At 40.2% G+C, this 57508-nt stretch carries 51 protein-coding genes and 1 tRNA gene (1 of these 52 running past the window's edge); 39 read left to right on the plus strand and 13 right to left on the minus strand.

Translation table 11 applies throughout. The features are described from left to right. From G610_RS0108945 to rpmH, 4 genes are all read right to left on the minus strand, one after another. Positions 1–1214 carry the 5' portion of a YidC/Oxa1 family membrane protein insertase gene (locus G610_RS0108945; protein WP_051197887.1) on the minus strand. 94 nt of this gene lie to the left of the window's left edge, so the window shows 1214 of its 1308 coding nt (coding positions 1–1214); the start codon lies at positions 1212–1214; its stop codon lies beyond the left edge, outside the window. Between the two features lie 16 nt (positions 1215–1230). Continuing rightward, complete coding sequence (yidD, locus tag G610_RS22660) at positions 1231–1440, minus strand: membrane protein insertion efficiency factor YidD (RefSeq protein ID WP_081667333.1); 210 nt, start codon at positions 1438–1440, stop codon at positions 1231–1233. Continuing rightward, complete coding sequence (gene rnpA / locus G610_RS20320; protein WP_051197888.1) at positions 1412–1789, minus strand: ribonuclease P protein component; 378 nt, start codon at positions 1787–1789, stop codon at positions 1412–1414. The genes yidD and rnpA overlap by 29 nt, the downstream gene beginning before the upstream one ends. Before the next feature lie 97 nt (positions 1790–1886). Then, positions 1887–2021: a 50S ribosomal protein L34 gene (gene rpmH, locus G610_RS0108955; protein WP_026495447.1), complete on the minus strand. Its 135-nt coding sequence runs from the start codon at positions 2019–2021 to the stop codon at positions 1887–1889. Positions 2022–2517: 496 nt separating this feature from the next. Here rpmH and dnaA point away from each other — a divergent pair, with 496 nt between their 5' ends. The 12 genes from dnaA (at position 2518) to G610_RS0109015 (ending at position 17907) form a co-directional block, all read left to right on the plus strand. Continuing rightward, the gene (gene dnaA, locus G610_RS0108960) at positions 2518–3909 is read left to right on the plus strand and encodes a chromosomal replication initiator protein DnaA (protein ID WP_026524507.1); all 1392 of its coding nucleotides are present in this window, start codon (positions 2518–2520) and stop codon (positions 3907–3909) included. Positions 3910–4189: 280 nt separating this feature from the next. Further along, positions 4190–5299 carry a DNA polymerase III subunit beta gene (gene dnaN, locus G610_RS0108965; protein ID WP_026524508.1) on the plus strand — a complete coding sequence of 370 codons (1110 nt, stop codon included), beginning with the start codon at positions 4190–4192 and terminating at the stop codon, positions 5297–5299. Between the two features lie 11 nt (positions 5300–5310). After that, on the plus strand, positions 5311–5526 hold the full coding sequence (locus G610_RS0108970; RefSeq protein ID WP_026524509.1) for an RNA-binding S4 domain-containing protein: 216 nt from the start codon (positions 5311–5313) through the stop codon (positions 5524–5526). Beyond that, positions 5523–6629: a DNA replication/repair protein RecF gene (gene recF / locus G610_RS0108975; protein ID WP_026524510.1), complete on the plus strand. Its 1107-nt coding sequence runs from the start codon at positions 5523–5525 to the stop codon at positions 6627–6629. Before G610_RS0108970 ends, recF begins: the two co-directional genes overlap by 4 nt. Before the next feature lie 10 nt (positions 6630–6639). Continuing rightward, a complete protein-coding gene (gyrB, locus tag G610_RS0108980; protein ID WP_026524511.1) occupies positions 6640–8577 on the plus strand; it encodes a DNA topoisomerase (ATP-hydrolyzing) subunit B in 1938 nt (645 codons plus the stop codon). 175 nt (positions 8578–8752) lie between these two features. Continuing rightward, entirely contained in the window at positions 8753–11290 is a 2538-nt protein-coding gene (gyrA, locus tag G610_RS20325; protein WP_051197903.1) for a DNA gyrase subunit A, read from the plus strand. Continuing rightward, entirely contained in the window at positions 11290–12738 is a 1449-nt protein-coding gene (locus tag G610_RS0108990; protein WP_026524512.1) for a GGDEF domain-containing protein, read from the plus strand. Before gyrA ends, G610_RS0108990 begins: the two co-directional genes overlap by 1 nt. Positions 12739–12898: 160 nt before the next feature. Further along, positions 12899–13099, plus strand: coding sequence for a hypothetical protein (locus G610_RS0108995; RefSeq protein ID WP_026524513.1), 201 nt, complete (start codon positions 12899–12901; stop codon positions 13097–13099). 24 nt (positions 13100–13123) lie between these two features. Continuing rightward, positions 13124–14398 carry a chloride channel protein gene (locus G610_RS0109000; RefSeq protein ID WP_026524514.1) on the plus strand — a complete coding sequence of 425 codons (1275 nt, stop codon included), beginning with the start codon at positions 13124–13126 and terminating at the stop codon, positions 14396–14398. Positions 14399–14413: 15 nt separating this feature from the next. Next, positions 14414–15175, plus strand: a complete 762-nt coding sequence (locus G610_RS0109005; protein ID WP_035793014.1) for an exodeoxyribonuclease III — start codon at positions 14414–14416, stop codon at positions 15173–15175. A gap of 19 nt (positions 15176–15194) precedes the next feature. Further along, entirely contained in the window at positions 15195–16739 is a 1545-nt protein-coding gene (locus G610_RS0109010) for an MBOAT family O-acyltransferase (RefSeq protein ID WP_026524516.1), read from the plus strand. 76 nt (positions 16740–16815) lie between these two features. Beyond that, positions 16816–17907, plus strand: a complete 1092-nt coding sequence (locus tag G610_RS0109015; RefSeq protein WP_026524517.1) for a hypothetical protein — start codon at positions 16816–16818, stop codon at positions 17905–17907. 81 nt (positions 17908–17988) lie between these two features. Here the strand turns inward: G610_RS0109015 and G610_RS0109020 are convergent, their stop codons facing one another. After that, a complete protein-coding gene (locus tag G610_RS0109020) occupies positions 17989–18846 on the minus strand; it encodes a MurR/RpiR family transcriptional regulator (protein WP_026524518.1) in 858 nt (285 codons plus the stop codon). Positions 18847–19062: 216 nt separating this feature from the next. Here G610_RS0109020 and G610_RS0109025 point away from each other — a divergent pair, with 216 nt between their 5' ends. Together G610_RS0109025 and G610_RS0109030 are read left to right on the plus strand one after the other, a co-directional pair. Next, entirely contained in the window at positions 19063–19602 is a 540-nt protein-coding gene (locus G610_RS0109025; RefSeq protein ID WP_026524519.1) for an NADH peroxidase, read from the plus strand. 97 nt (positions 19603–19699) lie between these two features. After that, positions 19700–21541 carry an HD-GYP domain-containing protein gene (locus tag G610_RS0109030; RefSeq protein ID WP_196809828.1) on the plus strand — a complete coding sequence of 614 codons (1842 nt, stop codon included), beginning with the start codon at positions 19700–19702 and terminating at the stop codon, positions 21539–21541. Positions 21542–21578: 37 nt separating this feature from the next. Here G610_RS0109030 and G610_RS0109035 read toward each other — a convergent pair whose 3' ends face one another. Next, positions 21579–22439: a helix-turn-helix domain-containing protein gene (locus G610_RS0109035; RefSeq protein ID WP_026524521.1), complete on the minus strand. Its 861-nt coding sequence runs from the start codon at positions 22437–22439 to the stop codon at positions 21579–21581. 169 nt (positions 22440–22608) lie between these two features. Between G610_RS0109035 and arfA the strand changes: the two genes are divergently transcribed. From arfA to G610_RS0109065, 6 genes are all read left to right on the plus strand, one after another. Further along, complete coding sequence (gene arfA, locus G610_RS0109040; protein ID WP_026524522.1) at positions 22609–24117, plus strand: arabinosylfuranosidase ArfA; 1509 nt, start codon at positions 22609–22611, stop codon at positions 24115–24117. Between the two features lie 108 nt (positions 24118–24225). After that, positions 24226–25698 (plus strand): hypothetical protein, encoded by a 1473-nt coding sequence (locus G610_RS0109045; RefSeq protein ID WP_196809829.1) that lies wholly within the window; start codon positions 24226–24228, stop codon positions 25696–25698. Positions 25699–25826: 128 nt separating this feature from the next. Continuing rightward, complete coding sequence (locus tag G610_RS0109050) at positions 25827–26351, plus strand: S-ribosylhomocysteine lyase (RefSeq protein ID WP_026524524.1); 525 nt, start codon at positions 25827–25829, stop codon at positions 26349–26351. Between the two features lie 68 nt (positions 26352–26419). Beyond that, positions 26420–27124, plus strand: coding sequence for a 5'-methylthioadenosine/adenosylhomocysteine nucleosidase (locus G610_RS0109055; protein ID WP_035793018.1), 705 nt, complete (start codon positions 26420–26422; stop codon positions 27122–27124). A gap of 87 nt (positions 27125–27211) precedes the next feature. Further along, positions 27212–28792: a glucose-6-phosphate isomerase gene (locus G610_RS0109060; protein WP_026524526.1), complete on the plus strand. Its 1581-nt coding sequence runs from the start codon at positions 27212–27214 to the stop codon at positions 28790–28792. Positions 28793–28830: 38 nt separating this feature from the next. Then, complete coding sequence (locus G610_RS0109065) at positions 28831–30750, plus strand: EAL domain-containing protein (RefSeq protein WP_026524527.1); 1920 nt, start codon at positions 28831–28833, stop codon at positions 30748–30750. 48 nt (positions 30751–30798) lie between these two features. Here the strand turns inward: G610_RS0109065 and G610_RS0109070 are convergent, their stop codons facing one another. The 3 genes from G610_RS0109070 to G610_RS20330 are packed head-to-tail and all read right to left on the minus strand — an operon-like array spanning position 30799 to position 33070. Next, on the minus strand, positions 30799–31872 hold the full coding sequence (locus G610_RS0109070) for an undecaprenyldiphospho-muramoylpentapeptide beta-N-acetylglucosaminyltransferase (RefSeq protein WP_026524528.1): 1074 nt from the start codon (positions 31870–31872) through the stop codon (positions 30799–30801). A 4-nt stretch (positions 31873–31876) separates the two neighbouring features. Then, positions 31877–32128 carry a TIGR03905 family TSCPD domain-containing protein gene (locus G610_RS0109075; RefSeq protein WP_026524529.1) on the minus strand — a complete coding sequence of 84 codons (252 nt, stop codon included), beginning with the start codon at positions 32126–32128 and terminating at the stop codon, positions 31877–31879. Positions 32129–32143: 15 nt separating this feature from the next. Continuing rightward, on the minus strand, positions 32144–33070 hold the full coding sequence (locus G610_RS20330) for an alpha/beta hydrolase (protein WP_051197890.1): 927 nt from the start codon (positions 33068–33070) through the stop codon (positions 32144–32146). Positions 33071–33246: 176 nt separating this feature from the next. On the opposite strand from G610_RS20330, the gene G610_RS0109085 reads away from it, so the two are divergent. Genes G610_RS0109085 through G610_RS0109100 form a run of 4 tightly spaced genes read left to right on the plus strand, consistent with a single transcriptional unit; the run spans position 33247 to position 37809 of the window. Next, positions 33247–35124: an HD-GYP domain-containing protein gene (locus G610_RS0109085; RefSeq protein ID WP_026524530.1), complete on the plus strand. Its 1878-nt coding sequence runs from the start codon at positions 33247–33249 to the stop codon at positions 35122–35124. Positions 35125–35148: 24 nt separating this feature from the next. Beyond that, a complete protein-coding gene (locus tag G610_RS20335) occupies positions 35149–36276 on the plus strand; it encodes a sensor histidine kinase (protein ID WP_051197891.1) in 1128 nt (375 codons plus the stop codon). Positions 36277–36313: 37 nt separating this feature from the next. Next, entirely contained in the window at positions 36314–37003 is a 690-nt protein-coding gene (locus tag G610_RS0109095; RefSeq protein ID WP_026495471.1) for a response regulator transcription factor, read from the plus strand. Further along, positions 37000–37809 carry an RluA family pseudouridine synthase gene (locus G610_RS0109100; RefSeq protein WP_026524531.1) on the plus strand — a complete coding sequence of 270 codons (810 nt, stop codon included), beginning with the start codon at positions 37000–37002 and terminating at the stop codon, positions 37807–37809. The genes G610_RS0109095 and G610_RS0109100 overlap by 4 nt, the downstream gene beginning before the upstream one ends. A gap of 215 nt (positions 37810–38024) precedes the next feature. On the opposite strand, the gene G610_RS0109105 is transcribed toward G610_RS0109100, so the two are convergent. Together G610_RS0109105 and G610_RS0109110 are read right to left on the minus strand one after the other, a co-directional pair. Next, a complete protein-coding gene (locus G610_RS0109105) occupies positions 38025–38567 on the minus strand; it encodes a nucleotidyltransferase domain-containing protein (protein ID WP_242829631.1) in 543 nt (180 codons plus the stop codon). A gap of 145 nt (positions 38568–38712) precedes the next feature. Continuing rightward, positions 38713–39228, minus strand: coding sequence for a hypothetical protein (locus G610_RS0109110; RefSeq protein ID WP_026524533.1), 516 nt, complete (start codon positions 39226–39228; stop codon positions 38713–38715). Positions 39229–39431: 203 nt separating this feature from the next. Here G610_RS0109110 and G610_RS0109115 point away from each other — a divergent pair, with 203 nt between their 5' ends. From G610_RS0109115 to G610_RS0109145, 7 genes are all read left to right on the plus strand, one after another. Then, positions 39432–40190 carry a polyphosphate polymerase domain-containing protein gene (locus G610_RS0109115; RefSeq protein WP_026524534.1) on the plus strand — a complete coding sequence of 253 codons (759 nt, stop codon included), beginning with the start codon at positions 39432–39434 and terminating at the stop codon, positions 40188–40190. Positions 40191–40210: 20 nt separating this feature from the next. After that, complete coding sequence (locus tag G610_RS0109120) at positions 40211–40894, plus strand: DUF4956 domain-containing protein (RefSeq protein ID WP_026524535.1); 684 nt, start codon at positions 40211–40213, stop codon at positions 40892–40894. Positions 40895–40967: 73 nt separating this feature from the next. Continuing rightward, positions 40968–42734: a carbohydrate-binding domain-containing protein gene (locus G610_RS20340; RefSeq protein ID WP_051197893.1), complete on the plus strand. Its 1767-nt coding sequence runs from the start codon at positions 40968–40970 to the stop codon at positions 42732–42734. An 88-nt stretch (positions 42735–42822) separates the two neighbouring features. After that, complete coding sequence (locus tag G610_RS20345) at positions 42823–43929, plus strand: DUF3810 domain-containing protein (protein WP_051197894.1); 1107 nt, start codon at positions 42823–42825, stop codon at positions 43927–43929. A 24-nt stretch (positions 43930–43953) separates the two neighbouring features. Further along, on the plus strand, positions 43954–44628 hold the full coding sequence (locus tag G610_RS0109135; protein WP_026524536.1) for a response regulator transcription factor: 675 nt from the start codon (positions 43954–43956) through the stop codon (positions 44626–44628). A 5-nt stretch (positions 44629–44633) separates the two neighbouring features. Beyond that, positions 44634–45950, plus strand: coding sequence for a sensor histidine kinase (locus G610_RS0109140; RefSeq protein ID WP_026524537.1), 1317 nt, complete (start codon positions 44634–44636; stop codon positions 45948–45950). 76 nt (positions 45951–46026) lie between these two features. Then, positions 46027–46713: a hypothetical protein gene (locus G610_RS0109145; protein ID WP_155830995.1), complete on the plus strand. Its 687-nt coding sequence runs from the start codon at positions 46027–46029 to the stop codon at positions 46711–46713. Between the two features lies 1 nt (position 46714). On the opposite strand, the gene G610_RS0109150 is transcribed toward G610_RS0109145, so the two are convergent. Further along, entirely contained in the window at positions 46715–47722 is a 1008-nt protein-coding gene (locus tag G610_RS0109150; protein ID WP_026524539.1) for a putative manganese transporter, read from the minus strand. Between the two features lie 146 nt (positions 47723–47868). Between G610_RS0109150 and sufC the strand changes: the two genes are divergently transcribed. From sufC to G610_RS0109185, 7 genes are all read left to right on the plus strand, one after another. Further along, complete coding sequence (gene sufC, locus G610_RS0109155; RefSeq protein WP_026524540.1) at positions 47869–48645, plus strand: Fe-S cluster assembly ATPase SufC; 777 nt, start codon at positions 47869–47871, stop codon at positions 48643–48645. Between the two features lie 21 nt (positions 48646–48666). Continuing rightward, a complete protein-coding gene (gene sufB, locus G610_RS0109160) occupies positions 48667–50076 on the plus strand; it encodes a Fe-S cluster assembly protein SufB (RefSeq protein ID WP_026524541.1) in 1410 nt (469 codons plus the stop codon). Between the two features lie 43 nt (positions 50077–50119). Beyond that, entirely contained in the window at positions 50120–51283 is a 1164-nt protein-coding gene (locus tag G610_RS20350; RefSeq protein ID WP_051197896.1) for a SufB/SufD family protein, read from the plus strand. A gap of 83 nt (positions 51284–51366) precedes the next feature. Beyond that, entirely contained in the window at positions 51367–52584 is a 1218-nt protein-coding gene (locus G610_RS0109170) for an aminotransferase class V-fold PLP-dependent enzyme (protein WP_026524542.1), read from the plus strand. Between the two features lie 148 nt (positions 52585–52732). Next, positions 52733–53194 (plus strand): Fe-S cluster assembly sulfur transfer protein SufU, encoded by a 462-nt coding sequence (gene sufU, locus G610_RS0109175; protein WP_026524543.1) that lies wholly within the window; start codon positions 52733–52735, stop codon positions 53192–53194. Between the two features lie 217 nt (positions 53195–53411). Beyond that, a complete protein-coding gene (locus G610_RS0109180; protein WP_026524544.1) occupies positions 53412–54197 on the plus strand; it encodes a hypothetical protein in 786 nt (261 codons plus the stop codon). Positions 54198–54374: 177 nt separating this feature from the next. Beyond that, positions 54375–55754, plus strand: coding sequence for a hypothetical protein (locus G610_RS0109185; RefSeq protein WP_026524545.1), 1380 nt, complete (start codon positions 54375–54377; stop codon positions 55752–55754). 263 nt (positions 55755–56017) lie between these two features. On the opposite strand, the gene G610_RS0109190 is transcribed toward G610_RS0109185, so the two are convergent. Then, positions 56018–56090 (minus strand) — tRNA-Lys (locus G610_RS0109190). A 368-nt stretch (positions 56091–56458) separates the two neighbouring features. Here G610_RS0109190 and G610_RS0109200 point away from each other — a divergent pair. Then, positions 56459–57256 (plus strand): hypothetical protein, encoded by a 798-nt coding sequence (locus tag G610_RS0109200; protein WP_051197897.1) that lies wholly within the window; start codon positions 56459–56461, stop codon positions 57254–57256. Positions 57257–57508: the final 252 nt, after the last annotated feature.

The raw sequence follows: 57508 nt of genomic DNA on the forward strand, positions 1-57508 counted from the left end.
ATATCACTTGCCTTCTTAATCTTCTCATCCTTTTCAGCCTGAGAGATTTTTGATGAAGTTGATGCAGACATATTTCTTGTATTCATGTTTGCATATCTGTTCATCTGAGGAGTAGCCTTCATTGCTTCAAGCTTCTTATTGTACTTCTCGATGTTCTTCTCAATCTGAGCATCAATATCCATCTTATCGATGTGCTTATTGATAACGATCTGCTGAATAGTTCTTACTACTGCATTGGCAATCCAATAAATACCCATACCTGCAGGGAATGTAAATGTAAAGAACAATGACATTATAGGCATCATCATATTCATGGTCTTCATTGAGTTAGCCATCTGAGCTGCCTGATCGTTAGGGTCATTCGATGTATTTGCTGCCTGAGGCATAAGCTGAATGCTTACCCACTGAGTAAAAGCAGAAAGTGCAGGAATGATAATTGCACCTATAAGTAAAAGGAATTGCTTTTCAGAGAAAGCAGTTTTTACCATAAAAATAGGTGAATCAGCAATATTAAGACCAAGGAAATTATTGAATCTGTTAAGAAGATCATGGGTCTGATTTACATAACTTGAAAGATCTCCGAAATGATCTAACAGATTATTCCAGTCTGTTGTTGATGCCTTATTAAGTACATCAATGAAAGTATTTTCAATGTATTCAACATTACCTGATGTAAAAGAATCATTTGAAAACTGTCTTGAAAACTGAGAAGCGCTTGATAATGTCTGTAAGAAATCACTTGCTCCTGCAGTCTCGCGAAGCTTTGAAACTAAAGGATAAAAAGCATCCTTAACCTGTGCTACATAAGCAGGCATAGAATAAATAACACGATAAAGTGCTATAAGGATAGGAAACTGAATAAGCATCTGAACACAGCTTCCTGTCTGTGATACACCATACTTAGCATAAAGAGCTTTTATCTCTTCCTGCTGAGCAAGCATTGAATCGTTATCTTTTTTACCCTTGTACTTATCCTGGATAACCTTAAGTTCAGGACTAAGTCTGCTTTGAAGCTTAGAAAATTTCTGCTGTTTATAAGTTAAAGGTAACAACAGGAAATTTACTATGATAGTAAATAAAATAATAGCAAGACCGATATTGGGAATACCAATTTTATTAAGGGCCATGAAAATCCAGTTCATAATATGGCCAAGTAACCATGCTACTGGTCCTACGATCTTACCCTGGTATTGTGTAAGTGCAATTAAATTCAAAATTCATCCTCCGTTGTTACGGTACAGGATCATAACCCCCGCTTGAAAAAGGATTACATCTTAGTATTCTCCATAAAGCTAAGATGCTTCCTTTTATAGCTCCGTATTTTTCTATTGCTTCCAGTCCGTATTGCGAACATGTCGGTATATACGGACATTTTGTTCTCTTTAAGGGAGAAACATATTTCTGATAAAATTTAATCAGATATATCAGTATTTTCTTCATAATTCACCTCATCATTTTTCCTTAGATGAGACTTTCCTGCCAGATATAAGAATGACTTCTCGATTTCAAAGAAACCTGCATCCTTAGCACGGCTTCTGGCAACGACTACTATATCTAAACCACTATTAAATATATTTTCGTGTAGTCTGTAAGATTCACGAACAAGTCTTGCAAACCTGTGCCTTACAACACTGTTCCCAACTTTTTTACTTGCTGAAATACCAAGTCTGTTTATTTTAAGACCATTTTCTCTGACATAAACAACAATATTTTTATCTACATAGCTTTTACCGGTCTTATAAACAACATGAAAATCAGCTGTCTTTTTAAGTGACTCTGTTTTGATCATTCGTTAATTCCAAATTGAAACTTTATATAATATATAAAGAAATACGCGAACATGCATAAGAGCACATTCGCGCAAAAGACCACAGTATGTGGCCCTATTATGCAGATATTCTCTTTCTACCCTTAAGTCTTCTGGCAGCAAGTACCTTTCTGCCTCCCTTAGTTGCCATTCTTGCTCTAAAGCCGTGAACACGAGCTCTCTGAAGCTTATGCGGCTGATAAGTTCTCTTCATAGTCGAAATACACCTCCTTCTTTAATTTGTATGCTAAATTGCATGCAATAAAATTACTGTCTAATCAGAAAAAATCGATGTTATTATAGTAAAAATAAGAATTTTAGTCAAGCACAAAAAGAAATGTGGATAACTCGCAATTTTTTTCACAAAAATTTCTTCCAAGATATAGTATCGAAACAAGTTATCCACAACAAAATGTTGATTTTGTGGATAACTTGTTATTATCTGTAAATTTAAAAATTTTATCCACATATTGTGGATAGATTGTGGAAAACATGTTTGCTTAATGTTAATAATTAATTAGAAAATTCAGTATTTATGCGGGTTTGATTCGGTGAATTAATATTTTAAACTTTTCCACTTTTTCCTCTCACATATTAAATGATAATTTTTTTTTCAATATTTTAAAAAAAGTTATCCACAAAATGTACTTGTTTGATATTTATACCCCTATACGCTAAAATATTTCATAAATTCGCATTGGGAGAAATATATGGAAAAGGATACTGAAATTACACAAAAACTACACGAAAACTGGGAAGTTTTAAAGGATGAAGTCAGGGGAGATCTTGATATGACTACAATTTCCTTTGACACCTGGGTTAAACCACTTTCTTTTTACAGTTATGAGAATGGAGTTGCTACTATAATAATACCTTTTGATGACAGCAACGCTCTTAACTATATAGAAAAGAAATATCTTAAATTCTTCATTGTAAGAATATCTGAATTCTTGGATAAGAATGTTGAAGTAAAATTTGTATTAGAAAAAGATATTATTAATAATGAAGAAACTCCTTCAAAAAAATCTGATGAGCATGAAAACAGTCTCAATAACTATGAGTTTTCTAATCTTAATCCAAAATACAGATTTGATACTTATGTCGTAGGTGGAAATAACAGATTTGCTCATAACGCATCACTGGCTGTAGCTGAATCTCCGGGAGAAGCCTACAATCCTCTTTTCTTATATGGAGGACCTGGACTTGGTAAGACTCACCTTATGCATGCCATCGGTCATTTCATAATAGAGAATAATCCCGGATCCAAGGTACTTTACGTTACTTCTGAACAGTTTACAAACGAAGTTATCGAATCTATCAGAAGTGGTAAAGCTGAGGCCATGAGCAGACTAAGAGATAAATATCGTACTGTGGATGTTCTTATGGTCGATGATGTTCAGTTTATTATAGGAAAGGAAAGTACTCAGGAAGAGTTTTTCCACACCTTTAATGTCCTTCATCAGTCAGGAAAACAGATCATTCTTTCATCAGATAAGCCTCCGAAGGAAATGGAAACCCTTGAAGAGAGATTCCGTTCAAGATTCGAGATGGGTCTTATCTCTGATATTCAGGCTCCTGACTATGAGACCAGGATGGCTATCTTGAAAAAGAATGCCGAGAATAATGCTCAGACTATAGATGATGAAGTATTTGAATATATAGCTACTAATATTAAGTCTAACATCAGAGAGCTGGAAGGTGCTTACAACAAGATCATCGCTTTCTCAAGACTTAAGGGAATGGCTACTATTACAATAGATGATGCCAAGGAAGCTCTTAAGGATATCATTTATCCCGATGTTTCCAAGGTAATAACAATTCCTCTTATTATAAGTACAGTTTGCGAACAGTATGGAATCAAGCAGGATGACATCACATCCAAGAAAAGAAATAAAGAAATCGTACTTCCCAGACAGATAATCATGTATCTTTGCAGGGAATATACAGATGCTCCTCTTGAAGAGATTGGAAGAGCCCTCGGTAAAAAGGATCACACCACCGTAATGAGCGGCATAAACAAAATAAAGGATCTCCTTGTTGGAGACAATGATGTATCAAGAACAATAGACATAATTAATAAGAAGCTTAACCCCGGAACATAATGTGGATAAATTTGTTTATAAACAGTTTATAAAATGTTTATAAATTAGTTTTGGGAGTGGAAAACTTTTTTATGGTCTTAAATCGCAAAATTTGCCTTGTGGTTAAATCTAAAGTTTGTAACATTAAATTTTTATTTATCAACTATTAAAAATTTGTAAAAAAGGCAGATAAATTGTATAATGAATAAGGATTTCCACAAATCAACAGCTATTATTATCTATATTATTAAATAATAATTAATTTATATATATTATTGGTTTTCGAAGGGAGCTTTTAGCAATGAAATTTGTTTGTTCAAAATCGAATCTTGTTTCAGGATTACAGATTGTATCCAAAGCTGTTCCTAACAAGACGACGATGTCTATACTTGAATGTATTCTTATTGATGCAACTGAAGGAGTTATTAAATTCATTGCTAACGATATGGAACTTGGAATACAGACAGAAGTAGAAGGAAATATATTAGAGAGAGGTTTTATTGCAATTGATGCAAAGATCTTCTTTGATATTATCCGTAAGCTTCCTGATAATGATGTAACTGTAGAAGCTGATGCATCAAGAAAAGTAACAATCAGTTGTGAAAAAGCAAAGTTCAGCATCATTGGAAGAAATGCAGATGATTTCACGTATCTTCCCAGCATTGAGAAAATAGACGGAATAAGTGTTTCACAGTACACTCTTAAGAATGTAATACAGCAGACAATCTTTTCAATCGCAGAAAATGATACAAATAAAATGATGAGCGGTGAGCTCTTTGAAATCAATCAGGATACACTTAAGCTTGTATCCCTTGATGGTCACCGTATCTCCATCAGAAAAGTAAAACTTCAGAATTCTTACTCACCTAAAAAGGTAGTAGTTCCCGGAAAGACATTATCTGATATCAGTAAGATAATCACAGACAGTACTGAGAACAATGTAGATATTTACTTCACTGACAAACATATTCTTTTTGAGTTTGATAAGACAATTGTTGTATCAAGACTTCTTGAAGGTGAGTATTTCAACATTGATCAGATGCTTTCAAGTGACTATGAGACAAAAATGACCATCTCCAGGAGAGAGATGATAGACTGTATCGACAGAGCTACTCTCCTTGTAAAGGAAGGTGACAAGAAGCCTGTTATTATTTCCATCAGTGATGAAAAGATGGAGCTTAAGATCAACTCTACCATCGGAAGTATGGATGAGGAAATAGATATTGAAAAGCAGGGAAAAGATATAATTATCGGATTCAATCCCAAGTTCCTGCTTGATGCACTTCGTGCAATTGAAGATGAGAGCATTGATATTTATATGGTTAATCCTAAAGCTCCCTGCTTTATCAGAGATAAGGATTCAACCTATATTTACCTTGTTCTTCCTATCAACTTTACAACAGTAAGCTAAAGAGAGAATAGATGATTAAGATAAGTTTAAGAGAAGGCGAAGAATTCATAAAATTAGGACAGGCTTTGAAAAAAGCAGGTCTTGAGGAATCCGGCGTCGATGCCAAGATGGATATTCAGGATGGTCTTGTAAAAGTAAACGGAGAAACAGATACAAGACGCGGACGCAAGCTCTATGAGGGTGATGTAGTCGAATTCAGAGATGAACAGGTACAGATAACAAAATGATAATAAAGTCATTAGAACTTGCAGATTTCAGAAATTATGAAAATCTGAAAATAGAATTTAGCAGCGGTACCAATATTTTGTATGGTGATAATGCTCAGGGTAAAACAAATATCCTTGAAGCAATTTACATGGCTGCTACTACAAAATCTCATAAGAGCAGCAAAGATAAAGAGATTATTTCTTTTGGAAAAGATGAAGGTCATATAAGGACCATCATTGAAAGAGATGGTGCAGAGTACAGAGTTGACATGCATCTTCGAAAAAGTAAATCCAAAGGAATAGCCATAGACGGACAGAAAATAAAAAAAGCTTCTGACCTTGTCGGAAGATGTAATGTAGTATTTTTCTCACCAGAAGATTTGAGTATCATAAAAGATGGTCCGGTTGAAAGACGCAGATTCATGGACATGGAGCTCTGTCAACTGGATCAAATTTATTTAGAGAATCTATCTAAATATACCAAACTCATTACTGAAAGAAATAAGGTTCTCAAAGACATTTTTGAACATCCTGAAACCAAGGTTTTACTTGATGTACAGGATGCTCAGATTATTGAATACGGATCTGTAATTATAAAATCCAGAGAAAAATTCATAAAAGAGCTATGTGAAATAATAGGACCCATCCATCAAAAGTTAACCGGTGGAAGGGAAAACCTGAATATTTATTATGAGCCCAATGTAACCGTCGCTGATTTTGAGAAAAAACTCAGAGAATCAAGACAAAAGGACATATACCTTAAACAGACTACAGTTGGACCTCATAAGGATGACTTTTCATTCAATGTAAAAAGCGAAAATCTTACAAACAAAGATGAAATAGATATCAGAAAATACGGATCCCAGGGACAACAAAGAACTGCTTCTCTCTCACTTAAGTTATCTGAGATTGAAATTGTTAAAAAGTCCAAGAAAGAAAATCCTGTTCTGCTTCTTGATGATGTTTTATCAGAGCTTGACAGTAACAGACAGAATTATCTTTTAAATACAATTGGTGATATTCAGACAATCATTACCTGTACAGGTCTTGATGAGTTTGTAAATAACAGATTTGAAATAGATAAAGTTTTCAGAGTAGTAAACGGAACAATTCCGGAAGACTAAAGGGGATAAAATGAGTAACGAACAAAACAACTATGGTGCCGATCAAATACAGATTTTGGAAGGACTCGAAGCTGTTCGTAAAAGACCCGGTATGTATATCGGTACAACAGCCAGCAGAGGTCTCCACCATCTGGTTTATGAGATTGTTGATAACTCAGTAGATGAAGCACTTGCAGGATTTTGTGATCACATAGAAGTAAATATAAATGCAGATAATACCATCACTGTTATGGATAACGGACGTGGTATTCCTGTTGATGTTAACCACAAATCAGGACTTACCGGTGTTGAGGTTGTATTTACTATTCTCCATGCCGGCGGAAAGTTTGGCGGTGGCGGCTACAAGGTATCAGGTGGTCTTCACGGAGTAGGTGCTTCTGTTGTTAATGCCCTTTCTGAATGGCTTGAAGTTCAGGTTGTTCGCGGCGGCAAAATCTATCAGCAGCGCTATGAAAGAGGTAAGGTACTCTACCCTCTTAAGGAAGTTGGAACAACAGATAAAGTAACTTCCGGAACAAAGGTTTCATTTAAGCCTGATGCTCAGATTTTTAAAGAGACAACTATTTTTGAATATGACATTCTTAAGAAGCGCCTCAGAGAAATGGCATTCCTTACAAAGGGACTTAAGATAACTCTCAGAGATTACAGAGTTGCCGAGGGAGAAGAAATTATTGAACAGCATTTCCACTATGAAGGCGGAATCAAAGAATTTGTTCAATACCTCAATAAGAGTAAGAATACTCTTTATGATCAGATAATGTACTTTGAAGGAAATAAAAACAACGTCCAGGTTGAAGTATCACTTCAGCACAACGATTCCTTCAACGAAAGCACATATACTTTTGTTAATAACATCAATACACCTGAAGGTGGTACACACCTTGAGGGATTTAAGGCTGCTCTTACAAAGACATTTAATGACTATGCAAGAGAAAACAAAATGCTTAAGGACAACGAGGAGAACCTCACCGGTGATGATATAAGAGAAGGTCTTACATCCATCATCAGTGTAAAGATTGAGGATCCTCAGTTTGAAGGACAGACTAAGCAAAAGCTTGGTAACAGTGAAGCTAGAGGCGCTGTAAACAGTATCGTTTCAGAGCAGCTTACATACTTCCTTGAGCAGAATCCCCAGGTTGCAAAGGTTATTCTTGAAAAAGCTATCCTTGCTCAGCATGCAAGAGATGCAGCAAGAAAAGCAAGAGACTTAACACGTAGAAAGTCAGCTCTTGACGGAATGGGACTTCCAGGAAAGCTTGCAGACTGTTCCGATAAGGATCCTAAGAACTGCGAGATTTTCATAGTTGAGGGAGATTCCGCGGGCGGCTCAGCAAAAACAGCCAGATCCCGTGCGACCCAGGCTATTCTTCCACTTAGAGGAAAAATCCTTAACGTTGAAAAGGCAAGAAGAGACAGAATATACGACAATGCTGAAATCAGAGCAATGATCACAGCATTCGGCACAGGTATCCATGAAGATTTCGATATTGAAAAGCTTCGCTATGACAAGATCATTATCATGACCGATGCCGACGTAGACGGTGCTCACATCGCAACATTGATGCTGACCTTCCTTTACAGATTCATGCCTGAGCTTATCAAAACTGGTCATGTATATCTTGCTCAGCCACCGCTCTATAAGCTTGAGAAGAATAAGAAGGTCTGGTATGCCTACAGTGATGAAGAATTAAATAAGATTCTTAGTGATGTGGGTCGTGATCAGAACAATAAGATTCAGAGATATAAGGGACTTGGTGAGATGGATCCCGAGCAGCTTTGGGAGACAACAATGGATCCCGAGAGACGTATTCTTCTCCGTGTAAACGTTGATGAAGAAGCTGAATCAGATGTTGATGTTACATTCACAACACTTATGGGCGATAAGGTAGAACCCAGACGTGAGTTTATAGAGAAAAACGCAAAGTTTGTTAAGAATCTTGATATATAATATTGGCCTTTCATTTTATATTTTATGAAAAGGCGTCAGCGTAGCTGACGGATAAGGATAAAAAATGGCGGATAACAATAACAACAACAATAATCAGAATGGCGAAGAGTTAGCTGATGACGCATTTGATCAGGTAACCACTGACAGAATCAAGGAAGTTGACCTTCAGAAAACCATGGAGTCTGACTACATAGACTATGCCATGAGTGTAATCGCATCCCGTGCTCTTCCTGATGTCAGAGACGGACTTAAGCCGGTTCAGAGAAGAATTCTCTATTCAATGATAGAGCTGAATAACGGTCCCGATAAGCCGCATCGTAAGTGTGCCCGTATCGTCGGTGATACAATGGGTAAATTCCACCCCCACGGTGACAGCTCGATTTACGGATCTTTAGTAAATATGGCTCAGCCCTGGTCCATGAGATACTGTCTTGTTGACGGACATGGTAACTTCGGATCTGTGGACGGTGACGGCGCAGCTGCCATGCGATACACAGAGGCAAGACTTACCAAAATCTCAATGGAGATGACAGCTGATATCAACAAGGATACCGTTGATTTTGCTCCCAACTTTGATGAGACTGAAAAAGAGCCCGTTGTACTTCCCGCAAGATTTCCTAACCTTCTTGTAAACGGAACAACAGGTATTGCAGTCGGAATGGCTACAAACATTCCACCTCACAATCTTCGCGAGGTAATCGCTGCTGTTGTTAAGATGATCGACAACAGAGTAAATGAAGACAGAGAAACAGATATAGAGGAACTTCTTCCCATCGTAAAAGCACCCGATTTTCCTACAGGTGGTATCATCCTTGGAACAAGAGGTGCTGAGGAAGCCTACAGAACAGGTAGAGGTAAGGTTGTAGTTCGCGCCGTAACTGATATCGAGACTATGCCCAACGGCAAGAGCAGAATCATTGTTACAGAGCTTCCCTACATGGTTAATAAGGCAAACCTTATCACCAAGATTGCCGAATATGTAAAGCTTAAGAAACTTGACGGTATCACTGCACTTAGAGATGAGTCAGACCGTGAAGGTATGAGAATTGTTATTGAGCTTAGACATGATGTAAATGCAAATGTAATGCTGAACCGTCTGTATAAGCATACACAGCTTCAGGATTCATTTGGAATTATCATGCTTTCACTTGTAAATAATGAGCCCAAAGTTCTTGGACTTGTTGACATGCTTCACCACTACATCGTTCACCAGGAAGATGTAGTTACAAGACGAACTCAGTACGACCTTAACAAGGCTGAAGAGAGAAATCACATAGTTGAAGGCTTACTTATCGCCCTCGACAATATTGATGAAGTAATAAGAATAATCCGCGGAAGTGCAACTGTTCAGATAGCAAAAGAACAGTTGATGGAGAGATTCGGATTATCAGATGCTCAGGCCCAGGCTATCGTAGACATGCGTCTTCGTACTCTCACAGGTTTGGAGAGAGATAAGCTTGAGCAGGAGCATGCAGAACTCCTAAAGAAAATTGAAGAGTTAAAGCTCATCCTTTCCGACAAGAAAGTACTTCTTGGAGTAATCAAAAAAGAAATCTCTGAGATATCCGATAAATACGGCGATGATCGTAAGACCCAGATCGGTCATGACGATTCAGAGATTGATATTGAAGATATGATACCTAATGTAAACACAGTCATTGCCATGACAAATGTTGGTTACATTAAGAGAATGTCTATCGACAATTTCAGAGCTCAGAACAGAGGCGGTAAGGGAATAAAAGGAATATCCACAATCGAGAATGATTATGTGGAAGATCTTCTTATGACCACAACCCACAACTACATAATGTTCTTTACAAATAAGGGAAGAGCTTACAGATTAAAGGCTTACCAGATTCCGGAAGCTTCAAGAACATCCAGAGGAACAGCAATTGTAAATCTTTTGCAGCTCTCTCCTGATGAAAAGATCACTGCTACTATCCCGATTAAGGAATATACCGATGAAAAGAATCTTTTCATGGTAACCAGAAAGGGAACAGTTAAGAAGACTCCCATCATGGAATTTGCAAATGTAAGAAAGAACGGTCTTACAGCAATTAACCTTGATGATGATGATGAGCTTATTGAAGTAAAAACTACAAAAGCAGATTCAGAGATATTCCTTGTAACAAAGAACGGAATGTGTATCCGCTTCAAAGAAACTGATGTAAGACCTACAGGAAGAACATCAATGGGTGTTCGAGGCATAATGCTCGGTGATCAGGATGATGTAATCGGAATGCAGCTCAATACTCAGGGAGATTCACTTCTTATCGTTTCTGAAAAAGGCTATGGTAAGAGAACAGAACTCCAGGAATTCCACATTCAGAACCGTGGCGGTAAGGGCGTTAAGTGCTATAAGATTACAGAAAAGACCGGAAACGTAATCGGTGTTAAGGCCGTTAACGGTGAGCACGAAATAATGATGATTACTGACAGTGGTATCATTATCCAGCTTCGAATGGAAGAAATCACCGTTCACGGAAGAGTAACATCAGGCGTTAAGATGATAAACCTTGATAAGGGTGTATCAGTAGTAGCTATTGCAAAAGTCAGAGAAAAGATTTCTAATGGAGATGAGGAATTCGAGGATATCGAGGACGCTATGGAGGATATCCCGGAAGAAGTAATTTCCGAAGAAGACTTAGATTCAGATGATTTTGATGAAACTGATGATTCTGACGACACAGAAGTTACAGGTGAAGACGAATAATGAGAATAGGCTTACTTATTTCCGAGTTTAATGACAAAAAAGAATGTGATATTTGTCTTGGTGCTGACAGAGCAGCCAGGGACCTTGGTGCTGAGCTGATCATTTTCCCGGGAAAGTATATCGTAACTGATAAGACTTTCGATAAGGAGGATCCATATCTTTATCAGCACCAGGCTGTCTATGACTACAGCATTGATGCGGACTTTGACGGATTCATTGTGGATATTGATAAGATTGGGCATAAGGCTGCCATCCTCAAAAAGGAAGCATTCCTTAAGCAATTTGGCAAAAAGCCCCTTATCACTGTCACAGAGACAGAAGGCTTTGAGTGCGTAGCTTCAGACAAGGATACAAGTGATATAGAACTTGGATATCTTGCAGTAGAGCAGATTTTAGGCAAAATAACAGGAAATAACGTAAAAGCCAGAAGAAGTGAAATCGAAGATTTCACAGTAGATAAATACAGAGAGACCATCAAAAAGATATCAGAAGTATCTGACATAATTATACATAATAAATGCAACGACGATTTTGAAATCGGTGCATTGAAATTTATAAAGTCAGGTATTGAAAACTATGAGATGTATATACTTGAAGAGCCTGTTGAATACTCTCTGAAAAAGGGATGGAAAGTTCCTAAGCTTTGCAAGAAGCTGTTCTCAATACATGATGGTAAACCTGACAGTACTGTCAATTCTAAGGATATGAAAATATCCGAAGTTTTCAATGAAACAGGCATCAGCGGTACAAAGGTTATAAGAAATTTCTTCTACGAAAGAAATCAGCTTGGATTTTTCATCATTGATTTTACAGATGATCTAAGAGTTGGATACTATGATGATATCCTTACTAATTGCGTTGTTGCAGGAAGCAGGAACGGATATCTCGAGAACCGCTTAAACAATGCTGAGAGGGAACTTGCAGAATGCCAGGAAGAAATTGCAAGAGACGGATCTGTTCTGGATCATATCGGAGATAAGGATTACCTTACTGACCTTCCAAACAGACGAGGATTCTTTGCTAAAGCTTATGATCTTCTCAAGGAGCATTTCCGCGAAGGAACCTATGCGGTTGTAGCATATATCGACATGGATTCTCTTAAGAATATTAATGCTATTCATGGTCATGATGAAGGTGATCATGCGGTTATCAGAGTAGCTCAGATACTTAATGAAGTATTTGGTGATAAGAGTGTCTGCGGAAGAATTCGCGGTGATGAGTTTGCTGTTCTTCAGGTTACTGAAGAAGAGGATAAAGCTGAGATTCTCAGAATAGAGATGGCAAGACAAAATAACAAGCTTCTCATGGATAATACCAAGTACCTTAATCACCTCATTTATTCAATCTGTGAATTTGACTATGAAGAGAGTCTTTCTCTTAGAGAAATGCTTAAAGAAACAGATGATAATCTTAAGAATATGAGAAGAATGGAAACACTTAATAAGTAATTACCAAAATGGCTATGTGAAAACGTAGCCATTTTCTGCATATATTAAGACTAAACTCTAAAATGCCGATAAATAGAGTAGAGATATAATGCAGAAATAAAAAACATTGTAAAAAAGCACATTATCAAGTATCATTTGATTAACAAGTGAGGTAAATACAATGGGAACAGATACAAGCGGACTTAGTCCTGAACAGCAGGCATTATTTGCCAGTATAATGGGTAACTCGTCTCAGCAAGGAGGCGGCGGTTTTTCTATGCCGACAGCTTCTGCAGCAACGCCTGCGCCTTCAGCAAACAGTAACAAACAGCTAAGTCAGGCTGAGATCGATGCGCTTATTGCTTCAATGAGTAATAACTGATAAAACAGGGATTTTAGAGGAAAAATGAGCGAGATAAATAATAACGATAATATTGAGCCACATTACAAGCACCAGCTTAGAAGACTTATGTCCACTTTAAAGTGGCTGGTACTTGGAATATTGATAGGTGTTATGGTAGGGGCAGTGGGAGCTGCCTTTTTCCATGGGATAAAATTTGCCACGGAGTTTAGAAAATCACATGAATTTGTAATTTTCTTACTACCATTTGCAGGTCTTTTGATAGTACTTCTTTACAGACTTTCAAAGGATTTTGAGGACACCGGAACAAACCTTGTAATAACTACAATTTCTGCGGGAGATCATCTTCCTATCAGGAAGATTCCTCTTATTTTCGTAGCAACCATACTTACACACCTTTGCGGTGGTAGTGCAGGAAGAGAAAGTGCTGCTCTTCAGCTTGGCGGAAGTATGGGTCATAACTTTGGAAAACTCATACATCTGGATGATGATGACTGTAAGATAATCACAATGTGCGGCATGAGTGCAGCCTTTGCTGCCCTCTTTGGAACTCCTATGGCAGCTGCTTTTCTTGCAATGGAAATTGAGAGTATAGGTGTTATGTACTATGCTGCTCTCATACCCTGCGTTTTATCGGCGCTGGTTTCAAGCAGTGTTGCAATGTACTTCGGAACGGTACCGGACGTATTTACAGTATCGATCATTCCGGAGTTTACCGTCGTTAGTGCAATAAGATATGCAGTACTTGCAGTTTTATGTGCAGTTATAAGCATTCTCTTTTGCATAGTTATGAAAAAAAGCGGCGAACTCTATAAGAAATTCTTTAAGAACCCCTACATCAGAATATTTGTAGGCGGATGTCTTGTAGTATTACTTACAATTATTGTTGGAAACAACAACTATAACGGTGCCGGCATGGATGTAATTGAGCTGGCAATTGACGGCAGAGCACCCTATGCTGCTTTTGCTCTTAAGATGCTCTTTACTGCAGTGACCATGGGAGCTGGCTATAAGGGTGGTGAGATTGTTCCTGCACTTTTTATAGGTGCTACCTTTGGATGCCTCTATTCACAGATTTTTGGCTTTAACTCGGCACTTTGCGCAGCGATCGGAATGGGCGCGCTGTTTTGCGGAATTACCAACTGCCCTATCTCATCTCTCCTTTTGTGCTTTGAGATGTTTGGATATAACGGAATGCCATACTATCTTCTGGCAATTGCGCTTAGTTACACATTCTCCGGATATTATGGAGTATACGGCTCACAGAAGATCATGTATTCTAAATTTCACAATAAATACATCAACCAGAAAACAAGATAAATACGGAGAAAATGTATGTCTAAAAAGCTTGTATCATGGAACGTAAACGGACTTAGAGCCTGCGTCTCTAAGGGAGAATTTCAGAAATTCATGGATAAGGAGCAGCCTGATGTAATAGGTCTTCAGGAGACAAAACTCCAGGAGGGACAGATAGAAGTAGAACTCCCCGGCTATCATCAGTATTGGAACTATGCAGATAAAAAGGGCTATTCTGGCACTGCACTTTTCACTAAAGAAGAGCCTATTAATGTAACCTACGGACTTGGAATAGATGAGCATGACCATGAAGGAAGAGTTATAACAGCAGAATACCCTGACTACTATCTCATCACAGTCTATGTTCCAAATGCAAAGGAAGACCTTTCAAGACTTGAGTACAGATGCAGATGGGAGGACGATTTCCTCTCCTATGTTAAAAAGCTTGAGGAGACTAAGCCTGTAATTTTCTGCGGTGACCTTAACGTTGCCCACAAGGAAATAGATCTTAAAAATCCCAAAACCAACAGAGGCCATGCGGGATTTACAGATGAAGAAAGAGAAAAATTCGACAACGTAGTTAATTCAGAACTTGTTGATACCTTCAGACATTTTTATCCTGAGCTTGAAGGTGCTTATTCCTGGTGGAGCTATCGTTTCCAGGCAAGAGCCAAGAATGCGGGCTGGCGTATAGACTATTTCGTAACTTCAAAATCACTTACAGACAGACTTGAAGATGCAGTGATCTACAAAGATCAGATGGGATCAGACCATTGCCCTGTTGGACTTATTTTAAAATAAAGGCATTGAGATTTAGACCATGTCATTTAATTCATTTTCATTTATCTTAATTTTCCTGCCCTTAGTACTGATCGTATGGCACGGATTAAACAAATTAAAAATATGGAAGCTTGCAGACCTTTCACTTGTTGCAGCTTCCTTAATTTTGTATGGGCTTTTTTCAGTAGAATTTGTATTTATTCTGCTGCTTAGCGCCTTTGTCACTTACTTTTTCGGAAATCTCATAATAAAGTCAGATGAAAAACTAAAAAAAGGAATAACCATAGCGGCAGTGATTCTGAACTTGCTGCCCCTTGCATATTTTAAGTACACCAACTTTTTCCTTGAAAATGTATATGCGATTATTGGAAAAGAGTTCAGAGCCCTGTCTCTGGTTCTTCCCATAGGAATAAGCTTTTACACCTTTTCCCAGATAGCATACATAGTAGATATTTATCGAGAGAATACTCCTGGACACCCTGCCTTTAATGAAAAAGAAAGCCTTGGAAAAGTATCCATTACTGAGTACCTTCAGTACATTACATATTTTCCCAAGATAATTCAGGGTCCTATTGCTCTTCCCTATGAAATGATAAGCCAGTTCAGGGATGAGAAAAACAGAAAGCTCGATTCTGAGAAATTCAGAAAAGGCCTTATTCTTTTTGTAATTGGTCTTTCAAAGAAAATGCTCCTTGGAGATAATCTTGCAAAAATAGCGGATTATGGATTTAAGTACACCTATTACATGGATACCTTAACAGGAATTCTTGTGCTTATCTCCTATGCTTTCCAGCTTTACTTCGATTTTTCAGGTTACAGCGATATGGCAGAAGGCATAAGCCTTATGATAGGTTTTGAGCTTCCCCAGAACTTTAATTCACCCTACAAAGCAAAGAGCGTGCGAAACCTCTGGCAGAGATGGCACATGACTCTTACAAGATTCTTTGTAAGATACGTATATATTCCTCTTGGAGGTTCAAGAAAAGGAAAAAGACGTACTGCACTTAATGTACTTATAATCTTTTTACTTAGCGGACTTTGGCACGGTGCAGGCTGGACCTACATCTGCTGGGGCCTTGTTATGGGAATTGTTGTTGTATGGGACGACCTTGGAATCATTGCAACTAAGGGAGATTTAAAGAAGCATTATCTTTTGATGAAAGAACCACTTCTTGTAATTCCCGAAAAACTTGGACAGGTTCTGACATTTTGCGCATTCCTCATATCCCTGGTATTTTTCAGATCCCAGGATATGACCTATGCTTTGCAGATGTTTAAGCAGTTCTTTATCTTTACATGGCCTGGCTTTATGTACAAAACATCGGCAATGCTTGATCTATCGGAAAATTACCTGCTTCTTACGGCGGCAGGACTATATGCAAAAGAGTTAAAAAACAACATTTATCTTGCAAGCTGGATTATCCTTGTAGCCATATCATTTTTCGTTAATTCAAGGAAAAACTCAAGAGAGATTGCCTATGGCGAAGTTCCGGGAAAAGGCTTTACCGCACTTTTGATAATCTTTTTTGCATGGTCATTTATATCACTTTCACAGGTGAGTACATTTATTTATTTTCAGTTTTAGACTTAAGAAAAGAATGCAGACATGAATCTCAAATGATGAAAAATGCCTGTGTGAAGAATAAGTTTGGAGAATACTTTTGAAAGAAAAAAAAGACAGTTCAAACTTCATAAAGCGATTTGCCATAGGAGTAGTATCGGTACTTGTTCTTATCGCTCTTGTAGTTATAGTGTTTGATCCATTTTTTCACTATCATAAGCCCTGGCTTGGACTAAAAGCTGTGCTTAACGATAAGGAATATCAGTGCATTGGCACGCTTCGACACTTTGATTACGATGCACTTATAGTCGGTTCATCCGTTGTGGAAAACAATGACAACAGCTGGTTCGACCAGGCTTATAACTGCAAATCCATAAAGGCGGTTCGATCCTACGGCGCTACAGCGGACCTTTGCTATCTTATAGATGAGGCGTATAAGTCAGGGAACGATATAACAAAGATTTTCTACAACATCGATCCATCTTCGCTTATCGCAGATACAGAGCCCACCTATGAATCAACGGGCTGCCCCATGTATCTGTATGATAACAACCCTTTTAATGACATTCAGTATCTGTTCAATAAAGGAGTAATCCTGGAGAAAATCCCTTATATGATAGTCAACTCATACATTGCGGATTATGACGAGAACCTGTCCTATAACTGGGCAAAATGGAAAAGCTTTGATTCCGGAAGTATCCTTGGCCTGTATTTCAGACAAAAAGAAGTAAAGCCCATGCTGGATGAAAAGGTTTATGAAGAACAGCTAAGGGGAAATATCGAGCTTCTTACAAGTGAACTTAAAAATCATCCTGATACGGACTTCTATCTCTACTTCCCCTCCTACTCCATGCTTTGGTGGGATGGCGTATACAGATCGGGCGAAAGAGATGCCTTCATATATGCGGAAAAAGAGATGATAAAAGAGCTTTTAAAATATGAAAATGCCAAAGTTTACTTTTTCCAAAATGACAGTGAAGTCATAACAAATTTGGAGAACTACCTCGATACCATCCATTTTTCTCCTGAGATAAATAAGAGAATGCTGGATAAGATGGCAGCTGATGAAGACAGACTAACAATAGATAACTATGAAGATAAGCTTGATGAGATGAAGGAATTCTCTGATAAAATAGTAAATGAACTGGTTATTCCTTATGAAGAACAGGAAAAGTTCAACTACGAGCAATAAACAAAGCAACCTTTGAACATAAAAATGCCCCTTTGAATCCTGTATTCAAAGGGGCTTAATATCTATATAAGGTTTGCAGAATCAGTAATTAACCATGTCATGGAACAGGTCATAGGAATCCTGCAGGTGCTGGCGGATATTCTTAAAGTCTTTATTGGCAACTGCCGTATAAAGAGTATCCACAAGGAAAAGCTGTGCAAATCTTGAGCTTGTAACACCACTCTTTTTATCTATTTCAGGAGATGTGGTAAACATTACATGATCGCAGCCCTGTGCAAGAGGACTGTTACCAAGCTTTGTTATGGCAACCGTTGCAGCGCCTCTTGTCTTTGCAATCTTAAGAATCTGCATTATCTCTTCAGTTTTTCCTGAATCACAGATAAATATTGCAACATCGCCGGGTTTAAGCTGTGCTGCATTCATGAGACTGTTGTGAAAATCCTCATTGTAGGTCACATGATAGGACAATCTCTGGAATTTGGTATATAGGTCATAGGCCGCAAGTCCGCTGCTACCAACACCGAAGATCCTGATTATATCTGCAGAAACTATGGAATCAACAGCACCTTCAAAGGACTTTGCATCAAAAAGTCTGTAGGTGGTCTGAATCGCCTGAGTGCTTGTGGCGCAGATGTTATCAGCAATTGCCTGCATGGAAGTATACTGATCGATGTCCTTAAACTCGATCTTTGGACCTTCCTTCTCGGCATTATTTGCATTGGTGAAAAGCTCATGCTTTAAACCCTTAAGTCCGGTATATCCAAGAGATTTGGAAAAACGGCTCCAGGTAGCCTGAGTGGTTCCTGAGTCCTCAGCAAGCTCTGCCACTGTCTTATTAAAGATGCTGGCATCATTTTTTAAACAGTAGTCAGCTGCCTTTCTCTCTTCTCTTGTAAGATTTGTATAAACGCTTTTAATTCTCTCTTCAAGGATACTCATATTTATCTCCTTAATCCCCTATGGTTACAGTATATCGCAAAACCACTAAGAATATTATTAAATTACAATAACAAACAATGAATATTTATTAAAATTCTATAAACGATATTATGTATATGAATTATTTGATATACTAATTACTAGGCAATTATTAACTTTTACTTGTAACTTTTAACTTTTCGGATTAATTGTCCGCATCAGAAAGGAGATTTAGCTATGAAATGGGTTTGCTCAGTATGTGGTTACGTTCATGAGGGAGATACTCCGCCCGCAGAATGCCCTGTATGTCATGCACCTGCAGAGAAGTTCACAAAGCAGGAAGGCGATATGGTATGGGCTGCAGAACATGTTGTTGGAGTAGCAAAAGGTGCACCGGATGATATTCTCGAGGATCTTAGAAGTAATTTTACCGGTGAATGCTCAGAGGTTGGTATGTACCTTGCTATGAGTCGTCAGGCTTACAGAGAGGGATATCCGGAAGTAGGTGATTACTATGCAAAGGCTGCATGGGAAGAGGCAGAGCATGCTGCAAAGTTTGCTGAGCTTTTAGGTGAAGTTTTGACTGACTCCACAAAGAAAAATCTTCAGATGAGAGTTGATGCAGAAAATGGCGCAACAGCCGGAAAGACCGACCTTGCTAAACGTGCTAAGGCACTTGATCTTGATGCAATCCATGATACAGTTCATGAGATGGCAAGAGACGAAGCAAGACACGGTAAAGCTTTCAAGGGACTCCTTGACAGATACTTTAGCTAAAGCGAATATCACAGACTAAGAAAGCAGAGAACCAATGGAGCAATCTGTTGGTTCTCTTTCAATAAAAAATCTCACGTGCGCAGAATTTCAGACTGTTATGGAAAGTAAAACATTAAAAGAATTTACTGAAAAATACATATCCGATCGCCAGATGTGCTGGGAAATGGACCAGCAGGTGATGAGTGACCTTTCATTTTCAAAATGGAAGGATGCTCTTGTTGCGCGCTCTGAGATAATGCGAAAAATCTATCTTGAAAACGAAAAGTTCCTCTCTGATCTAAAGAAGGAACTTGAATCCGAAATATCTCCCGAATTTTACGAACAACTTTTTAATACATTAAAGCTTCTTTATGACGGCGGTTTTGATGATCTTTTCATAATGCGCACAATAGTTAACAGGCTACTGCCTTATTATGAAAAGAACAACGATTATCCAAAGATTCTTTTTCTAAGGAAAGTCATAGCCTATGAACACTATGAATTCTACGGAAGACTTTCCCATGAAGAGGGAATGGATAAGGCTATAGAACTCTATGAAAAGACCATAGAGCTGAAAGAACACTACGAAGAACTTACCGACAGAGCTGACAGAAGAGCCATTTTTGTCTGCTACAGTAATCTCGTGGCTATTTTAGCTAATGAAAAAGAAGATACATCTGCGAAGATTTTTAAATATATTGATGAAGCTCTCAGCTTCTGGCAATCTGACGTGGTTCAGAAAATAGACGGGGACGATACAGAGTTTAGAGAGCGCATGGATAAGCTTGAAACTGAGATACTCTACGGCATTGACACCTCTAAGATAAAGGATGAGGAACTTAGAGAAGAATATAAGGATCTCGTTCGCAGGCTTAAAAAGAAAATTACAGCGGACGGTCTTGAAGACACCGACGGAGGCCTCTTTAGAGCTGAGATAAAGTGCAGACTCCTTGAAGGGGAGACCCCTGAGAATCTGATAAATGAGATTATTTCTCATATAGATAACCTTGGAGAGCTTGATTATAAGGATGATAATGCAATAGAAAAGCTCCTTGATTACCACAACAGTGGCTGCGAGATTTTTGACATCTTTGAAATGTCAGAGAACAGGCACGAGCTTGAGGAGAAATTCATACCAAGATTTGTCAGCAAAATAACTGATATCCATGCCCATATCCCCTTTGGATTCTGGACCGGAGTTGTGGATGATGCCTGCGCCGAGTGGTTTAGTAATGCTGCGCCTTATGATAAAAATCCTGCCCGCAAGGCAGATATGCTGCTTAAGCTTGTTATTAGCAGGCAGCCCATAACCTACATTCACTCTCTTATGGTAGGCGAAATTGCAGCAAGAATCGCCATCTCCATAGTAAAAGATAATCCGTCATTTTTCGTAGGACTTCTTGGAATAAAGAGTAAAGATGAAGTAAGAAACAGACAGGATGACCTTTGTGATTATGCAACAAAGGCAGCTCTACTTCATGATTGCGGAAAATGTGAAATCGTAGAGGTTGTAAACAGACAGCACAGACACCTCTACAATGAAGAATATAATGTTATAAAAATGCATCCGGACAAAGGCTTTGAGATGCTAAAGCACGATCCTGAATTTGATAAGTATTTTGATATCATCAGAGGTCATCACAAGAGCTATGATGGAAAGAGCGGTTATCCTCAGAATTTTGATAATGTCCATTCAAGATATAAACCCATGATAGACCTTATCACCATAGCTGACTGTATTGATGCCGCAACGGATATTCTTGGCAGAAATTATACAAAAAGTAAGGACTTTAACACGGTCTACAATGAACTGGTAGCAGGAAGTGGAACAATATACAACCCGGATATTGTTAAGCTTCTTAGCACAGATAAAGCTCTCTATCAGGACCTTTTGTACCTGACAGCAGAGGGAAGATTTGAAGTATACTACAGAGCATACAGAGAAATTATTCTAAGATAAAAATTCACATAAGATAGCATGTAAGCTGCATGCTATCTTATCTTTTTGTTATCCGTCTGTAATCACCGGGGGTCATGCCACATTCTCTTTTAAAATACCTGTTAAAATGATAAATATTTGTAAAGCCGCTTTGCTCCGCAACTTCTGCAATGTGAAGCTCCTGGTTTGTCAGAAGGTGTTTTGCTTTGTCTATCCTTGCTGCAAGAAGATCATCCTTGGGAGAAGTATAGAAAAAGGTCTTGTAGTAATGATAGAACTGACTTCGCCCGAGATTTGTCAGAGAACACATCTTATCAATAGTCCACTCATCGCTGCAGTTATTTAGCATCTCTACTCTAAACGCAGTGAGCATGGAATAGTTAACTGCCTGCTCAGGTACACTTGTTGGAAGTGAAAGACTTCGCTCAGCAGTGATAATAAGCTCCCTAATTAAAAGATCGATCATCCTCTCTCGCCTTATCTGCTTTGAGAGATACTCAAATTGGAGTTTTCTTAGAATCTCGATTATGGGCTCATCATCCGCCGGTCTGAAAATAGTATTTAGAGGAATCTGTACGCCCTGAATCTCTGAGGGCTCGCAGGTAAAATGTGCAAAGGAGTTGATGAATCTCTTTTGTGCCTGGTAATACTGAAGGCTCCCGGGGGAATACAAAATGCAGTCACCGGGCCTGGCCGTAACTCTAAGTAGCTTATTGCCATCTCTGTACACAGGCTTATTGTCCACTTCTCTGTCACTTTCCTGCTCATAGGCAGATATATCCACATTATCATAGGGAAAATAGAAATCCATTTTTGAAGCAAGATGAAGAAAAAGATAATCATCTCTCCCCTCAGGTCTGTATATTGTATCCCTGTCAGGATTGTGGAAATTGTAGCCGCAGTAGTCTGTTCTAAACATGACAAATCCCCTTATATAGAATCATCTCATAATAATCAATATGAAATATACCGGACAAAAAGTCAATATTTTCGGAATAAAAGCTATTTAAATGACAGATATCATCTGTGATAATAACACTATCTTAAAACAAAACATCAATATTTGGTTTTATTTTGGAGGTTACAAAATGGCAAAGAAATTACAGAAAGCACAGATCTGCATCGACAGAGATTTTGAAATCAGCCAGATCGACAACAGAATCTATGGCTCTTTCCTTGAGCACCTTGGCAGAGCTGTATATGAAGGCATCTATCAGCCCGGCAACAAGAATGCAGATAAGAACGGATATCGTAAGGATGTTCTTGAGCTTATAAAGGAGATTCAGGTTCCCATCGTAAGATATCCCGGCGGAAATTTCGTATCAGGCTTTAACTGGGAGGACAGCGTAGGTCCCAAGAAGGATCGTCCCCGCAGAATCGAGCTTGCATGGAACGTTATCGAGACTAACCAGTTTGGTCTTAACGAGTTCATGGATTGGTGTAACAAGGCAAACACAAAGCCCATGATGGCAGTTAACCTTGGAACAAGAGATATCGACGCAGCTAAGAACATCGTAGAGTACTGCAACATTAAGAGCGGCACATACTACAGTGATCTTCGTATCAAGCACGGTGTAAAGAATCCTCATGACATCAAGCTCTGGTGCCTTGGTAACGAGATGGATGGTCCTTGGCAGATCGGTCACATGACGGCTGCTGAGTATGGTATGAAGGCAGGAAGAGCAGGTCACATCATGAAGCTCGTTGATCCTTCTATCGAGACAGTTGTTTGCGGATCATCTTCACTTTACATGGATACATTTGGTGAGTGGGAGAGACAGGTACTTGAGTGCAGCTATGATTCAGCTGATTACCTTTCACTTCACAGCTACTACGGCAACGCTGAGGATGATACACCTAACTTCCTTGCAAGCAGCGTAGCTATGGATAAGTTCATTTCACAGGTTATTTCAATCTGCGATTACGTTAAGGCAGTTAAGCGTTCAAACAAGACAATCAACCTTTCCTTCGACGAGTGGAACGTATGGTATCATTCCAACGAGCAGGATAAGAAGCTTGAAAAATGGGTTGAGCACCCTCATCAGCTTGAGGATATCTACAACTTTGAGGATGCACTCCTTGTTGGTTCAATGCTCATCACACTTCTTCGTCACGCAGACAGAGTTAAGATTGCATGTCTTGCACAGCTTGTAAATGTTATTGCTCCTATCATGACAAGCGACACAGGCGCATGGAGACAGACCATCTTCTATCCTTACATGCACGCAAGTGTATACGGAAGAGGCACTGTTCTCAACACAGTTGTTAAATCTCCTTCCTACGAGAGTAAGCATGGCGATGCTCCCTACATCGACAGCGTTGTTACAGCAGATGATGAGAACGAGACAGTTACTATCTTTGCTGTTAACAAGAACCTCAAGGAAGACTACGAGCTTACCTGTGACCTTAGACAGTATGCAGGCTATAAGGTTGTTGAGCACATCGTTCTTACAAATGATGACCTTAAGGCTGTTAACACAGAGAAGAAGCCTAACACTGTTGCTCCTGTAAACTCAAATGCCAGCAAGGTTGAGAAGGGCGTACTTTCAACAGTCCTTCCTGCAAAGAGCTGGAATGTAATAAGACTTGCAAAATAAAAATCTCTAAATAACTCTCTTTTTTAAAATTCCTCGTATGGTAAAATGTACCCTATGAGGAATTTTTTTATTAAAAAATCGAAATACATATTTTTTCTGATATCGGCAATGGCCTTTCTGATGCTGGCTTCAAGGTCATCATTTTTGTATGTGTTCAACAACTGGGATGACGCCAACAGCTATCTGTCTGTAGGAAAAGCGCTCTTTAACGGCAAAATGCCATACAGGGATGTCTTTGATCAAAAGGGAATGTACCTGTATTTTTTCTATGGTCTTGCCTATCTTGTTTCCCATACCACCTTTGCAGGAGTTTATATCCTTGAAGTGATCCTGGCATTTTTCAATATCCTTGGATTCTATAAGATATTAAGGCTCTACACAGGAGAAAAGACATCACTTATATTTGCTCCTTTGACCTTTGTGGTAGCCGTTGTTTCAAAGAGCTTTTGGTGGGGCGGCGCTGCCGAGGAGATATGCCTTCCCTTCTATGTGTGGGGACTGTACCTTATCGTCAGATATTTCAGGGAAGATTATCATGAAAAGACCATGCCCATGAAGCAGGTCTTCTTTGGAGGAATCCTTGCAGGAATAATTGCAAATATCAAGTTCACGGGCCTTGGCTTTTTCTTTGCATGGATGATGATGGTGTGGTTTTCCTTTATATTTAGAAAAGAATTTGCAGCTAGTATCAAGGCCTGCTTGGTATTTCTCTTTGGAATGTTTGTTACATTTATTCCCTGGATAATCTACTTTGGTATTCAGGGCGGCCTTTATGAGTGGTACTGGGGATATGTTTATATCAATGTATTCCTCTATCCCAAGACAGAAGGCGCAGGTCTTGGAAGCCTTATTTACTCACTGGCCAAGATACTGTATTTTCTCATTCGTGATAATTATCAGTACTTTGCTTTTGTAATAGTCGGATTGATCTATGCTGTATTTTCAAAGACAGAAAAGTTCCTTGGAAGGCTTGTGGTGCCGGTGCTTTTTGCCTTTTTATTCCTTGGAATATTCATAGGCGGAAGAACCCTTCCCTACTACTCTCTTCCACTGTCTGTTTTTGCGGTATTTGGCTTTGCACTTTTGGGCTCTGCCCTGGAGATGCTCTTTACCAAAGAGACAGACTCTGACATAGGAAAAAAGGAATACGGAATCCTGATGTTCCTTGGATGCGGCGCAGCAGTACTTTTATCAATGCTTTTTATCTACAATACATCCATGAACATATCCTATATGAAGGACACAGATGAGAGCTTTTTCCTCTTTAGATTCAGAGATGAAGTTCTTGAAAAAGAAGACCCTACCCTTCTGAATGTGGGCTGTCTTGATGCGGGACTTTACACACTTACAGACATAGTTCCCAGCTGCAGGTGGTTTCAGACACAGACCCTGGATGTACCGGAGCCTCAAAATAACCCATACCTTGAGCAGGACAGATATGTAAGGGAAGGCCTTGTTGATTTTGTTATAGCAAGGGATTCATATCCGGAGTGCATCTATGATAAATATGAACTGATAGACAGTGAGGATTACAGCTTTAGCGGCAGTGACTTTAAGTATTATCTTTTCAGGAAGAAATAATGCATAGTTTTTTATTTTCCTCACAAATTCAATATTCTATAGTTATCTTATAGGTGTTAGAATGAAAATAGTGCATATCCATGCATTAGATAAACTTATTAATAATTTTAAGGCAAAAGGAGACAAATATGGATTTAATACCCAGTTTTTCTGTAGATCACAATCTGATCGTACCCGGAATATATGAAAGCAGAGTTGATGAAGTAGGCGGAGAAAAGGTAACTACCTACGATATCAGAGTTACAACACCCAACAAGGAGCCTGCTGTTGACGTAGCTGCCATGCATACACTTGAGCATATTATTGCTACATATCTTAGAAATGATCCTGACTGGAAGGATGAAGTCATCTACTGGGGTCCCATGGGCTGCCTTACAGGCTTCTATCTCATTCTTAAGGGAAACCGTGCAACTAAGGATATTCACGGTCTTCTTCTGAATGCTTTCAGATCTGTTAAGGATTCTGAGACTGTTCCCGGATCAAATCCCGAGAACTGCGGCAACTGCCTTATGCACAATCTTCCCATGGCAAAATGGTATGCAGCTAAGTTTGCAGACTATCTTGAAGCCAATGCAGATAACGAGAAAATCTACGTATATCCTAAGACAGAGAGACTCGTTACTGACGACGGAAGACAGTTCTTTGATTCATAATATAAAAGTAAATTGTGCTTATTATGAGCTGACAGGTACAGAATAAATCTGAAAAGTGAGGGATAAAAATGAGTTACAAAATTGGAATCATCGGGGCTATGGAGATTGAGGTTGAGAGCTTAAAGAGCCAGATGAATGTTACCTATAAACTTGAAAAGGCTTCAATGAGCTTTTTTGAAGGCACTATAGGAGATACGGAAGTCGTTGTAGTAAAAAGCGGAATCTGCAAAGTAAATGCTGCTCTTTGTGTTCAGATTCTGGTTGATGAGTTCCATGTAACACATGTGATAAATACAGGCGCTGCCGGATCTCTTGATGCCAGAATTGATATAGGCGATTTTGTGGTATCAACTGATGCTGTTTATCATGACGTTAATGCCACAGTATTTGGATATAAAAAGGGTGAGATTCCTCAGACCGGAAGGCTGGAATTCCCTGCAGATAAGTGGATGATCGATGAGATCAAGATCGCTGCTGCAAGAGCAGGTATCGATGGCAAGCTCTGGGAAGGCAGAGTCTGCTCCGGAGATCAGTTCATTTCCGACAGCGCTGTAAAGGATGAGATAAAAAAGGAGTTCGGCGGACTTTGCACAGAGATGGAGGGTGCAGGTATTGCTCATGCATGCTTCCTTAACAAGGTTCCTTTTGTTATCCTTCGCGCAATATCTGATAAAGCAGATGGCAGCGATATCATGGACTATCCCGAATTTGAAAAGAAGGCAGCAGCTGACTGCGCAGCACTTACAAAGTGCTTTATTGAGGGGCTTAAGTGATTCAATTTTTCATAAAACATTGATACGAAAAAGAATGAATGATAAAATTTTCTTACAATAGGCAAATAATAGGAGGATTATGTAACAATGATCAATTGGAGTAATCTTGATACACTTGGGTCATATAAAGAGCTTAAGGACGTTAAGAAGATAGACCTTGTGGCAGCAATGTCAGGAGAGAATGGAGCAGAGAGAGTTAAAAAGTACTCTGTAAAGATGGCTGATTCTCTTTCATACAATTTCGCTGCTAAAGAGGTTGATGATGATATCCTCGCAGCTCTTGATAAGCTTGCAAAGGAAGCTCAGCTTGCAGAGAAGTTCGAAGCTCTCTACAACGGCGAAGTTATAAATACCGGTGAGAAGAGAATGGTTCTTCATCACTTAACAAGAGGTCAGCTTGGCGAGAACGTTATGGCTGACGGCGTAAATAAGCGCGAGTTCTATGAAAAGGAACAGAAAAGAATTGCAGATTTTGCTGATAAGGTTCATTCAGGAGAAATCGCAAACGAGAAGGGCGAGAAGTTTACTACTGTTGTACAGATCGGTATCGGCGGATCAGACCTTGGCCCCAGAGCTATGTACCTTGCTCTTGAGAACTGGGCACACAAGACAGGCAACTTCAAGATGGAAGCTAAGTTCATCAGTAACGTAGATCCTGACGATGCTTCAGCTGTACTTAATTCTATCGATGTTGCTCATTCTATATTTATCCTGGTTTCAAAATCAGGAACAACTCTTGAGACACTTACAAACCAGTCATTTGTAATGGATGCTCTTAAAAAGGCTGGTCTTGATGCATCAAAGCACATGATCGCTGTTACTTCAGAGACATCTCCTCTTGCAAAGAGTGATGATTTTATCGAAGCATTCTACATGGATGATTTCATCGGTGGACGCTACTCTTCTACTTCAGGTGTTGGCGGCGCAGTTCTTTCTCTTGCATTTGGTCCTTCCGTATTCGCACAGTTCCTTCAGGGTGCTGCAGAGGAAGACAAGCTTTCTGCAGAAAAAGACATGATGAAGAATCCCGCAATGCTTGATGCTATGATCGGATTCTATGAGAGAAACGTACTTGGATATCCTGCAACAGCAGTACTTCCTTACTCTCAGGGCCTTAGCCGCTTCCCTGCTCATCTCCAGCAGCTTGATATGGAGTCAAACGGTAAGAGCGTAAACCGCTTCGGCGAGCCCATCGATTATGTAACAGGTCCCATAATCTTCGGTGAACCCGGTACAAACGGACAGCATTCATTCTATCAGCTTCTGCACCAGGGAACAGATATCATTCCCATGCAGTTCATCGGATTTAAGAACAGCCAGCTGAAGAATGATGTAGATATCGAGAACAGTACCAGCCAGCAGAAGCTCTGTGCAAATGTAGCAGCTCAGATTGTAGCTTTTGCCTGCGGTAAAAAGGATGAGAATCTCAACAAGAACTTCAAGGGCGGACGTCCTTCAAGTATCATCGTCGGTGAGGAGCTTAATCCTGTAACACTTGGTGCTCTCCTTGCACACTTTGAGAACAAGGTTATGTTCCAGGGCTTTGTATGGAATGTTAACAGCTTCGATCAGGAAGGCGTTCAGCTTGGTAAGGTTCTTGCAAAGAGAGTTCTTGCTCACGATACAGAAGGTGCGCTTACAGCATATAGCGAACTTTTAAACATCTAATTTAAAGCAGCTCATCCCCTATATGGGAAGGAGAGCTTATGAATGAGGTAACAACTATTTACGAAAACTATACAGCAGTAGGCGATATTCTGGTTATGGCCACAGTTATAGTATTCGTTATATTACTGAAATCAGCCTATGTGAACAGAGGCAGGGAGATCCGTCTTTTTAAAGGAGTCCTGGTGCTTCTGTTTGCTGCGGCAGCAACTGACATTTTCTTTTATATCGTTGTTTCTAATCCTGCGGTTTATCCGCATATCCTTATATATATTCTAAGAGCACTTAAGCATCTTCTGCTCTTTTCCAGTTTGTTTGTATATGTGCTGTATATGAAAGACCCTCTTCATATAAACGAAAGTCTGGATATCAGATATATTGTTCTGTCCGTCTGTGTCCTTATATTTATGGCAGTTTATGACATTTTAGGAAGTGTCCTGAAGTTTGGGTTTTATATAGAAGATGACAATATTATTCATGATGGAGTAAATATTTTTCCATATGTATATATCTTCTTTGTGTCTTTGCTTCTATGGATGCTGTTTCGATTCAGGGACAAGATTTACAAGCCTGTACTATGTGGAATTGTATCATCATGCTTTGTGTCATTTCTGGTGATGTTCATTCAGGGAATGCATAATCAGAGCTCTTTTACTATTGCAACATTTTTGTTTCCCACATACGCGGTACTCTATTACCTACATGCAAATCCACTTGATATAGAGATGGGTTCAGCGCATGAAGTTGAATTTGAAAATCATATTGCAGAAATATTTGCCCGTAAAAAAGAGATACTTTTAGTCAGTCTGTATATGAGAGAATATGACTTTCCCGGTAATAAACTGCCTAAGGAATTAAGGGATAAGGTAAGAGACTACAACACCAAATATTTTAAGAGTGGGAAGATTTTCCAGATCTCCGGAGGAAGACTGATCTTTGTCTGTGATTATAAGGAAATTAGCGATTATAATGAGGTTGGAAAATGGATCATCAAACATCTCGAAGAACAGCACACAATCTACAAACAGGACTATAAGACAGTAATAACAAAATCTGATAAGAGTCTTAGTGAGAGAAATGACTATATAAGTTTTATTCAGTATCTTGAGCGCAGGATGCCGGAAAATAGCGCAAAGCTGGTTACTGAAAAGGATATTTTGGCATATTATGATCACAGATATATAGTAGATGAGCTTGCAGATATTAATGAGAAAAAGGATATCCATGACAGCAGAGTCATAGTTTTCTGCCAGCCTGTTTACAATGTTACCACAGGTAAATTTGATACCGCAGAAGCTCTTATGCGACTTAAGCTTGAAAAAACAGGCATGGTATTTCCTGACAAATTCATTCCTATAGCAGAGGCTCACAATTATATTCATATGCTGAGTATGATAATCCTCGCTAAAACCTGTGAGCAGATAAGAAAGCTTATGGAGGATGGATACTATGTAAAGCGTATCTCAGTAAACTTCTCCATGATCGATATAAGAGAAGAGCACTTTGCTTTTAATGTTAAGCAGATCATTGAAGATGCAGGGATCGAATATGACAAGATTGCCATAGAGATAACCGAGAGCCAGAATGAAAGCGATTTTATGATGGTTCGTGACAGAATCTTTGAGATGCGAAAAAATGGAATCATCTTCTATCTGGACGATTTCGGTACCGGCTACTCCAACTTTGAGAGAATTATGGAGCTGCCCTTCGACATAGTAAAATTCGACAGGTCACTGGTTATTGCCAGCGGATCCGATGTAAAAGCAGAGACAATGGTCTCTTATCTTGCTCATATGTTTACAGATATGAACTATGCGGTTCTTTATGAAGGTATCGAGAATGAAGAGGACGAGAATCGATGCACCCAGATGTTCGCAAGGTATCTTCAGGGCTATAAGTATTCAAAGCCCATACCTATTGAGAACCTTACAGAGTTCTTTGAAAAGGTTCACGATTATTAAGAAGAACTATTTAAATGAAAATGCACATCCCGCGGGATGTGCATTTTTTTACTCGTTATTAACTGCTTTCTCAATTATATTAAGAATAGTTTTGGTGGCACCCTGCTGATTGGATGCGCTCATGTTCTGAATATATTTTTCTCTGTTTACATAGACATCAAAGATGCTCTCAACAAGTATATCCTCATCAAGCTCCTCGTTATCAATCACAAGAGAAAAGCCCTGCTGTTCAAAGGATTTAGCATTTATGATCTGGTCTCCTCTGCTGCTCTTTGCAGAAAGAGGAATGAGGACATTGGGTTTTCTAAGAGCTGCCAGCTCGCAGATTGCATTGGCACCTGCTCTTGATACCACAACGTCAGCCATTGCGAAGATATCCTTCATCTCATTTTTCACATATTCAAACTGCTTGTAGCCCTCTACGTTGAGCTTAAGATTATCCATCTTATCCTTGCCGCAAAGGTGTACCACATTGAAATGAGGAAGGAGTCTTGGAAGTGCAAATCTGATGGTTTCATTGATGCTCTGTGCACCAAGGCTTCCGCCTGTGACCATGATGACAGGCTTGTCATCCGTAAATCCGCAAAACTTCTTGCCTGCTTCTTTTGATCCTGTAAGAAGCTCTTTCCTTATAGGAGTGCCTGTAAGTACCGCTTTATCCGCAGGAAGGAGTTCTAATGTCTCAGGGAAATTGCAGCAAATGGTTTTCGCTGATGAGAAGCTGAGCCTGTTGGCAAGTCCCGGTGTCATATCAGATTCGTGAAGTATGCAGGGAATCTTAAGGGAAGCAGCTGCTCTGATAACAGGAACGGAAACAAAGCCGCCCTTTGAGAAAACTACATCTGGCTGCAGTCTCTTAAGAAGAGTTCTTGCTTCTACAAAGCCCTTCATTACACGGAAAGGATCTGAGAAGTTCTTGGGATCAAAATATCTTCTGAGCTTACCTGTAGATATGGAGTAATAAGGAATTCCAAAATCCTCTATAAGCTTTTTCTCAATTCCTGTATGGGATCCGATATAGCAGATCTCATAACCCAGCTCCTTAAGCTCCGGAATTAGAGCCATATTAGGAGTAACATGACCGGCAGTTCCGCCGCCTGTTAAAACAATTTTTTTGGACAAATCATCAACCTCCGATAGCTGCAAGTGCTTCTTCTAATGCATAAGAGAGCTGATCAGGACAAGATGTGCTCTTAAATCCGCATTTGATACCGCGAAGCTTGGCGATGGCATCGTGAGCATCCATACCCTCTACAAGTCTTGCAACGCCCTGGGTATTGCCGCTGCATCCGTTTACGAAAGAAACGGATTTTATAATAGAGCCATCAAGCTCCACATTTATAGCTGTGGCACAAGTGCCATGTGTTTTGTAAGTCATTGTGTGTTACCTCTGTTAAAATGATGTTTTTTCCATTAAGCTTTCTACTTTTTTCCAGTATTTATCAGGATCTATTCTGGCACCCTGTACATGGTCTGAGCCAAGTATCAGGCAGTACTGCTTGGGAGCAGCACATTTTTCATACAGATGAGCGCACATCTGAGGATCGATCACTGTATCCTCATCGCCGTGTATGAAAAGAGTAGGTGTCTTGGAACGTGCTACTGCATCAAGCACGTTTACTTTGTCGATATCATAACCGCAGCGCAGCTTAACAAGGATCTTAATAATGAAAAGCGCAAGGCCTGTAGGCATCCAGCCGCCGATATTTTTCTTATAAACATCTGCAAACTCCTTGGGAAGAGTTGTGTAGCTGCTGTCAGAAACTGCCATTATAACCTGACTTGGCAGATGCTCTCCTGTGGTCATAAGAGTTGTGGCTGCGCCCATGCTTGATCCATGAAGAAGTATATGAGCATCGGGATCCTTTTTGATGATCCAGTAAATCCATTCGATTATATCAAGACGGTCAAAATAGCCATATCCAATGTAATTACCATCACTTTTGCCAAAGCCTCTAAGATCAGGTAAAAGAACATTAATACCCATATCATGATAGTGCTTACCAAAAAAGCTCATAAACTCGCCACTACTTCTTACACCATGTATGCAGATGGCATATTTATGAGACTCCTCTTCTGCTTTTATATAAGTGGCATGAAGATTCAGATCATCGATTGAACGGGCGTAAACATCTTCTTTATTTTCTATCTTGTTAAACCATTCTCTGGACACGCTGTCCATGGGATCTTTATCAATTTCTTCAGGAGTCTTCTGACTTGGAACTACTGAAAGGTCATATAAACGTGATGCAGCTATGACGCTTCCACCTAAAACTGCAGATGCCAGGCCGAATAATACGAAATTTCGCTTTTTACTCATGACTGTCTCCTATCTGTTTTAATGTATAGAAAATTTTAGCAAATACTAATTAATTATGCAATCAAAGGCTTATTATCGTGGCACAAATTAACGAAATATGGTATTGTAATTAATAATAATTATAATAATAATTAAAATATGCTTGCCGATTTTTCTAAAATTATGAGGGGCGCACAATGATAGAAAGAAAACTGGCAGAGAAATTCAGGAAGCTCTATACCGAGAATTCCCTGAAACTTAAAAACTACGAGGATCAGCTTTTTACGCTTCAGGATCCCTTTGATTGGATTCAGCTTCTCTCTGAGAGGTCTTACGTTATGCGTGAGGTTTATGCAGAGAACGAGGAGCTGATGGCTGAACTGTGGGAAAAATGCTCTGAAGAGATAACTCCCGAAGAAGCTGAGCTTTTATATGATCTTGCCATCGGATTGTTCCTTGATGGCCATCATGACTTTGTCGTCTTAACAGAATTCTGCGAACGAATTCTTCCGGTATTCATAGATATGGATGAACCGGAGTTTCTTGTCGCCATTTATCATGTTTTAGGAAGTGAATACGCGAAGTTTTATCGCTATGTCGGTGATAAGACCGGTATGCAGACATCCCTTGATTATTTCCGTAAGTCAGTAGCTCAGGCAAATCGCTACTCTCAGATATCTTCTCCGGAAGTAAGAGAGTTTATTTTTAATGATTACATGCTGCTTATAACCTATCTCTCCGGTTTTCATACAGAAAAATCCGAGAGTATAAGGCTTTATGATGAGGTATGGGCTCTTTGGAACAATGAAAATGTTCAGAGCATGGATGCGGACAATGAGACAATAAAGTCCTATCTGTCTATTGTTGATGATGCATTTATGGCAAAGAGCAAAAACATAGATATTTTATCTGAGGAAGACAGAGACAGATATCTGCAGCTCCTGTTCCAGACCTTTAAGAGAGCTGACGAAAGAAACGGAAGTGTCGAAGGGTCTCCTGATTACAGGACCTGCCTTACATATAAATGGTTAAACGGAGATATTCCTTCCGAGGAAGCATTAAACGGTCTTATTAAAAGTATTAATGAGCTGATTGACGTTCCTGATTTTGAGAAGGATGATCCCATTAACTTTGAGCTTGTTCTCAGACATTTTAAGTATGCCTGCACAGTGATAATGATTCTTGAAAAAATGAATCTTTCAGGTGATGAGCTCGAGGAGTGGACAGATAAGTTCCTTACAAAATCAATGTCCATACTTGCAAATATTCCTTACAGGTTCTTTACGGGCGATATGCAGCCTATATGTGAGCAGTGGTATCATGCGGCAGAGCCTATCATTTCAAGTGAGCTTAACAAGGTTCAGTTCATTATGCAGATGATAGTAAGACGCCAGCCCTTCACATACATCCATTCCAAGATGGTGGCTAAGATAGCTACACTTATCGGACAGGAAATGCTTGAAAAGATTCCTGAGAAATTTGTGGGTGTAAGAGGCATTGAAACTGAGCAGGATGTTCAGAAGAACAAGGCTTATCTCCTATCATTTATTACCATAAGCGGACTTGTCCATGATATCGGAAAATGCTATATCCCCGATACCATCAATCGCCAGAACAGAAGCCTTAATACCAAGGAATATGCCACCATAAGAAAACATTCAGAGGTGGGCTATAGAGAAGCGCAGGGTAACGCAGCGCTGAGACCTTATTCAGATGTCATTTTAGGTCATCACAAGCATTATGACGGATTGCACGGATATCCTCTTGGTTTTGATAATACAGAATCACCCATACAGATCATAATAGATATCATTTCTATTGCTGATTCTGTGGAAGCCGGTACTGATACTCTTACAAGAAGTTATACCCAGGGTAAGGATTTTAAGAGACTCTTAAAAGAGCTTCAGAATGAGGCAGGAACCAGATATAATCCGGATATCGTCAAGGTTATAGAAAAAGCACCTGCACTGATAGAAGAGCTTGAAAATGTAACAGGTCAGGGCAGATACGATATTTACTACAAGGCTATGCAGGAAATCCTGGGCAGTGCAGCTGAGGAAATTCCGGTTATATAAATATGATATACTTAAGGAGCATACATGCGTTTTAGAACCAGGCTGATTATTACTTCGGCAACCATCGTTATTTTGCCCTTTATCCTGGTCGTAGCATCGTATATTTTCATACAGAAGACTTTCGTCAGTACGCCGCGAATAGCAACTTACACAATAGTTGCATTCCTGCTTATATTATTGGCGACCAGTATGATACTTACGACTTGGTTAAAAAAGGGATTTTTCGAACCGGTAAAAGAACTGAATGTAGCCATGCAGCATATTAAAGATGGAAATTTTGATTATATGCTGCCGACAGACATTGGTGACAAAGGCGAGATAGGTGAGCTTTACAGGAACTATGAAGACATGCGACTAAGGCTCAAGGAATCCGCCGATGAGAAGGTTATAAGAGAAGGTCAGAACAAGGAGCTTATAAGCAACATATCCCACGACCTAAAGACTCCCATAACTGCCATCAAGGGTTATTCCCAGGGACTTTTAGAGGGTGTAGCTGATACACCCGAGAGGCAGATGAAGTACATTCGCACCATATACAATAAGGCGAATGACATGAATAACCTTATCAATGAGCTGACACTTTATTCAAGTATCGACAACAACAGAATTCCATATAATTTTGCAAGAATTATTGTTGGAGACTATTTCGGAGATTGCATCGAAGAGATAGGAATGGAGCTTGACAGTAAGGACATAAAGCTCAATTATGCGAACCTGACCACACCGGATACACAGATAGTTGCAGATCCTGAGCAGCTAAAACGAGTGGTCAACAACATCGTAAGTAACAGTGTTAAATATCTTGGCCGTGAAGACGGATCGGGATGCATTGATATCAGAATACTAGATGAAGTAGACTCTGTCAGAGTTGAAATAGAGGATAACGGTAAAGGAATAGGTGCAGATGAGATACCGAATATCTTCGACAGATTCTACAGAACAGATGCCTCACGTAACTCAAAACAGGGAGGCAGCGGAATAGGTCTATCAATTGTTAAAAAGATTATAGAGGACCATGGGGGATATATATGGGCCACCAGTCATGAAGGCGAGGGAACCTGCATGCACTTCGTACTTAGAAAGTATCAGGAGCATCATGAAAAAGCCGAGACTGAGACCGTCGTTGAGCACGATGGATTTGAAACTATGTAAACTGCATCAAAAAAAATACTAACCAGGAGGACGCGGTATGAGCAGAATTTTGATTGTCGAAGACGAAGAAGCCATTGCTGATCTTGAAAAGGATTATTTGGAGTTATCTGATTTTGAAGTAAAGATCGAGAATTCAGGTGATGTGGGTCTGCAGACAGCACTTAGTGAGGAGTTTGATCTTGTAATCCTTGATCTCATGCTTCCCGGCATGGATGGATTCGAGGTGTGCAAACGCATCAGAGAAAAGAAGGACGTTCCTGTACTTATGGTATCAGCTAAAAAGGATGATATCGATAAGATCAGGGGACTTGGTCTTGGAGCAGATGATTATATCACCAAGCCCTTCAGCCCTTCAGAGCTGGTTGCAAGAGTAAAAGCTCACATGGCCCGCTATTCAAGACTTGTAGGAAGCGGACATGAGTCCAATGACGTTGTGGAGATCAGAGGTCTTCGCATCGACAAGACTGCAAGAAGAGTTTATGTGGACGGAGCTGAGAAGAGTTTCACCACCAAGGAATTTGATCTTCTCACATTCCTTGCAGAGAATCCAAACCACGTATTTACCAAGGAAGAACTCTTCCGTAAGATCTGGAATATGGATTCCATCGGTGATATTGCTACAGTAACTGTGCATATCAAGAAGATCAGAGAGAAAATTGAATTTGATACCAGCAATCCTCAGTACATAGAGACTATCTGGGGCGTTGGCTATAGATTTAAGGTATGAGTCCTATAGAAATATTATATGAAGATGACGATATTCTTGTGTGCGTAAAGCCTGCAGGAGTAGCTGTTCAGAGCAGAAATGTCACTATTCCGGACATGGAGACTGCCATTAGATCACAGATAATCAGAAGCGGTAAGTTTAAGAATAAGTCCACTACCCTTCATGTGATTCACAGACTGGATCAGCCTGTAGAGGGAATCCTTGTATTTGGAAGGACTAAAAAGGCAGCAGCTTCTCTCAGCACCCAGGTTCAGGACGGCGGAGCTATGGATAAGCGTTATCTTGCAGTTGTCTGCGGTGGATTTTCTGAGGATGAAACAGAGGGTGAACTCTGCGACTATATGTACAGGGATGCAGCGAGTAAGAGCGCTGTTATTGTGGATTCATCGGACGCAGATAAGGGTAATATCCCTGATGACGCCAAAAAGAGTACCCTTACCTACAGGGTAGTATCTCAGAAGGACATCAGTGATATATCTGTAAATAATGTGGTGGATTTTGCAAAGTCAAAAGAAGCTTCTGATGGTGCTATTTGTGGAATAGAAAACATATCCCTTGTAGATATCCATCTCCACACAGGAAGATTCCATCAGATAAGAGCCCAGTTCTCTCATGCAGGTCATCCCCTTCTTGGAGACAGAAGATACTGCACAGCAGACAGCGACGAGCTCTCCGCAAGATTACGTGAAAAAAACGTAGCCCTTTGCGCATACAGATTATCCTTTGACCATCCGTCAACTGGTAAGAGGATGGAATTTACGATAGAACCTAAGGGCGAGATTTTTGGTGAATTTACAAACGAATAAAAATATTTAAGGCAGCGTGCTAGGAATTGCACGCTGCCTATTTTTGTAGTATTTAGCCTTTTTCAGGGGACTCGAGAATACCTTTCTCTGATAAATAATTACTGATAATACCGGAAAAGTATTCAGCTCGCTCAATCTTTTAACATAATTCTGGTTAAAATACGATGTTATTCCACTGTGCTTGCTACTATCAAATCTTTATTTTGAAAGATCTTTTACGCTGCTGTCCATAATATAATTCCTTCTTTGTCGATGTTCTTATAAAAAGGAAGAGTAGTCTTCCATTCAAGATACTGCTCCATTTCAATGGGAACCACCGATAATGTTACTGCAAGATCCAACTCATAATCAACAACAATGTCTACCATTTTGTCATGTAGGTCGTCCGGGTTTTCATTCTTTAGGATAAGGGCAATGTCTACGTCTGATTCGGAAGTTTGTTCTCCTCTTGCATAAGAGCCATAAAGTACAATTCTATATAATGAATCGCCGTATAATTTATGTAACTTCCCGCACATTCGGGTCAGTGCCCGCATAAGTGTAGGATTGGTTTGGCAGATTTGGTTCTTCTTGCGCCAGTTCTTGAAGTTGCCTGACTTTAAGCGTCTGTCATCAGGGTACTCAGTTCCTTTGGGGATAACCCACTGATTACCTAACTTTTCGCCAGAAAGTTTACCATTGATAAGCATCCTGCGGATATTACCGGGATCCTTGCCAGTCAATCTGGAGTATTCAGTTACAGTCATATAGTTCAACATGGTGAATAACTCCTTTCAAAAATTACAATAACACAATAGCGTGTAAATGTCAAAAATGATGTTGCCAAAAAAAACAGGATTAACCAGCTTTTGTTACTGGTTAATCCTGTTTCTATTACAAAATACTTACGATTCTCGAACAGGATCACACCTCAACCGGTGCGTTTGCCTGATCGGGAATTTCAACCTCTTTAATGGAAGGATCGATGTCGTGGAAGAAGGATCTTGTCTTAGTAAGACCAATCTTTGCATCCTCAAATTCCCAAATGAACTGCGGGGGAATGTTTTCACGGCCATACATCTGGATTCTTCCTGCGTAGGCGTGAATGATGCTTACATATTTTTTATCAAGCTCGTAATTTCTTAATATCTCTCTGCGAAGACGTGGACGATTAGCCACAAATTTCCTGATATCCATCTTAAGGTCAAGAGGAAGCTCCTGCTCTCTGTCGTGGACTGCCTGCAGATATTTATCATAGGTCTCATCATCAACCTTCTTGAAATGATCTTCATATTCAAAGCAGGCTGCTCCGTCAGGAAGATCAAGTCTTACTCTTCCGTCTCCGTAAACTTCTTCAATTTTTGCCACAACCTGTGGTACCAGCGGCTTTCCATTATAATCTAAAATGATGATCTTATCACCCGGCTTGTATTTACTCATAATAATCTCCTCAAAAATCAGTACCACCCTCACTTTGCACTAAAACTATAGTCCTATAAGCCGCTGATTTCAAGGCTTTTCCCTCTTTTTTAAGACCTTTTCATTTTTTTTAAGAAATAATAAATCTTTTAGGTTGTTTTTAGGTTGACTTTGTATTATTGCATCAGAACAAAGAAAATGACTCACAGAAAACGAGGGCAAAAATGAGCGGATTTAAAGATACTTTTCAGAGATATGAAACGAAATATCTGTTGGAGGATTTTCAGTACAGAGCATTAAGAGAGCGACTTGAGGGCATGGCTCAAGTCGATGATTACGGGAAAACTTCCATCTTAAACATATATTATGACACACCGGATTTTTCACTTATAAAAAGATCATTGGAAAAGCCTGTATACAAGGAAAAGCTAAGGCTCAGAACCTACGGGATTCCGGAAGATGACACAAGAGCTTTTATAGAGATCAAGAAAAAATATAAAGGCATCGTATATAAGAGAAGAATCGGAATGAAATACCAGGATGCGATCTCCTACTTAAATGAAGGAGAGGCTGCAAAAGAACAGTCCCAGATATCAAACGAAATTGATTATTTTAAGAATTACTACAAGGGACTGGGGCCTGCAATGGCAATATCCTACGACAGGATAGCAATGGCGGGAATCGAAGATAAGGAGCTTCGAATAACCTTTGATGAGAATATCAGATGGCGTGTTGATCATCTTGATCTTAAAAGTGGAAATGTTGGGAATGAGATTTTAAAGCCCGGACAAAGGCTTATGGAACTTAAGATTGCAGGTGCCATGAGCGTAGAGATGGCCCATATCCTTGATGAAATAGGAATAAGGCAGACGTCTTTTTCTAAATACGGAAGAGGGTATGTGGATTACATGTATCCGGAAGGCCGGGTAGCAGCAGTTAATTATGAAAACAAAAGTATCGGTAAGATTTTTCTTACAGCTTGATCAGGAAAAGGAGATTTGAAATGTCTACATTATTATTTGAAAGCATTATGGAAGCAGGAACAATTACAGGAGCTTCATTTTTTGCAGCAACTCTTTGCTCTTTGGCAATCGGTGTGTATATAGCTTTTATGGCAAATATCAAGGGAAGCACATCAAAGAGCATGACCATCACACTGGCGCTTTTGCCCGCAATCGTACAGCTTGTTATCATGCTGGTAAATGGTAATATCGGCGCAGGTATTGCCGTTGCAGGAGCCTTCAGCCTTGTAAGATTCAGATCACAGCCCGGTTCAGGACAGGATATCACAAACATCTTCCTTGCCATGGCAGTAGGTCTTTCAACAGGAATGGGATATATTGGACTGGCACTTGTATTCGCAGTTATTATCACAATAGCTAACCTTGTTCTTAGAATTGTCGATTTTGGCGGAATGGGAGCAGAGGTAAGAACAGTCAAGATCACAGTACCTGAGAGCCTGGATTTTGAGGGAATTTTCGATGACATTTTTGCAAGATATACATCAAATGCAACACTTAACGAAGTAAAGACCACAGGAATGGGCAGCCTTTATAAGCTCTCCTACGATGTAACTATGAGAAGAGGCGCTTCAACAAAGGCAATGATCGATGAGATGAGACTTAGAAACGGCAACCTTGAGATTTCCTTCTCAAGACCGGTTGCAGCAGTAGCTGAAGGAATTTGATAAAAGAAAGGCAGGCGGGGTGCATATACAAACTATAGAGAGTATGTGCCCCTTTCTGATTTAGGTATAGATTATGAAAAAGAAAACTTTATTTGCAATTTTTGCAACAGGAATGGTTCTGGGTGTTGGCGCCGCTGCCTGCGGAGCTTCATCATCAGCAAAGCAGACAGAAAATGAAGAGACAGTATCTGCAGAAGTGACTGATAGTGCTTTGGACAGCGAAGAAGCAGATAATACTGATGACTTGGAGAACAGCACATCAGATACGGCAGAAAATGTTGTTAATGCCAGTACAGACACTACTTCAATTGGAGCTGTAACATCAGTTTCAGATCTTGATTTTTCAAATATGTTCACTGACAGAGACTCTGACTACAGCTATGATGAGAACTCGTCAGGTAAAATTACTTTAAACGGTAGCGGCGCAGAGTGTGAAGACAGCGGCGTAAGCATTGATGGAACCACCATAACGATTACTGCTGAGGGTACATATATTGTCAGCGGAACTTTGGATGACGGCCAGATAATTGTGGATGCAGGAGATAACGATAAGGTTCAGATAGTCCTTGATGGCGCATCAATAACTAATGACGACAGCGCCTGCATTTTTGTAAGTAATGCGGATAAGGTATTTTTAACTCTTGCAGATGGCAGTGAAAATAACCTTTCTGATACAGGAGCTGAGTATGTTCAGGAAGACGATTCCGTAAACGTGGACGGTGTTGTTTTCAGCAGAGACGATATCACAGTTAACGGAAGCGGAACTCTTAATATATATGCATCCTACGCAAACGGCATTGTAGGCAAAGATGATGTGAAGTTTACAGGCGGAACCATCAATATCACAGCTACAGGAAATGCCATAGAGGGCAAAGACTCTGTAAGAATTAAGGATGGCACCTTTAATCTCACAAGCGGATCAGAGAAGGACGGCATTCATACAAGCAATGAAGAGGAAGCCGGCAAAGGATATATCTATATAGAGGGCGGCGATTTTGAAATTGCAGCTAAAGATGACGGTATTCACGCTGCCACAGTTCTCTATATAGCAGGCGGAAATATCAATGTAACAGAGAGCTACGAAGGCTTAGAGGGCGACACCATTGATATTACAGGCGGAACTATCTCAGTTGTAGCAAGTGATGATGGACTTAACGCATCAACAAGTACCTCTCAGGATGAATTCGGATTCGGAAATATGGGCGGAGGTATGGAATATGATGAAAATGCTTATATCCACATCTATGGCGGAGAGCTTTATGTAAATGCAGCAGGAGATGGCATAGATTCAAACGGAGATCTGTATGTTGACGGCGGCTACGTAGTTGTTGACGGACCTGAAAATGACGGAAATGGACCTCTTGATAAGGGCGGAAGTGCATATATCTCAGGCGGCACGGTTATCGCAGTTGGATCAAGCGGAATGGCTGAGACCTTCAGTTCTGATTCGCAGCAGTACTCGATATTGTATGGCTTTGAAACTACTTTGTCTGCAGGAGATGTGATCACTATCACTGACAGTACAGGCACAGAGCTTCTTAGCTATACTCTTAATAAAACAGCAGCATCAATAGTATTTAGCAGCCCTGAGCTTACAGAGGGTGAGTACACAATTACAGCAGCTGATACTACAGATACCATTACAGTAAGCGACAAAGCTACAACCGCAGGTCAGACAGGCGGCATGATGGGCGGCCCCGGAGGTGGTCACGGTAATGGAGGAGAAAGACCACAGATGCAGGATGGAGAAAGACCCGAAATGCCTCAGATGCAGGACGGCGAAGCACCTCAGACTCCTGATGGTGGAAACAGTTCAGAATCCGATTCAACAGAAGGTTAAATGTGGTTATAACAGTCCTTGTTTTTTTATAAAAAACGGGGACTGTTTTTTGTTTACAAAGCGGTCGAAATAGTGATAGAAATTAATTATGAAAAAGTTTCTCATCACCGTTTTGACGGCAACCATTTTACTTAATATTCTGGCTATATTTTGGCCGGGCTTTGCAGATGCTTACTCTGCTTATGTTTTCCCGATCTGGGTAGGAACACTTGGCAGGCTCACTTCCCTTGCGCCAATTTCCGTAGGCGAAATAATGATTTTAGTGGGAGTTTTCTGGGTTTTTATTTTTGTTTTAGGTTTATGTGCAATACTTATAAACAGGAACAAGACCTTTAGAAGTGTTTATTTGGGATATTGCAAGGCTACAGCAGGAGTTCTTATTATCATTTCCTGTATCATGACCCTTAACTGCTTTATAAATTATAGAACCACACCCATAGCGGAGGATTCTTATGAAGCAAGGGATTTTACTGTGTCCGAGCTGGCTGAGCTGCGGGACTATATTGTAAATAAATGTAACGAGCTGGCACAGGAGATGGACAGGGACGAAGAAGGAAATGTGATCTGCTTATCGGAAGACGGGACAGCCCTTACTGAGGATGATATGAAAAAGGTGGCAGCGGATTCCATGAGAGGAATATCGGATAGCTATCCCAAGCTTTCAGGATTCTATGTGACTCCAAAGCCTCTGTTTTTCTCAGGCTTTGTATCCCAGCAGTACATGCAGGGGTATTATTTTCCTTTTTCTATGGAAGCAAATTACAATACCATTATGTATATCACAAATAAGCCCTTTACCATGTGCCATGAGCTTTCTCACACAAGAAGCTATATTATGGAGGATGAAGCCAATTTCCTTGCTTATCTTGCCTGCACAAAGTCAGAGGATAAGTTTTTCAGATACAGCGGTTACATGGGCGTTCTTAATTATGTGAACAATGCCTTTTATAAAAATGTTTCCAAGGAAGAGTATAAGAGCCATGTGAAGCCTTCGGAGCTTGTAAGGCACGACAATATTTTTCTTGCAGAGGATGATTGGAAAAAGGTTGAAAATGAGGCAGTTCTTTCAACTGAAACAGTAAAAAAGGCAGCAGACACCTTTGTGGATACAACACTTAAGGCAAATGGAATAAATGACGGAAAGGCCAGCTACAACAGAGTTGTTGAGCTGATGCTCCTTGACTATTACGAATAGAAATATGATTTTTGGAGGTTTCTGATGAAGTTACTTTTAGCTGAAGATGAGATAGAACTGTCAAACGCGCTGGTTGCCATTTTAAAGCATTCAAGCTATACGGTTGATGCGGTTTACGACGGACAGGATGCTCTTGATTACATACTTAGCAGTGAATATGACGGAATCATTTTGGATATCATGATGCCCGGAATGATGGGCACTGAGGTCCTTAAGAAAATAAGAGAAAAGGGCATATCCACTCCTGTTCTTTTCCTTACAGCAAAATCAGAGATAGAGGACAGAATAACCGGTCTTGATCTTGGGGCTGATGATTACCTCACAAAGCCCTTTGATATGGGAGAGCTCCTTGCAAGAATAAGGGCCATGACCAGAAGAAAAGCAGACTATGCTCCAAATAATCTGTCCTGCGGAAACCTTGAGCTTAACAGATCAACCTACGAACTTAAAACAGAGGGACATGATGCAATAAGGCTTGTTGGAAGGGAGTTCCAGATGCTTGAGATGCTTATGGAGAATCCCGGAAGAGTCATATCTGTTGATGCTTTTATGGACAGAATCTGGTCTGATGGCGAAGCAGATGTAAATGTAGTATGGGTATATATTTCAAACCTCAGGAAAAAGCTTACGCAACTTGAAGCAACCTGTGAGATTAAGGCTTCAAGAGGCGTTGGATATTCAATGGTAGTAAAGGGTTAAGATATATGGTAAAAAAGCTCCGTCGCAAATTTGTACTAACGGCAATGCTGTCGCTGTTTTTGATATTGGTAGCAATTATCGGCGTAATAAATTTCCTAAATTACAGAGAGGTTCAGTCAGGCGCTGATGATGCCCTTAATATCCTTGCGGAAAATGAAGGCTTTTTCCCTGAGATGAAAATGGAATTTGGGAAAAAGAACGATGGCGGCCCGCCTATGAAACCTGAAGACATGGATGGGTTCTTTTTTGGCGGAAAAGCAGCCTATAACAGAACTATAGAGATGCCATTCCAGACAAGATATTTCTGGGTAAAGCTTGATAGTGACGGCTTGGTTTTAAATACAGATGTAGGGCATATAGCCGCTGTATCAAAGTCAGAAGCCGAGGAAATAGCGACGCAGGTTTTTAACAGTGGTAACAAGGAACGAGGTTATTACGACTGGCATTACAGATATATTTTGAAGGAGAACGAGGACGGATCAACACTTATAATTTTCCTCGATTGCAGCAGTGGTTTTTACGGTGCAAACAGACTTCTTTTAATGACTCTTGGGATTGCAGGTGTCAGCCTTATAGGCATGTTTATTCTGGTTTATCTCTTTTCCGGAAAAGCGGTGGCTCCTGTTGTTGAGTCCCTTGAAAAACAAAAGCGCTTTATTACCGATGCCGGTCATGAGTTAAAAACTCCTCTTGCAGTTGTGTCCGCCAATGTGGATGTAATCGAGCTTGAATCAGGGAAAACCGAATGGACCCAGAGCATCCGCGGCCAGATTAAGAGGATGAACGGACTTGTAAAAAATATGCTGACCCTTTCAAGGATGGAAGAAGAGAATATCCACGTGGTATTTTCAGATTTGGATATGAGCTATGCGGTAAAGGATGCCGCACAGTCTTTTATGCCTGTTGCTGAATCAAGAAATCTTAAGTACAACATGGATATTACGGAGAATATCCATATCTCGGGTGATAAAAATGCGATAAACCAGCTCTCATCCCTGCTTATCGACAATGCCATGAAGTATGCTTCAGAAAAGGGCGTTGTGAACATTTGCTTAGAGCTTGATAGTAAAGGCAAAAAAGCTATATTCGAAGTGTCCAACACCTGTGACAGCATCCCTGAGGGGAATCTTGACAGACTTTTTGACAGATTTTACCGGGCTGATTCCTCAAGAAGCAGAAATACAGGCGGCTACGGCATAGGCCTTTCTGTTGCGAGAGCTATAGCCAATTCCCATGGCGGCTCCATAGAGGCCAAAAGGGACGGGGATCACATGATCAGATTCATTGTCGTTATTCCAGTGGCAAAGCAGCAGGCAAACTGATAGAATAGTTTTGAATTCCTGAATTTCCAAGGAGATTCAGGAATTTATAATTTGCAGATATATGAAAAGGAATAACATGAAAAAAAGATTATTTATTGTCATTACGATTTTAACGTTAGCTATGCTGTCAGCCTGCGGAATGTCCAAGGATAATCAGGCTCTTGCCGAGGCTAAGAGAGAAGAACTGCGAAGCGCAAGAAAGGCTGCTGAGGAGCTTTATTCACAGCTTACGGTTGATACCTTCAGTGATGCGCTCTATAACTTTGAGCAAAAGGAAGAGGAATACGAAGCCCTTGAATTTAAAAAGGTGAAGAACAAGGACACAGAAGGTGTTCTTATGGGAATGGATAGTCTTATCTACGACTATCAGTACCTTTGTGGGGAGATGGAAAAAGAGCTTAAGGTTGAGCAGGACTTAAGCGAGGATCTTGCAAAGTATCATGACGTGCTTTGCTATATCGAGAATAAGTCAGGGTCAGAGCTTAGCAGCATGATAGTTAAGGATTCTGCAGGCGGTGACTCAGGGAATCTTCTTTTTGACGGAATGACACTTCCCTCCGGAAGGATAATCGCCGGTATCACCATCACATTATATGAAGGAAACACATATACACTTGTGACTACAGATACTCTTGGCAACGAGAATACCTACGAGCTTTCTTTTGAAAAAGAAATGGCTGATATGGAAGAAAACGGTATTTCCATAATAATAAATGCCCCGGAGAACGGGGCACTTGTAAGTGATTATATTTACAGTGAATGATTTAAATACTGAAGCGAAGAAGGTCAAGGATGAGACCTGTAAAGGTTCCAATAAGATAAAGGATACCTGTTATCTGCAGGTTTCTTACCTTTCCTTCATTTACTCTGTAGAGGATAAGGAGACCAACGCCTGCACCTACCAGAAGACCTGACATCATGGTTCCGAAGGTGATCATGCTGTTAAGGTACAAAGTGGTGATAATGATAGATGCTGCGCAGTTGGGAATAAGTCCTATTATTCCTGCAAGGATGTGGCTCACTACGGCATTTCCGTTAAGGAAGGCTGAAATAGTATCTTCGCCTATAAGCTCTATCAGTGTATTCAGTACAAAGGTGAAGATCAGCACATATATAAAGATGTGCAGTGTATGTATAAATGCGGATTTAAGGATATTACCGTGTCCCTCGTGGGAGTGCTCGTGAGGAGTATGGGTTTCCTTTGCGATTTTAGCTTTACTGATTTTTGACTGATCAGCGGAGCCTTCATCATTACGGCCTCTGTGAGCTGAAATCTTGGGGCTGTCCTCTTCGCAGTGACAATGCTCTCTTTTGCATAATTCTTCAATTCTTACAGGGTCGTTCTCGGCTCTTTTTTTATACCTTCTGTAGCTCCTTAAGATAAAGTCCACAAGGAAACCATAGAAAATACCAAGAGCAGCTTTGATGGCGATTATTTTTACCATTCTGTCAGCAGCTATTTCATTTGATGATATGAAAAGCGGAAGCATCTCATCTGAGGTTGACAGATAGATTGCAATCAGGGTTCCCAGGGTGATTACGCGGCCCGCATAAAGGTTTGATGCGGCAGCAGAGAACCCGCACTGGGGAAATGCTCCTATGATTCCGCCAAAGAGCGGTCCAAATTTTCCGGCCTTTTGAACAATCTGCTGAGTTTTATCTCCTGTCCTGTGTTCTAAGTATTCCATAATGAGGTATGTAATAAACAAAAAGGGCAGCAGCTTAAAGCCGTCTATCAGTGTATCCAGAATTACATCTGTTAAAAATTCCATTTTGTCTCCATTCAATTATTTATTTTGCGAAACATTATCATATACATTTAAACACACTTAATGATATATGTGCAAATTTGTGTTATAATCATTTGGATTATGCGCAGATAATGATATTTATAGAGTTATTAAGGAGTACATATAATATGTCAGAACAGTCTTTATTACAGGTTAAAAATCTTTCTGCATCAGTAGAAGATCTGCCTATTTTACACGACATAAATCTTGAGATTAAGCCCGGAGAAACCCATGTTTTAATGGGACCTAACGGTGCGGGAAAATCTACACTTGGTTACACACTTATGGGTAACCCTCACTATAAAATTACTGATGGCTCGATCATTTTTGATGGTCAGGACCTTACAAATGAGGCTGCCGATAAGAGAGCCAAGGCAGGAATGTTTTTATCATTCCAGAATCCTCTTGAGGTTCCAGGTATATCACTTGGCAGCTTCATAAGGAATGCTTATCATGAGCAGACAGGTAAGCCCGTTAAGCTTCTTCAGTACAAGAAGCAGCTGGCAGAGGCTATGGACCTTCTTACCATGGATTCAGAGTATGCTGACCGTGACCTGAACGTTGGCTTTTCAGGCGGTGAGAAGAAAAAGGCAGAGATACTTCAGCTCCTTATGCTTAAGCCCAAGCTTGCAATCCTCGATGAGACAGATTCAGGTCTTGACGTTGATGCCGTAAGAACAGTATCAAAGGGCATCCAGGAATATCAGAAGCAGAAGGATGGAGCACTTCTTATCATCACTCACTCCACCAAGATATTAGAGTCACTTCACGTAGACTACACACACGTACTTGTTAAGGGTCGCATCATTACTACAGGAGATGGCAGACTTGTTGATGAGATCAATGAGAACGGTTTCGAGAAGTATGTAAGATGTGAAGGCTGCAGTGGCTGCGACACTATTTGATAATTAGTTAAGGATAAAAAGATGGCAGAAAATAATAAGACGGTCGTTGATATTGACCGCAGTGTCTATGACATAAAGGATGTGGAGAACGAGCAGGACTTCTACCGCATGGAGGACGGTTTTACCGAGGATATCGTTAAGAAGATCTCCGAGGAAAAGCATGATCCCGAGTGGATGCGACAGTTCAGACTTGATTCTCTTAAGATATATAACGAGCTTGAGATGCCTGACTGGGGCCCTGAAACAGATGGTCTTGATATGAATCTCATTTCTTCCTATGTTCGCTCAAAATCAGATATGAAGGGCAAGTGGGAGGATGTTCCCGAGGATATCAAGAATACCTTTGAGAGACTGGGTATCCCTGAAGCAGAGCGTGAATCTCTTGCAGGTGTTGGCGCTCAGTACGACTCAGAGCTTGTTTATCACAATGTTAAGGATGAAGTAGCCAATCAGGGCGTTATCTACACAGATATGGAAAGTGCCCTTACCGGTGAGTATGCGGATATGGTCCATGAGTATTTCATGAAGCTTGTTCCGCCCACTGACCACAAGTATGCAGCTCTTCACGGAGCAGTTTGGTCAGGCGGTTCATTCGTATATGTACCCAAGGGAGTAAAGGTTGATATCCCTCTGCAGTCATATTTCAGACTTAATGCTGCAGGTGCAGGTCAGTTTGAGCACACACTTATCATCGTTGATGAAGGCGCTGATCTTCATTTCATCGAGGGCTGCTCAGCTCCCAAGTACAACGTAGCGAACCTTCATGCAGGCTGCGTTGAGCTTTTTGTAAAAAAGAATGCGAGACTTCGCTATTCAACCATAGAGAACTGGTCCAAGAACATGTATAACCTTAATACCAAGCGTGCCCTTGTAGAAGAAGGTGCCAGAATGGAATGGGTTTCCGGTTCTTTCGGTTCACATACATCTTATCTGTATCCCATGACCATCCTTAAGGGTGACCACTCCACAATGGAGTACACAGGTATCACTTTTGCAGGAAAGGGTCAGAACCTTGATACAGGTGCCAAGGTAGTTCATCAGGGTAAATACACTTCTTCAGTGATTTCGACAAAGTCTATTTCAAAGTCAGGCGGAATCGGAACCTACAGAAGTTCAGTTATCATTAATAAAGAGGCAAAGCATGCCAAGACTTCAGTTTCCTGTGATTCACTTATGCTGGATTCCATCTCCCGTGCGGATACAATCCCCGGAATGGATATCAGAACAGATGATGCTGATGTAGGACATGAAGCAAAGATAGGACGTATCAGTGACGAAGCAGTATTCTATCTGATGTCCAGAGGTCTTTCCGAGGAGGATGCAAGAGCCATGATCGTCAGCGGCTTTGCTAATCCTGTTTCCAAGGAGCTTCCTCTTGAGTATGCGGTTGAGATGAATAACCTAATTAAGCTTGAGATGTCAGGAGGCTGATTGTAGCTACTTACAAACATTTAGGTTACAAAAGGACAAAAACATGGATTTAAAGATGAAAGTAAATCACTTGCCTGCCCTGACTTACAGATTTCTTAAGTCAAACAGCAGCGAGATTGATGTTAATGATTTATATATTGAGAATACAAAGACGCCTGAGCCTGATATGATTCCGGCGGCAGTAACTGTTAAAAGCGATGCTGCAAAGAGCGATGTTCAGGATGTTTTTGCTAAGATCAATGAAAAGATAAAGGCGAAGCAGACTAAGCTTCCCGGGCCAAACGGCGATACAGCACCTTTTAATGATGGACAGATCGTTCGCACTGGTATGGGCATAGAAGTCGATAACCTTATGGACGAGATGAATGTACCTGTTATGATCATCACTGCAGATGAAGGTTATAAGGTTGAAGAGCCTGTTCACATTAAATATTCACTTAAAGACGGGGAATGCGTACTTGGAAGTCAGGTTATCTGTGCAAAGAAGGGTTCAGAAATAACCATTATCATGGAGTATGAATCCGAAGCAGACGCCAAGGGATTTCTTGGGATAAGCACCAGACTTCTTGCAGAAGAGGGTGCAAAGATCAACCTTGTTAAGGTACAGATGCTCAGCGAAGGCTTTGTTCATTTTGATGATATAGGCGGCGCATGTGATGATAAGGCAGATATCGAGACCATCACAATGCAGCTTGGAGCAGGTAAGACCTGGGGCGGCACAAGAGTTACACTTCTTGGAAGAAAGAGTATTTTCAATAACCACACAGGTTACCTTTGCAGACATACACAGGAATACGACATGAACTATGTTGCAGATCAGTACGGACAAAAGACTGAGTCCAACATGGTATTCAGAGGAGTACTTCTTGATAATGCGGTTAAGACCTTCAGAGGAACTCTTGATTTTAAGACAGGAAGTGCAGGATCAGTGGGCGATGAGCAGGAGGATACGCTTCTTCTTAGCCCTGATGTAGTAAACAGGACTATGCCTGTTATTCTTTGCGGAGAGGAAGATGTGGATGGTCGCCACGGCGCATCCATCGGACAGCTTGGAGATGACACTCTTTTCTATATGGAGAGCAGAGGAATAGATGAAGATGCTGCCAAAAAGCTTATGATCCGTGCCCGCATGGAATCTATAGCACGTATGATACCTGATGAAGCGCTTATTATTCGCATTCAGCAGTTTATCAGAACAATACTGTAATTTATTAACCATCATTTGCCTTCAGGATTTAGGACGAGGGGTGTCTAAGGAGCGGATGCAGGAAGGCTAGAAGGAGCAATAGGATGACACCTGAGGATTTCAGAAAAGATTTCCCCATACTTGGAAAAGGGGACTACATTTATTTTGATAATGCTGCCACATCTCAGAGACCCACTGCGGTTGTGGATGCTATAAAGGATTTTTATGAAAATTCCAATGCAAATCCCTTAAGAGGTCTCTACGACTGGAGCGTTGACGCCACAGAGAGATATGAGCATGCAAGAGGAGTAGTTGCTGATTTTATCGGCGCAGCATCTCCTGAAGAAATCATATTTACCAGAAATACCACAGAGTCCATGAATCTTGTGGCATACAGCTATGGCCTTTCCAATGTAAATGAAGGCGATGAAGTGGTTATCACCGTGATGGAGCACCACAGCAATATTCTTCCCTGGCAGATGGTTTGCCGTGAGAAAAAGGCAAAGCTCATCTATCTGGAGCCTGATGAAGAAGGCGTGATCACAGAGGCTGAATATAAGAGCAAGATTACTGATAAGGCAAAGATCGTGTCTATCGGGCATGTTTCAAATGTATTTGGAATAACCAATCCCGTTAAGGAGATTGCGGCTTACGCTCATGAAAAGGGCGCTACAGTTGTTTTGGACGGTGCTCAGGCAGCTCCCCATATTCCTGTGAATGTACAAGCGCTTGATGCTGATTTTTATGCATTATCAGGACATAAGCTCATGGCTCCTATGGGAATTGGCGTACTGTATGGCAAAAAGGCCATTCTTGAAAATATGAAACCTTTCCTTACAGGCGGCGAGATGATCGAATATGTTACAAGAGAGGATGCCACTTATGCAGAGCTTCCTCATAAGTTCGAGGCAGGAACCGTCAATGCAGCAGGAGCTGTAGGCTTAGAAGCAGCAATTAAGTATCTTCAGAAGGTTGGCTTTGATTTTATAAGCAAACAGGAAGAAAAACTCACTGTCCGCATGATGGAAGGCATGAAAAAGCTTCCTTATATCAAGATCTACGGATCATCAGATCCCAAAAAGCACAGCGGAATCGTTACATTTACAATGGATGGAGTTCATCCTCATGATATTTCCTCAGTTTTAAATGATGATCATGTATGCGTAAGGGCAGGACATCACTGTGCGCAGCCTCTTATGCAGTTTATAGGTGCAGGATCAACGGCAAGAGCCAGCGTATATTTCTATAACACAGAGGAAGAGGTAGACAGATTCCTAGAGCACCTTTCCAAGGTCCGCGCTGTTATGGGATATGAGGACTGAGCGTTGTTTTAAGAAAGATAATTAAAATACTGCCTTCTCCATAAAAAGGGGGCGTACGATGTCCGGGGGACGTCGGTTCTGCGCGGACCGAAGCGGAACGGAGAAGGTGGCACGAAGTGCCGAATAAGGGTTTTAGAAAGGCAATATAATGGATTTAAAGGGTTTATACAGAGAAATAGTTAACGAGCACAATTTAAGACCTGTGCACAAGGGAGAGATGGAGAATCCCGATCTGGTGCTGAGAGGCGTTAATCCCAGCTGCGGCGATGATATTACATTACAGCTTAAAGTGGTAGACGGCGTAATCGATGATGCCATGTTTAGCGGCTCAGGCTGCGCTATCTCACAGGCTTCAGTAGATATGATGGCAGATCAGATCATTGGCAGATCCAAAGAGGATGCCATTAAGCTTGCAGGAACCTTTATGGGAATGATTAAGGGCGAGATTAAAGACGAGGAGCAGCTTGAAGAGCTCGATGAGGCAGCAGCACTTCAGGATATTTCACACATGCCTGCAAGAGTTAAGTGTGCTGTTCTTGGCTGGAAGACCATGCAGGAGATGCTTGAGCATCCCGAAAAAGCAGGAAATGTAAGCACAGAAGGCGAATGAAACCCGGAGCTGTGGTCATTAAGACCTGGGGAACAACTTTTGAGAAAAGTCAGATAATTATATATATTGTCAGATGTTGCGGAAACTATTGCCGCAACTCGCTGAATTATGTGATTAATAGCGAAGTAATGAGAAGATTAAGTCATTTTTTTACTTTTGCTGTTAATATAAAATTATTTTCGTGAGGGGAGAACACGAAAAAGGAGAAGAAGGGGAAATGAAAAGAGTTTTAGGTTTAGTAATGGCTGCTGTACTTACAGTGTCATCACTTGGAGGGTTCGGAGGCCTTAAGGTTAAGGCAGCCGAGACAAATGTTTCGAGAGAAACAGCACTTGAAATCGGCAATGATGATTTTAAAACAGGTTCACTTACAAAGGAAGAGTCAAAGGTTGGCCGCTGGTATAAGTTCACAAACTATTCTAATCAGTGTTCTTATGCTGAAGTAACAATGTCACACACAGATGGAGACGTCTGGCCCAATTTTGCATTCTATTATAAGAACGGTAAGGCTACAGGTCATTCAGGTTTCTTTACAGGTGACGGTGAGACAGTAGTTATCGGCATGGAAGCTCATGAAACAATTTATCTTCACATCCACAGCGATGGTTGGAGAAGTGGTTTTTCAACTTACGTAAAGATCACTCCTGAAGAGCCAAATGATTTCAAAACAGCAAAGAAGACTTATAAATCAGGCAAGAACATTTACGGAACAATCGAACACGATAAGGATGTAGACTTTTTCAAGATTAAGCCCAAGAAGACCGGCACAATGACCATCAAGATCACAAACAACGACCTTGGAAATGACTTATCACACCTCAAGTACACTGTATTCAACAAGTCCAAGAGAGCTAAGGCAAACGGCAGTATCGACTACGGTAAAACAAAGAAGATAAAGCTTAAGGTCAAGAAGAACCAGCCTATCTACATCAAGCTTGAGGGTTATTTCTTCTGTGCTCGTAGAGAAAACGGAACCTATGTAATAGGAACAAAGATCAAATAATTAGAATGTTTTATGGCTCCCGGAATCATAATGATTTCGGGAGTTTTTATTTTTTGAGTGCATTTTTAATTTTACGCGTGTAATTTTTTATTCTGATGCATATATATTTAAGTAACAAGAAAAATTATATGTACGCTTAAAAAAATATTTCTTATGAGCGTGGCAAGGAGGGGAATAATGCCAAAGCAGGAAGTAGTTGAGATCGAAAATAGAGATTATGAAATCAGACACTTAAACGGTGCGTATAATAAACTGTTTGGATTTCCAAAAGCGAATTATAACCTGGGTCAGCTTTCTGATCTGCTCGAAACACGTCTTGAAAATCAGAATCAGAAAAACGCTTTGAGAGCGTATATGAATGCAATAGCAAACGATGAAACAGGAACTGAGACACTGAACGCAGTAACAGTATTTAGTAAATTTTTAAAAGACGAGCTTGATACAAGAGGCCTTATGAGTGAACTTTCCAGACTAAGCAAAAGTAGTGTGGAGCAGGCGACCTTTAACAGCCATGATAATCTTGATATTGTAATTGAGTATGCTGAAGAAGAGCTGAAAAAGCTTAATAAGGGTGAAAAAAAAGAACCTGTAAAGAAAATCAGTTTTAATGATATAAAGACTATGAAGCATGAAGAAGTGCTTGATGAGCCACAGCATGAGATTAATATTGATAAGCTTAATTTGGATGAAGACCAAAGGGATAAGTTTATTGAATCAAAGTATGATGTTGAAACTATCAGAGTAATGATCGAAGGAAAACTCAAGAGTGACAATCAGAAGAAAGTTGTTAGAGCAGTACTGAATGGATGCTCGAAAAAAGGTTTTGATTGTGATGGTTTTCTCAAGAAATTCATTAAACACAGTAATGCTCTCATTAATGGCGATAAGTTAGCATCCACTTATATGGAGGATTTAGACAAAGAGCTTAAGTATGCAACTCATTTTAGTAAACACAGACCATTCCTGAGTGAAGCAGGAGAGCTTGCATCAAAAGAGGCTAACAAAAAGACACTTGGTAATGCGTCAAAAGTGAATGGATTTTTAGACAGTATGGATTCACAGAAGAATGAATTCCCGGCTGTAAGCAGAGAATCCTGTGAGTTTTTCCATACAATTACTGCAGATGCCAAAAATGCAAAGAGTGGCATTAGGAATTCAAAGCAATATAAGAGTTTTTATACGGAACTGAAAAAAGCATCGGAACTTATGGATAATCTGTATTTGCTTTCAAATAATGGTGGAGAATCTATACGATTAACAGGAATTAAAAATAAAGATCTCAAAACGGATCTGCTTCCGTTTGCTAAGGATGGTAAGGTCATCAAACGCGAGGATATTATGACCGCCTACCAGCAGACTATGGAGAATGTTAAAAAATACGCCAAAGACTATGAGAATTATAAATTTAAGACTAAAACAGAAGATAAGAAAAGAGAACCCGGAAAGAAGCTGGTTAATTCAGACGACAAGAGAAAGCTTAAGCTCACAGCAGTCTTCACCGGAAAGACTGAATATGGTGCATATTTGAAGGAAAATAGTAAGAAGATTGTGTTATAAGGGTTACAGGTAGAACCATGCCGACAGACTCGGAACCGCTGCGCTTCTGTCTTCGCTCCGCTTCGGGTGGCGCTAAACAGACGTCCCCCGGACGTCTAGCGCCCTCGTTGTCGCGGCATTCGCCGTATAAAATAAAAGATATAGTTTACCCTTAGTGAGCGAGCTCCCGCGGGTAAATTATATCTTTTATTTTGCATGGCTCATTGCTTTGCGCAAAAAAAAGTACCGCCCCATGGGATATACCCACAAAACAGTACTCGGCGTGCGCCTCCAGGGGCTCGAACCCTGGACACCCTGATTAAGAGTCAGGTGCTCTACCAACTGAGCTAGAAGCGCATCTTTATTGGTGTTCGTGTCGCTGTCTCAACGACAAGTGCTATCTTACTACGGTTTTTTTTATAATGCAAGCACTTTTTTTAAAATTTTTCAATTTTTTTTCTTTTTTTAGAATTACAAATACGAAAACGCTAGAATTCAAGCGGGTTTCCGCTGATGAAAATTTTTCAAAAAAGTTTTCTTTTTTCATATAATACGGCATTTTTACGCTTGAGAGAATGGTTGACTTCCAATTTTTTCTATGATAAAAATGTATCCGTTGTCGTTCAGACAATAAAAATCCCTATTTTTGTTGGAAATTTTGAATTGGCCCGTATATGTGAGCTGTTAGTTTTTTGCGCCTAGATGCGCGCGATGGAGGAATTTTTGTGTTAAGAAAAAATGATTTTTTGCTTCAGCTAAGATGTCGAAGCTATGATCTGGAAAAGTTGATAGAACAGAAAACAAAACTTTTGAAGAATGCCCCGGAAGGTAAACTTCGAATTATAAACAAAGGCAGTTTTTATCAATACTATTTTAGGCAGAGAGGAGAGAAGGAAGGTGGATATCTGAGAAAAGATAATATGGAAAAGATCTATGCGTATGCTCGAAATGACTATGACAGAGCAGTTATTGCAGCCGCGGTTAAAGAACAGAAGTTGATCGAAACCTTTTTAGATAAGTATGAGGAGCCTTTCTTGAAGATTTATGATAAATATCCTGATGAAATCAAGAAGATTCTTAATCCAGCAGACATAACAGATGAGGAGTACGCAAGAAGATGGAAAACAAAACCCTACAAAGGAAAAGAGTTTGATGAAGCTGATCCTGTACATTTGACAGCAAACGGCCTTAGAGTCAGGTCCAAGTCAGAAGTAGTAATCATAGGAGTTCTTGAGAAGCTGGATATTCCATACAGATATGAGTGTCCGTTGAAACTTTCAAGCGGAGAGATTGTTCATCCGGATTTCACTTTGCTAAATAAAAAGACAAGAGAGGTTGTCTACTATGAGCACTTAGGAAAAATGGATGAGATGGGCTATGTGGCTTATAACTTAGGGCGCCTTAAAAAGATGGAGGATTCCGGTATCTATTTAGGAAAGAATTTAATAATTACATATGAGACAAAAGCTGATCCGCTAAATTCAGGAAAAGTGGAGAGGATGTTGATGTCTTTCTTTGGGTGAGAATCTGTGGCTGCAGGCTTTAACGGAGGGAGTTATTGGGGAATAGCAGCAGAATAATATAGCTTGCGCAGAGGAAATTGGGAAAAGGGCTGAAATAGAGGCGTAGAGCAAGGAGTGACTAGAGAGATTTGACTGTTCGCGCAGAGGAAAGTGAGAAAATGGCTGAAATAGAGGCGTGAGACAAGGAGTGACTAGAGAGATTTGGCTGTTCAAGCAGAGGAAATCGGGAAAAAGTCTGAAATAGAGGCGTGA

This window comes from Butyrivibrio sp. MB2005 (assembly GCF_000424285.1).
Taxonomy (GTDB): domain Bacteria; phylum Bacillota; class Clostridia; order Lachnospirales; family Lachnospiraceae; genus Butyrivibrio.

Coding starts and splice junctions, on each gene's coding strand:
- G610_RS20335 (WP_051197891.1), top strand. CDS start 35,149: ATGCGTTTTAGAACCAGGCTGATTATTACTTCGGCAACCATCGTTATT.
- G610_RS0109055 (WP_035793018.1), top strand. CDS start 26,420: ATGAGTTACAAAATTGGAATCATCGGGGCTATGGAGATTGAGGTTGAG.
- gyrA (WP_051197903.1), top strand. CDS start 8,753: ATGGAGTCTGACTACATAGACTATGCCATGAGTGTAATCGCATCCCGT.
- G610_RS0109105 (WP_242829631.1), bottom strand. CDS start 38,567: ATGTTGAACTATATGACTGTAACTGAATACTCCAGATTGACTGGCAAG.
- rnpA (WP_051197888.1), bottom strand. CDS start 1,789: ATGATCAAAACAGAGTCACTTAAAAAGACAGCTGATTTTCATGTTGTT.
- G610_RS0109065 (WP_026524527.1), top strand. CDS start 28,831: ATGAATGAGGTAACAACTATTTACGAAAACTATACAGCAGTAGGCGAT.
- G610_RS0109100 (WP_026524531.1), top strand. CDS start 37,000: ATGAGTCCTATAGAAATATTATATGAAGATGACGATATTCTTGTGTGC.
- G610_RS20330 (WP_051197890.1), bottom strand. CDS start 33,070: ATGAGTAAAAAGCGAAATTTCGTATTATTCGGCCTGGCATCTGCAGTT.
- G610_RS0109035 (WP_026524521.1), bottom strand. CDS start 22,439: ATGTTTAGAACAGACTACTGCGGCTACAATTTCCACAATCCTGACAGG.
- gyrB (WP_026524511.1), top strand. CDS start 6,640: ATGAGTAACGAACAAAACAACTATGGTGCCGATCAAATACAGATTTTG.
- G610_RS0109120 (WP_026524535.1), top strand. CDS start 40,211: ATGTCTACATTATTATTTGAAAGCATTATGGAAGCAGGAACAATTACA.
- G610_RS0109110 (WP_026524533.1), bottom strand. CDS start 39,228: ATGAGTAAATACAAGCCGGGTGATAAGATCATCATTTTAGATTATAAT.
- G610_RS0109145 (WP_155830995.1), top strand. CDS start 46,027: ATGAAAAAAAGATTATTTATTGTCATTACGATTTTAACGTTAGCTATG.
- G610_RS0109075 (WP_026524529.1), bottom strand. CDS start 32,128: ATGACTTACAAAACACATGGCACTTGTGCCACAGCTATAAATGTGGAG.
- G610_RS0109005 (WP_035793014.1), top strand. CDS start 14,414: ATGTCTAAAAAGCTTGTATCATGGAACGTAAACGGACTTAGAGCCTGC.
- rpmH (WP_026495447.1), bottom strand. CDS start 2,021: ATGAAGAGAACTTATCAGCCGCATAAGCTTCAGAGAGCTCGTGTTCAC.
- dnaA (WP_026524507.1), top strand. CDS start 2,518: ATGGAAAAGGATACTGAAATTACACAAAAACTACACGAAAACTGGGAA.
- G610_RS0109135 (WP_026524536.1), top strand. CDS start 43,954: ATGAAGTTACTTTTAGCTGAAGATGAGATAGAACTGTCAAACGCGCTG.
- recF (WP_026524510.1), top strand. CDS start 5,523: ATGATAATAAAGTCATTAGAACTTGCAGATTTCAGAAATTATGAAAAT.
- sufB (WP_026524541.1), top strand. CDS start 48,667: ATGGCAGAAAATAATAAGACGGTCGTTGATATTGACCGCAGTGTCTAT.
- G610_RS0109180 (WP_026524544.1), top strand. CDS start 53,412: ATGAAAAGAGTTTTAGGTTTAGTAATGGCTGCTGTACTTACAGTGTCA.
- G610_RS0109025 (WP_026524519.1), top strand. CDS start 19,063: ATGAAATGGGTTTGCTCAGTATGTGGTTACGTTCATGAGGGAGATACT.
- G610_RS0109185 (WP_026524545.1), top strand. CDS start 54,375: ATGCCAAAGCAGGAAGTAGTTGAGATCGAAAATAGAGATTATGAAATC.
- G610_RS0109020 (WP_026524518.1), bottom strand. CDS start 18,846: ATGAGTATCCTTGAAGAGAGAATTAAAAGCGTTTATACAAATCTTACA.
- G610_RS0109050 (WP_026524524.1), top strand. CDS start 25,827: ATGGATTTAATACCCAGTTTTTCTGTAGATCACAATCTGATCGTACCC.
- dnaN (WP_026524508.1), top strand. CDS start 4,190: ATGAAATTTGTTTGTTCAAAATCGAATCTTGTTTCAGGATTACAGATT.
- G610_RS20345 (WP_051197894.1), top strand. CDS start 42,823: ATGAAAAAGTTTCTCATCACCGTTTTGACGGCAACCATTTTACTTAAT.
- G610_RS0108990 (WP_026524512.1), top strand. CDS start 11,290: ATGAGAATAGGCTTACTTATTTCCGAGTTTAATGACAAAAAAGAATGT.
- sufC (WP_026524540.1), top strand. CDS start 47,869: ATGTCAGAACAGTCTTTATTACAGGTTAAAAATCTTTCTGCATCAGTA.
- sufU (WP_026524543.1), top strand. CDS start 52,733: ATGGATTTAAAGGGTTTATACAGAGAAATAGTTAACGAGCACAATTTA.
- arfA (WP_026524522.1), top strand. CDS start 22,609: ATGGCAAAGAAATTACAGAAAGCACAGATCTGCATCGACAGAGATTTT.
- G610_RS20350 (WP_051197896.1), top strand. CDS start 50,120: ATGGATTTAAAGATGAAAGTAAATCACTTGCCTGCCCTGACTTACAGA.
- G610_RS0109030 (WP_196809828.1), top strand. CDS start 19,700: ATGGAAAGTAAAACATTAAAAGAATTTACTGAAAAATACATATCCGAT.
- G610_RS0109150 (WP_026524539.1), bottom strand. CDS start 47,722: ATGGAATTTTTAACAGATGTAATTCTGGATACACTGATAGACGGCTTT.
- G610_RS0109000 (WP_026524514.1), top strand. CDS start 13,124: ATGAGCGAGATAAATAATAACGATAATATTGAGCCACATTACAAGCAC.
- yidD (WP_081667333.1), bottom strand. CDS start 1,440: ATGAAGAAAATACTGATATATCTGATTAAATTTTATCAGAAATATGTT.
- G610_RS0109060 (WP_026524526.1), top strand. CDS start 27,212: ATGATCAATTGGAGTAATCTTGATACACTTGGGTCATATAAAGAGCTT.
- G610_RS0109140 (WP_026524537.1), top strand. CDS start 44,634: ATGGTAAAAAAGCTCCGTCGCAAATTTGTACTAACGGCAATGCTGTCG.
- G610_RS0108970 (WP_026524509.1), top strand. CDS start 5,311: ATGATTAAGATAAGTTTAAGAGAAGGCGAAGAATTCATAAAATTAGGA.
- G610_RS0109045 (WP_196809829.1), top strand. CDS start 24,226: ATGGCCTTTCTGATGCTGGCTTCAAGGTCATCATTTTTGTATGTGTTC.
- G610_RS0109085 (WP_026524530.1), top strand. CDS start 33,247: ATGATAGAAAGAAAACTGGCAGAGAAATTCAGGAAGCTCTATACCGAG.
- G610_RS0109170 (WP_026524542.1), top strand. CDS start 51,367: ATGACACCTGAGGATTTCAGAAAAGATTTCCCCATACTTGGAAAAGGG.
- G610_RS20340 (WP_051197893.1), top strand. CDS start 40,968: ATGAAAAAGAAAACTTTATTTGCAATTTTTGCAACAGGAATGGTTCTG.
- G610_RS0109115 (WP_026524534.1), top strand. CDS start 39,432: ATGAGCGGATTTAAAGATACTTTTCAGAGATATGAAACGAAATATCTG.
- G610_RS0109095 (WP_026495471.1), top strand. CDS start 36,314: ATGAGCAGAATTTTGATTGTCGAAGACGAAGAAGCCATTGCTGATCTT.
- G610_RS0108995 (WP_026524513.1), top strand. CDS start 12,899: ATGGGAACAGATACAAGCGGACTTAGTCCTGAACAGCAGGCATTATTT.
- G610_RS0109010 (WP_026524516.1), top strand. CDS start 15,195: ATGTCATTTAATTCATTTTCATTTATCTTAATTTTCCTGCCCTTAGTA.